This is a genomic window from Inmirania thermothiophila, assembly GCF_003751635.1.
Lineage (GTDB): Bacteria > Pseudomonadota > Gammaproteobacteria > DSM-100275 > DSM-100275 > Inmirania > Inmirania thermothiophila.
In genome coordinates this window covers 1,113,480-1,161,603 of record NZ_RJVI01000001.1, presented here as the reverse complement: position 1 = coordinate 1,161,603, position 48,124 = coordinate 1,113,480, and the positions used below count along the sequence as shown (strand labels likewise).

Below are 48,124 nucleotides of genomic sequence, written 5' to 3'. Positions count from 1 at the left end.
CGTTCGACGTCTCCACCCCAGAACCGTCCGCCTTCACACGAACCCGAACGTTGTAGTCCACCACCCGCTTGACCGCGACCAGTACCTTCATGCCGGTGTCTCCCTCGTGCCTCTCCGGCGGGCGCCGCCGGATCCGATGTTGGCCCCCGGGGCCGCGGCGCGCTATGGTTGCGCGGCGGCGCGACCTTGGCCCCGCGGCAGGGTCGCCGTAGTATAAACGTTTACGTAAACGTCAATAAACGGCCGTTTCCGCATCCGGAGGAGCCCCGTGGAACGCGAAGCCATGCCCTTCGACGTGGTCATCGTCGGCGCCGGCCCCGCCGGGCTCAGCGCCGCCATCCGCCTGCGCCAGCTCGCCGCCGAGCACGACCGCGACCTCTCCGTGTGCGTGCTGGAGAAGGGCTCGGAGGTGGGCGCACACATCCTCTCCGGGTGCGTCATCGAGCCCCGCAGCCTCGACGAGCTGATCCCGGACTGGCGCGAGCGGGGCGCGCCCCTCCACACCCCGGTGACCGAGGACCGCTTCCTCTTCCTCACCGAGCGCGGCGCCCGCCGCCTGCCCACCCCGCCGCAGATGCGCAACCACGGCAACTACATCATCAGCCTCGGCAACCTCTGCCGGTGGCTGGCCGAGCAGGCCGAGGCCCTGGGGGTGGAGATCTTCCCGGGCTTCGCCGCCGCCGAGGTCCTCTACGACGAGGACGGCGCCGTGCGCGGCGTCGCCACCGGCGACATGGGCATCGGGCGCGACGGCAAGCCCACCGCCAACTACACGCCGGGGGTGGAGCTCCACGCCCGCATGACGCTCTTCGCCGAGGGCTGCCGCGGCTCGCTCACCCAGGGGCTGTTCGAGCGCTTCGGCCTGCGCGAGGGGGTCGATCCCCAGACCTACGGCATCGGCATCAAGGAGCTCTGGGAGGTCCAGCCCGAGCGCCACCAGCCGGGGCTCGTGATCCACACCGTGGGCTGGCCGCTGGATGCGCACACCTACGGCGGCTCCTTCCTCTACCACCTGGAGGAGAACCTGGTGGCGGTGGGCTTCGTGGTGGGGCTCGACTACGAGAACCCCTACCTCAGCCCGTTCCAGGAGATGCAGCGCTTCAAGCTGCATCCGGCCATCCGGCCCACCTTCGAGGGCGGGCGGCGCATCGCCTACGGCGCCCGCGCCCTCAACGAGGGCGGCTTCCAGGCCATCCCCCACCTGACCTTCCCGGGCGGCGCCCTCATCGGCTGCGCCGCAGGCTTCCTCAACGTGCCCAAGATCAAGGGCACCCACACCGCCATGAAGTCGGCCATGGTCGCCGCCGAGGCGGTCTTCGACGCGCTGGCGCGCGACGAGCGCGAGCCGGCGGGCTACCCCGAGGCGCTGCGCCGCTCCTGGCTCTGGGACGAGCTCTACCGCGTGCGCAACATCCGCCCCGCCTTCCGCTGGGGGCTCTGGGGCGGGATGGCCTACTCGGCGCTGGAGACCTACCTGCTGCGCGGCCGCGCCCCGTGGACGCTGCGCCACCGCGAGCCGGATCACGCCCGGCTGCGCCCCGCCGCCGAGTGCCGCCCCATCGCCTATCCGAAGCCCGACGGGGTGATCACCTTCGACCGCCTGAGCTCGGTGGCGCTGGCCAACGTCTTCCACGAGGAGAACCAGCCGCCGCATCTGAGGCTGCGCGACCCCGAGGTGCCGATCCGGGTCAACCTCGCCCGCTACGACGCCCCCGAGCAGCGCTACTGCCCGGCCGGGGTCTACGAGATCGTCGAGGAGGAGGGCCGGGGGCCGCGGCTGCAGATCAACTTCGCCAACTGCGTCCACTGCAAGACCTGCGACATCAAGGACCCGACCCAGAACATCGTCTGGACCGTGCCCGAGGGCGGCGGCGGCCCCAACTATCCCAACATGTGAGCGCGCCGGGGGCCGCCGCTCAGCCCCCGTCGCGGGGCAGGCGGCCGAGGAGGTAGAACTCGTCGTTGGGCCGCATGTCGATGAGGTTCGCCATGCGGTTGGAGAGGCCGAAGAAGGCGGCGATGGCGCCGATGTCCCAGATGTCCTCGTCGCTGAAGCCGTGGGCGCGCAGGCGCGCGTAGTCCTCGTCGCCGATCTCGTGGGCGCGCAGCGCCACCTTGAGGGCGAAGTCCAGCATCGCGCGCTGGCGGGGCGTGATGTCGGCCTTGCGGTAGTTGATGGCCACCTGGTCGGCGATGAGGGGATCCTTGGCGTAGACGCGCAGGATCGCGCCGTGGGCGATGACGCAGTAGTGGCACTGGTTGGCCGCGCTGGTGGCGACGACGATCATCTCGCGCTCGGCCTTGCTCAGCCCCCCCTCCTTGAGCATGAGCGCGTCGTGATAGGCGAAGAAGGCGCGGAACTCGTCCGGCCGGTGCGCCAGCGCCAGGAACACGTTGGGGATGAACCCGGCCTTGGCCTGCACCGCCTCGATGCGGGCGCGGATGTCCTCGGGCAGGTCCTCGAGGCGCGGCACCGGGAAGCGGCTGATGCGCCCTTCCCGCCCCGCGGGGGCCTCAGTCGAACTTGCGCACATCGTCGATCACCTTGCCGTCGTTGGGGAGGCTGCCCGGCGGGACCAGCTCCACCTCGCCGCGCAGCTTGGTCACCGCCTGGATGGTGGCGGCCACGGCCTCGGCAAGACCCTCCGGCGCGCCCGCCACCTCGCAGCGCAGCACCATGGTGTCGCGCACGTCGTCGCGGTCCACCACGAGGCGGGCGCGGCGGATCTCCGGATGGCGGCGGACGATCTCCGCCACCTGCTCGGGACGCACGAACATGCCCCGCACCTTGGTGGTCTGGTCGGCACGCCCCATCCAGCCGCGGATGCGCACGTTGGTGCGCCCGCAGGGGCTCGGCCCCGGCATCACCGCCGAGAGGTCGCCGGTGCCGAAGCGGATCAGGGGATACTCCGGGTTGAGGACGGTCACCACCACCTCGCCCACCTCGCCCTCGGCCACCGGATCGCCGGTGCCGGGGCGCACGATCTCGAGGAGGATCCCCTCGTCGACGATGAGCCCCTCCTCGGCCTCGGACTCGTAGGCGATGAGCCCCACGTCGGCGGTGGCGTAGCACTGCCGCGCGGTGATGCCGCGGCCGGCGAAGTACTGGCGCAGGCTCGGCGGGAAGGGCTCGGCCGAGACCAGCGCCTTGCGCACGCTGGAGCAGTCGCGGCCGAGCTCGTCGGCCTTCTCGAGGATGATCTTGAGGAAGGAGGGCGTGCCCACGTAGCCGTCGGGGCGCACCTCCGCCATCACCTGGGCCTGCAGCTCGGTCTGGCCCACGCCGGCCGGGATGACGGCGCAGCCGAGGGCCGCCGCGCCCCCCTCGAGCATGGAGCCCGCGGGGGTCATGTGGTAGGAGAAGCAGTTCTGGATCACCTCGCCGCGGCGGAAGCCGGCGGCGAAGAGCGCCCGGCCCATGCGCCAGTAGTCCGGGCGGCGCCCCTCCGGGTCGTAGATGGGGCCCGGCGAGGCGAAGATCCTGGCCAGCTCCCCGGGGGCCACGGTGGTGAGGCCGCCGAAGGGCAGCGCCTCGCGCTGCATCGCGAGCAGCGCGGACTTGCGCGTCACCGGCAGGCGGGCGAGCGCCGCGCGGTCGGTGACCTCGGCGGGATCCACCCCGGCGAGGATGCGCGCCCAGGCCGGCGCGCGCTCCCTGGCGGCGGCGATGAGCCCCGGCAGGGCGGAGAAGAGCCCGCGCTCGCGTACCTCGGGATCCCGTGTCTCCAGCTCGTCGTAGTGCTCGCGCATGTGGGGCCTCGCTCCCTGGGCGGCGGAGAGCGCCTCGCGCTCAGCTCAGCCAGCGCTTGCGCCGGCGGTAGTGCTTGACGTCGCGGAAGCTCTTGCGCTCGCCGCCGCTGATGCCGAGGTAGAACTCCTTGACGTCCTCGTTCTCCGAGAGGGTGGCGGCGTCGCCGTCCAGCACCACCCGCCCCGTCTCCAGGATGTAGCCGTAGCTTGCGTACCTCAGGGCGACGGCGGTGTTCTGCTCGGCGAGCAGGAAGCTCACCCCCTCCTCCACGTTGAGCCGGTGCACGATCTCGAAGATCTCCTGCACGAGCTGCGGCGCAAGCCCCATGGAGGGCTCGTCGAGGAGGATCATGCGCGGGCGCGCCATGAGCGCACGCCCGATGGCGGTCATCTGCTGCTCGCCGCCCGAGGTGTAGCCGGCCTGGGCGTTGCGCCGCTCCTTCAGGCGCGGGAAGTAGTGATAGACCATCTCCAGGTCGCGGCGGATCTCGGCGCGGCTTGCGCGCCGGGTGTAGGCGCCGGTGAGGAGGTTCTCCTCCACCGTGAGGTGCTCGAAGCAGTGCCGCCCCTCCATGACCTGGATGCAGCCGCGGCGCACCAGCTCGTAGGGGGTGAGGTGCGTCACCTCCTCGCCCTCGAAGACGATGCTGCCCTTGGTGACCTCGCCGCGCTCGGCCCGCAGCAGGTTCGAGATCGCCTTCAGCGTCGTCGTCTTGCCGGCGCCGTTGGCGCCCAGGAGGGCGACGATGCCGCCCTTGGGCACCTCCAGGGAGACGCCCTTGAGGACCAGGATCACGTGGTCGTAGATGACCTCGATGTTGTTGACGGAGAGGATGGGCTCGGCCGCGGCGGCGGCCGCCTCCTGGCGTGCGGGTTCGGCCATGGGATGCCTCGGGGTCGGTCCTCGGGGCCGGGGGCGGCGGCCCGCCCCCGGCCGCATCCTCACTTGCAGTCGCGCGGCGTGATGCCGTGCTCCTTGGCGTAGTTCATCGAGTCCTCCTCGATGAGCGGCCAGACCACGTCCTCCAGCGGGCTGTAGTACTTGCTCACGATCTTCCACTTCTTGGCCCTGGCGTCCCACTGCTGGACGGCGGCCTTGCCGGCGCCGCGATGGTTGGCGCAGCTGATCTTGATCCCGAAAGTGAAGCCCGGCAGCCCCAGCTCCGCCAGGCGCTGCTCGCTCACCTCGAGGTTCTCGAAGCCGTCACGCACCATGGCCGCGGTGACGTTCTTGGTGCCGTGGATCCGCATCGCGGTGCGGATCGCCTCGGCCGCCCACACCGCGGCGATCAGACCGCGGTTGTAGAGGACCTCGCCGACGCGGTCGCGGAAGCCCGGATCCACCGCCTTGCCGCGGTCATAGACGTACTTGAGGATGTCCTTGTGCAGCGGGAAGTCCGCCCCCGCGGCGTGGAAGGCCAGCGACTTGTAGCCGTTGGCCGCCATCCCCGACGGCAGGACGTCGTTCTCCGAGCCCGACCACCAGACCCCGATGAAGCGGTCCATCGGATAGCGGATGGAGGCCGCCTCCTTGATCGCGACCTGGTTCATCACGCCCCAGCCCCACATCAGGACCCAGTCGGGCCGCTCGCGGCGGATCTGCAGCCAGGTGGCCTTCTGCTCCTGCCCCGGATGGTCCACCGGCAGCAGCAGCAGCTTGTAGCCGAACTTCTCCGCCATCACCTCGAGGGTGCGGATGGGCTCCTTGCCGTAGGCCGAGTTGTGATAGACCAGGGCGATCTTCTTGCCGCGCAGGCGGTCGAAGCCGCCCTCCTGGTCGGCGATGTACTGGATCGCGATGGTGGCGCCGTCCCAGTAGGTGAGCGGGAAGTTGAAGACCCACTCGAAGATGCGCCCGTTGGCCGCCGAGGTGCGCCCGTAGCCCATGGTGTGCATCGGGATGCGGTCCTCGGTGACCTTGGGGATGAGCTGGTAGGTGATGCCGGTGGAGAGCGGCTGGTAGACGAGGGCGCCGGAGCCGACGTTCTTGGTCTTCTCGTAGCACTCCACGCCCTTCTGCGTGTTGTAGGCCGTCTCGCAGGGCTCGAGGCGGATCTTGACGCCCTCGATGCCGCCGTCGCGCTCGTTGAGCAGCGTGAAGTAGTCGCTGTAGCCGTTGGCGAAGGGGATGCCATTGGGGGCGTAGGGCCCGGTGCGGTAGTCCAGCGTGGGGATCACCAGCTCGGCCGAGGCCGTGCCCGTGAGCACGGCCGCCGCCAGGGCACCCCCCAGGAGCGTCTTCAGCTTCATGTGCTCTCCTCCCTCTCTCTCTGGTTGCCGGCCGGGGACCCCCCGGCCCGTCATCCCCGAAGCCTAGCAGGCCCCGGGGCGAAAGCCCCTGCGGTACGCCCCCGCGCCCCTCAGTACGGGAACGGCCACAGGCGCAGCTTCTCCTTGCCGATCTGCCACAGCCGCGCCATTCCGTGCGGCTCGACGATCAGGAAGAAGACGATGAGCGCCCCCATGAGCATGATCTGCACGTGCTCGGCCACACCGGTGGAGAAGCCGAGCGCGTCCACCATGAGGTTCTTGAGGGCGATGGGCATCACCACCATGAAGGCGGCGCCGAAGAAGGAGCCGAGGATGGTGCCCAGGCCCCCGATGATGATCATGAAGAGGACCAGGAACGACTTGTCGATGTTGAAGGCCTCGGTGGGCTCGGCCGAGCCCAGCCAGACCGCGAACATCAGCGCCCCGGCGATGCCGACGTAGAAGGAGGAGACGGCGAAGGCGGTGAGCTTCGTCGCCAGCGGACGGATGCCGATGATCTCGGCGGCGATGTCCATGTCGCGGATAGCCATCCAGCACCGTCCCGTGCGGCTGCGCGCGAGGTTCTTGGCGAAGAGCGCAAGCGCCGTCACCGTCGCCAGGACGAAGAGGTACTTGGCCACCGGCGAGGCGGCGGGCCCGGTGAGGGTGATGCCGAACAGCGCCGCCTCCGGCACCGTGATCTGCCCGGTGGCGCTGTAGTTGTAGAACCACGGCACCTTGTTGAAGAGCCAGACGAGGAAGAACTGGGCCGCGAGGGTCGCCACCGCCAGGTAGAAGCCCTTGATGCGGAGCGAGGGAATGCCGAAGAGGACCCCCACCGCCGCGGTGATGAGCCCCGAGAGCAGGAAGACGACGATGAGGTTGAGCTCCGGGAAGGCGGTCATGAGCTTGTAGCTCGCGTAGGCGCCCACGGCCATGAAGCCGCCCGTGCCCAGGGAGAGCTGGCCGCAGTAGCCGGTGAGGATGTTGAGGCCGATGGCGGCCACCGAGTAGACCAGGAAGGGGATGAGCAGCGCCTGGAACCAGTACTCGTCGGCGGTGAGGGGGACGACCACGTAGGCCACCGCCAGCAGCGCGGCGATGAACCAGCGGTCCTGGGCGATGGGGAAGATGGCCTGGTCGGCGGCGTAGCTGGTCTTGAACTGCCCTGCCTCGCGATAGAACATGCCCCGCCTCCTCGCTCAGACGCGCTCGATGATGCGCTCGCCGAACAGCCCCTGGGGCCGGAAGAGCAGGAAGATGAGGGCGAGCACGTAGGCGAACCACGACTCGATGGCCCCGCCCACGAACGGGCCCACGTAGACCTCGGCGAGCTTCTCGCCGATGCCGATGATGATGCCGCCGACGATGGCCCCGGCCACCGACTCGAAGCCGCCGAGCATCAGCACCGGCAGCGCCTTGAGGGCGATCAGGGAGAGCGAGAACTGGATCCCGGACTTGGCGCCCCACATGATCCCGGCCACCAGCGCCACCACCCCGGCCACCGCCCACACGATCACCCAGATGGTGTTGAGGTTGATCCCCACCGAGAGCGCCGCCTGGTGATCGTCGGCCACCGCCCGCAGCGCCCGCCCCACCTTGGTCTTCTGGAAGAAGAAGGCGAGCGCCGCCACCAGCACCGCCGCGGTCACCGCCGCCACCGCCTCGAGCTTCTCCACGTAGAGCCCGTACTTGTCCAGGAGCAGGTCGCTCGCGCCCTGGGGCAGGCCGATCTCGAGGACCTTGACGTCGGAGCCCCAGATGAGGTCGCCCGCCCCCTCCAGGACGTAGGCGAGGCCGATGGTGGCCATGAAGAGGATGATGTGGGGCTGGCCCACCAGCGGGCGCAGCACGACGCGCTCGATGGCCACGGCGAGCACGGTCATCACTGCGACGGTGGCGAGGATGGCGAGCCAGGCCGGGAGCCCGAAGCGCTCCATCAGCCCGGCGAGGGTGAGCCCGGCGAAGAGCGCCATCACGCCCTGGGCGAAGTTGAACACGCCCGAGGCCTTGTAGATGAGGACGAAGCCGAGGGCGACGAGGGCGTACATGACGCCGCTCATCAGCCCGCTGATGGTGGTCTCCAGGAAGAAGAGCACGTCGTGGACTCCTCCTTCAGTCGTGGGCGACGCCGAGGTAGGCGTCGATCACGCGCGGGTCGCGCTGGACCACGTCCGGGGTGCCGTCGGCGATCTTGCCGCCGTAGTCGAGGACCACGACGCGGTCGCAGATGTCCATCACCACGCCCATGTCGTGCTCGATGAGGATGATGGTGGTGCCGAACTCCTCGTTGACGTCGAGGATGTAGCGCACCATGTCCTCCTTCTCCTCGGTGTTCATGCCCGCCATGGGCTCGTCGAGGAGGAGCACGTCGGGCTCGGCGGCGAGCGCCCGGGCGAGCTCGACCCGCTTCTGCATGCCGTAGGGGAGCCGGCCCACCGGCACCTTGCGCACGTGCTCGATGCGCAGGAAGTCGATGATGCGCTCGACGACCGCCCGGTGCGCGATCTCCTCGCGCCGCGCCGGTCCGAACCAGATCCCCTGCGCCAGCATCGGCACCCGCATCTTGAGGGTGCGTCCGGTCATGATGTTGTCGAGCACGCTCATGCCCTTGAAGAGGGCGATGTTCTGGAAGGTGCGGGCGATGCCGTTGCGGGCCGCCTCGTGGGGGCGCATGTGGCGGCGCCGCCTGCCCTTGAAGGTGATCCAGCCCTCCTGCGGCCGGTAGAAGCCGTTGATGACGTTGAGCATCGAGCTCTTGCCGGCGCCGTTGGGGCCGATGATGCCGAGGATCTCGTGCTCGCGGACCTCGAAGCTGACGTGCGACAACGCCTGCACCCCGCCGAAGGCGAGCGAGACGTCCTCGACCTTGAGGATGACCTCACCGAGCTCGCGAACCTTGCCCATGCCGATGCCCTCAGCTCGCCTTGCGCATGGGCTCGGCCGGCGGCAGCGCCTCCACGTCGCGGATGCGCACGTCGGCCTCGATCACGCCCTTGCGCCCGTCCTCGAAGGTGACCTCGGTGCGCACGTGGCACTGCGGCCTGCCGTCGTAGAGCGCCTCGATGAGGTCGCCGTACTTCTCGGCGATGAAGCGCCGGCGCACCTTGCGCGTGCGCGTCAGCTCGCCGTCGTCGGCGTCGAGCTCCTTGTGCAGGATGAGGTAGCGGCGGATCTGCGAGCTCGCCAGCCCCGGCTCGCCGGCGAGGTCGCGGTTGACCTGCTCGATGCAGCCGTGGACGAGGTCGTAGACCTCCGGCTTGGCGGCGAGATCGGTGTAGCCGCCGTAGGCGAGCCCGCGCCGCTCGGCCCAGTTCCCCACCGCCTCCAGGTCGATGTTGACGAAGGCGGCGACGAAGTCGCGACCGTTGCCGAAGACCACCGCCTCCTTGATGTAGGAGAAGAACTTGAGCTTGTTCTCGATGTAGTTGGGCGCGAACATGGAGCCGTCGTTGAGCCGGCCGACGTCCTTCGCGCGGTCGATGATCTTGAGGTGGCCGTCCTCGTCGAGGATGCCGGCGTCCCCGGTGTGGAACCAGCCCTCCTCGTCCAGCGCCTCGGCGGTGGCGTCCGGGCGCTTGTAGTACTCCTTGAAGAGCATCGGGCCGCGCACCAGCACCTCGCCGTTGTCGGCGATGCGCAGCTCCACCCCCGGCGCCGGCACCCCCACGGTGTCGAGCTTGACGTCGTCGTCGGGCTGCAGGCAGACGTAGGCGCAGGTCTCGGTGGAGCCATAGAGCTGCTTGAGGTTGATCCCCAGCGAGCGGTAGAAGCGGAAGAGATCCGGCCCGATGGCCGCGCCCGCGGTGTAGGCCACCCGCAGCCGGCTCATGCCGAGGACGTTCTTGAGCGGCTCGTAGACCAGCCAGCGGCCGAGGGCGTAGAGCAGGCGGTCCTTGAGCGGCACCGGACGCCCCGCCAGGAGGTCGGCGCCGCAGCGCCGGGCCACGCCCATGAAGTAGTGGAACATGGCCTGCTTGATGCGGCTTGCGTCCTCCATGCGGATCATCACCTGCGTGAGCAGGTTCTCGTAGATGCGCGGCGGGGCGAAGTAGTAGCTGGGCCCGAGCTCGCGCATGTCGATCATCACGGTGTCGCCGGACTCGGGGCAGTTGATGGCGAAGCCCGCCACCAGCGCCTGGGCGTAGGAGAAGAGGTGGTCGCCCACCCACGCCATGGGCAGGTACGACAGGACGTTGTCGTCGGGCCCGAGGCGGTCGAACTCGACCCCGCCGCGGGCGGCGAAGATGAAGGCCTCGTGAGTGTGGCAGACGCCCTTGGGCTTGCCGGTGGTGCCCGAGGTGTAGAGGATGATGGAGAGGTCGCCGCCGCGGCCTGCGGCCACCTCCCCCTCGAAGAACCCCGGGTGGGCGGCGTCGTGCGCGCGGCCGCGGGCGATGACGTCCTCGTAGTCGTGGAGGTCGTCGCGCCGGTAGGCCTCGTGCAGCTTCAGGCCGCGCGGGTCGTCGTAGATGATGTGCTCGAGCGCCGGGCAGCGGCCGCGGATCTCGAGCAGCTTGTCCACCTGCTCCTGGTCCTCCACCACCGCGAAGCGCGCCCCCGAGTGGTCGAGGACGTACTGCATCTCCTCGGCGACGCTGTCCTGGTAGAGCGGCACCGGCACCCCGCCGAGGGCCTGGGCGGCGGCCATCGACCAGTACAGGCGGGGGCGGTTGTCGCCGACGATGGCCAGCATGTCGCCGCGGCGGAAGCCCATCGCCGCCAGCCCGCAGGCCAGCGCCCGCACCTCGTCGGCGACCTCCCGCCAGGTCCAGGTCTGCCAGATCCCGTAGTCCTTCTCGCGGATCGCGGGCCGGTCCGGGCGCACGCGGGCGTGATGAAGGAGCAGCTTGGGGAAGGTGTCGAGGCTCGCCTCGGCCGATGCCCGAGGCTGTGCTTCGCTCTCGCTCATGGCCTCCATCCGGCTGCGGCCGCTCGAGGGCGGCTCTGTTCTCTCGCTTCCTGCGCTCATGCCGCGGCCCGTCGACGCCCCGGCCGCGCACCGACGTGGACGTCCGCGTCAGGGTCGCACGTGACGTTTACGTCAACGTCGGCCAATCATACCGGCGCCGCAGCATCGGTCAAGGCGCGCCGGGCACCGGCCCGGGCCATGCAGGGATCGCGCCAGCGATCCGCGGCCGCGTCGGCGGCCGGACGCCACCCGCGGGGTTACGGAAGGTGACGTCGCGGGCCGCCTCCGTCACCGACGGTGACGGGGGCGGCCGCGCCCCGCGCGCTCAGTGCGAGAACAGGACGGGCACCGTCATCTGCTTGAGGAGGTGGCGGGTGACGCCGCCGAGGACCACCTCGCGCAGGCGGGGCTGGCCGTAGCCGCCGCAGACGATGAGGTCGACCCCCTCGTCGGCGGCGCGCGACAGCAGCATGTCGCCCACCTGGATGTCGTCGGCGTGGACGTGCTCGGCCTCGGCCTTGACCCCGTGGCGGGCGAGATGGGCGCTGATGTCGGCGCCGGGGATCTCGCCGTGGCCTGCGCCCGGCGCCTCGCCCGGATTCACGGCCAGCACCACCACCTTCTTCGCCGCCCGCAGCAGCGGCAGCGCATCGTGCACCGCGCGGGTGGCCTCGCGGCTCGCGTTCCAGGCCACCATCACCCGCTCGCCGACGCTGCGGAACTGCCCCGCGTAGGGCACCACGAGCACCGGGCGTCCCGCATCGAGCAGGACCTGGTCGGGCAGGTCCGCCGGGACCAGGCCGAGGGCGTCGTCGTCGTCGTGCTGGCCGACGATGGCGAGGTCGGCGTGGCGGGCGTGGACCACCACCTCGTCGATGACGTCCGCCAGACCCAGCGGCCGGCCGTCGGGGCCGCGCCACTCGTGCTCGACGCCGGCCCGCCCCGCGGCCTCGCGGAAGGCGCGCTCGGCCTCGGCGGCCTTGGCGCGGTCGGCCTCGCGCAGCTGCTCCGGGGCGACACCCGGCACGAAATCCGGCACGTAGGGCGCGGCCACGGCGTAGAGCCCCACCACCCGCGCCCCGTGCGCCGAGGCGAGGGCGAGGGCGAGCTCGAGGCGGGCGCGGCAGCGCGGCGTGGGGTCGAGGTGGACGAGGATGTCGCGGATCGCCATGTCGCTTCTCCTGCTCCTTGGCCGTTGCCGGCAAAGATAGGGGGCGGCCGCCGGCGCGGCAAGCGCGTCCGCGCCGCCTCAGCGGCCCGCGAAGCGCGCCGCGCGCTTCTCGAGAAACGCGCCCATCCCCTCCTTCTGGTCCTCGGTGGCGAAGCACAGGGCGAAGATCTCGCGCTCGAGGACGCAGGCGTTGTCGAGGTCGAGATCCTGCCCGCGCTGCACCGCCTCCTTGGCCAGACGCACCGCCACCGGCCCGCGCGCGGCGATCATGCGCGCCTGGGCGAGCACCGTGTCCATGAGCGCCTCGGGCGCCACCACCTGGTTGACGAGGCCGATGCGCAGCGCCTCCTCGGTCTTGACCTGGCGGCCCGTGGTGACGAGCTCGAGGGCGCGCGCCGTGCCGACGCGGCGCAGCAGGCGCTGGGTGCCGCCGAAGCCCGGGGTGACGCCGAGGTTGACCTCGGGCTGGCCCAGCACCGCGCGCTCCGAGGCGACGATCCAGTCGCAGGCGAGGGCGAGCTCGCAGCCGCCGCCGAGGGCGTAGCCGTTGACCGCCGCGATCACGGGCACCGGCATCGTCTCCAGCAGGCGCAGGGTGGCGAGCCCGAGCTCCGAGAAGGCCCGCGCCTGCACCGCGCTCATGGTCCGCATCTCGGCGATGTCGCCGCCGGCGACGAAGGCCTTCTCGCCCGCGCCGGTGACGATGAGGGCGCGCAGGTCGTCGCGGCCGCGCAGGGCCTCGAGCCGGCCGCGCAGGGCCTCGAGGGTCTCGCGGTTGAGCGCGTTGAGCACGCGCGGGCGGTTGATGGTGAGGCGGCCGATGCCGGCCTCCGGCTCGTCGTAGAGGACCACGGGTTCGGACATGGCCTTCTCCTCCCTTGCGCTCACGCGTAGCGATAGAAGCCGCGGCCGGTCTTGCGCCCGAGGAAGCCCGCATCCACCATCTTGCGCAGCAGCGGGCAGGGCCGGTACTTGGGATCGCCGAGCCCCTCGTGGAGGACCTCAAGGATGGCGAGGCAGGTGTCCAGCCCGATGAGGTCGGCGAGCGCCAGCGGCCCCATGGGGTGGTTCATGCCCAGCCGCATCACGGTGTCGATGGCCTCGGGCTCGGCCACGCCCTCGTGCAGGGCGTAGATCGCCTCGTTGATCATGGGCAGCAGCACCCGGTTGGAGACGAAGCCGGGGGCGTCGTTCACCGTCACCGGCACCTTGCCCAGCGCCTCGGCCACGCGCACGACGTCGGCGTGGACCTCGTCGGCGGTGCGCAGCCCGCGCACCACCTCCACCAGCTTCATCACCGGCACCGGGTTCATGAAGTGCATGCCGATGACGCGCTCGGGCCGGCGCGTCGCGGCCCCGATGCGGGTGATGGAGATGGACGAGGTGTTGGAGGCGAGGATCGCCTGCGGCCGGCAGATCTCGTCCAGGCGCGCGAAGAGCTCGAGCTTGAGAGGCTCGTTCTCGGTGGCGGCCTCCACCACCAGGTCGGCCTCCCCCATGGCGCCGAGCTCGGTGCCGGCTTGGATGCGGGCGAGGGCGGCCTCGCGCGCGGCCTCGTCCATGCGCCCCTTCTCCACCTGGCGCGCGAGGTTGGCGCCGATGCGCGCCACCCCCTTCTCCAGCGCCTCGGCCGAGACGTCGTAGAGGCGCACGGGATGGCCCGCGACGGCGAAGACCTGGGCAATGCCGTGCCCCATGGTGCCGGCACCGATGACGCCGATGACCTCGATCTCCATCTGCTTCCCCCCTTCTCAGGCAAAGCGAAGCCCCCCGCCCGCGGCCCGCGCGGGCACGCCGCGGCGCGCGGGGGCGCCTACATGTTGCGCCGGTACTGGCCGCCCACCTCGAACAGGGCCCGGGTGATCTGCCCCAGCGAGCAGCAGCGCACCGCGTCCATGAGCACGGCGAAGGTGTTCTCGCCCCGCCGCGCCGCCTCCTTGAGGCGCTCCAGCATGGGCCCGGCCTCCTCGCGGTGGCGCTCGTGGAAGGCGCGCAGGCGTCGCAGCTGGCTCTGCTTCTCCTCCTCGGTGGAGCGGCGCAGCTCCAGCGTGCGCTCCTCGGCCGGCGGCGCGTCCGGGTCGAGGAAGGTGTTGACGCCGACGATGGGCAGGGTGCCGTCGTGCTTGAGGGTCTCGTAGTGCAGCGACTCCTCCTGGATCTTGCCGCGCTGGTAGCCGCGCTCCATGGCCCCCAGCACCCCGCCGCGCTCGGACAGGCGCTCGAACTCGGCGAGCACCGCCTCCTCCACCAGGTCGGTCAGCTCCTCGATGATGAAGCTGCCCTGGTTGGGGTTCTCGTTCTTCGCCAGCCCCCACTCCTTGTTGATGATCTGCTGGATCGCCAGCGCCCGGCGCACCGAAGCCTCGGTGGGCGTGGTGTAGGCCTCGTCGTAGGCGTTGGTGTGCAGGCTGTTGCAGTTGTCGTAGATGGCGATGAGGGCCTGCAGCGTGGTGCGGATGTCGTTGAACTCCATCTCCATGGCGTGCAGCGAGCGCCCCGAGGTCTGCACGTGGTACTTGAGCTTCTGGCTGCGCTCGTTGGCGCCGTAGCGCTCGCGCATGGCGATGGCCCAGATGCGCCGGGCCACCCGGCCGATCACCGAGTACTCGGCGTCCATGCCGTTGGAGAAGAAGAACGAGAGGTTGGGCGCGAACTCGTCGATGTGCATCCCCCGCGCCAGATACGCCTCCACGTAGGTGAAGCCGTTGGCCAGCGTGAAGGCGAGCTGCGTGATGGGGTTGGCGCCGGCCTCGGCGATGTGGTAGCCGGAGATGGAGACGGAGTAGAAGTTGCGCACGTCGTGCTGGACGAACCACTCCTGCACGTCGGCCATCATGCGCAGGGCGAACTCGGTGGAGAAGATGCAGGTGTTCTGCCCCTGGTCCTCCTTGAGGATGTCCGCCTGCACCGTGCCGCGGATGGTGGAGAGCACCCAGGCGCGGATCTTCTCGATCTCCTCGTCCGTGGGCGGGCGGCCGTTGTCGCGCTCGAACTTCTCGAGCTGCTGGTCGATGGCGGTGTTGAAGAACATGGCGAGGATCGCCGGGGCCGGCCCGTTGATGGTCATGGAGACCGAGGTCAGCGGATGGCAGAGGTCGAAGCCCTCGTAGAGGGCCTTCATGTCGTCCAGCGTCGCCACCGAGACGCCGGCGTTGCCGATCTTGCCGTAGATGTCCGGGCGCTCGTCGGGGTCGAAGCCGTAGAGGGTGACCGAGTCGAAGGCGGTGGAGAGCCGCTTGGCCTCGGAGTGGCGCGAGAGGTAGTGGAAGCGGCGGTTGGTGCGGAAGGGGTCGCCCTCGCCGGCGAACATGCGCGTCGGCTCCTCGCCCTCGCGCTTGAAGGCGAAGACCCCCGCGGTGTAGGGGAAGCTGCCGGGGACGTTCTCCAGCATCAGCCAGCGCGTGAGCTCCCCGTGGTCCTCCCACTTCGGCAGCGCCACCTTGGGCACCCGGGTCCCGGCCAGGGTCGTGTGCCTGAGGCTCGTGCGCACCTCGCGGTCGCGGATGCGCACCACGTACTCGTCGCCGGCGTAGCTCTCCCGGACCTTGGGCCAGATCTCGATGAGCTTGCGCGCACGCGGATCCTGCCCGGCCTCGCGCTCGGCGATGAGGGCGTCGACGGCCTCCACCGCCGCCCCGCGCTCGGCGAGCAGCTCCCGCGTGTGCCGAAGCTGCTGCAGCTCGCGCGCGATGCGCGCCTGCCGCTCCACGTGGCGGCGGTAGCCGCGCACGGTCTCGGCGATCTCGGCGAGATAGCGCTCGCGCTCGGGCGGCACGATCGCCTGCCCCGGCGGCGAGACCTTGCCCTCGGGCCGCTCCAGCCGGCTCTCCCAGGGGCCGAAGCCGCGCTCGCGCAGCAGATCGAGGATGCCGTGATAGAGCGCGGTGACGCCGGGGTCGTTGAAGCGCGCCGCCACCGTGCCGTAGACCGGCATCTCCTCGGGGCTGCGGTCGAAGGCCTCGCGGTTGCGCTGCACCTGCTTGCGCACGTCGCGCAGGGCGTCGTCGGCGCCGCGGCGGTCGAACTTGTTGATGGCCACCAGGTCGGCGAAGTCCAGCATGTCGATCTTCTCGAGCTGGCTCGCGGCGCCGAACTCCGGGGTCATGACGTAGAGGGAGAGGTCCACCAGCGGCACGACGGCGGCATCGCCCTGCCCGATGCCGGAGGTCTCGAGGATGACGAGGTCGAAGCCCGCCGCCTTGCAGGCCTCGATCACCCGCGGCACGCAGGCGGCGATCTCGCTGCCCGAGTCGCGCGTCGCCAGCGAGCGCATGTAGATGCGCGGGCCGTCGATGGCGTTCATGCGGATGCGGTCGCCGAGCAGGGCCCCGCCGGTGCGCCGCCGCGAGGGATCCACCGCGATGATGGCGATGGCGATGTCGTCGCGGTCGGCGCGGAAGCGGCGCACGATCTCGTCGGTGAGGGAGCTCTTGCCGGCGCCGCCGGTGCCGGTGATGCCGAGCACCGGGGTGCGGCTTCCCGCCGCCATCCCCTCCACCCGGCGCCACAGCTCGGCCGGCATGGTGTCGTTCTCCAGCATCGAGATCACCCGCGCGAGGGCGCGGAAGTCGCCCTCGGCGAGGGCCTCGATGCGCTCCGGCGGCGTCTCCCAGGGGGCGAAGTCGGCCCGCCGCAGCATGTCCTCGATCATGCCCTTGAGGCCCAGCGCCACGCCGTCCTCGGGCGAGTAGACGCGCTCGACGCCGTAGGCCTGCAGCTCGCGGATCTCCGCCGGCACGATGACGCCGCCGCCGCCGCCGAAGACGCGGATCTGCCCCGCCCCCTGCTCGCGCAGCAGGTCCACCATGTACTTGAAGAACTCCATGTGGCCGCCCTGGTAGGAGCTGACGGCGATGCCCTGGACGTCCTCCTGGATCGCGGCGCGGACGATCTCGCCGGCGGCGCGGTTGTGGCCGAGGTGCACCACCTCGGCGCCGCTCGACTGCAGCAGGCGGCGGATGATGTTGATGGACGCGTCGTGCCCGTCGAAGAGGCTCGCCGCGGTGACGAAGCGGATCTTGTGCCGCAGGCGCGGCGCGCCGTCCGCCGCCTCGTCGCGGCCCGCGCGGGTGCTCGTCTCGGCCATGGGCTTGCTCCTCCTGTGACGGCTCCCGGCCCGGAGATGGCGGGATTCTGCGAAACGTTTACGTAAACGTCAAACCGGGGCCGGGGGCGGCGCCCCCGGCCTCAGAAGCCCGCCGCCCGGTGCAGCCCCGCGGCGAAGCGCGACTCGGCGATGCGATCGGCGACCCAGGCCGTCGGCCGCCCCTCGCGCTCGGCGCGGCGGAAGATCTCGGCGAGGTTGTCGCCGATGCGCTCGATGTGGGCGCGCAGCCCCGCCGGGTCGAGCCCCAGGTGCTCGTAGCAGACGTCGATGACCCCGCCGGCGTTGATGACGTAGTCGGGGGCGTAGAGGATCCCCCGGCGGGCGAGCGCCTCCCCGTGGCGCGGCGCGGCGAGCTGGTTGTTGGCGGCGCCCGCGACCACCTTCGCGCGCAGCCGCGGCACCGTCGCGTCGTTGATCACCGCCCCCAGCGCGCAGGGGGCGAAGACGTCCACGTCGAGGTCGTAGACGGCCTCGGGCGGCACCGCCTCGGCGCCCAGCGTCTCCGCCGCCTGCCCGCGGCGCTCGGGATCGATGTCGGTCACCCACAGCCGCGCGCCGGCGGCGGCAAGGTGCGCGGCCAGCCTGCGCCCGACGCTGCCCACGCCCTGCACCGCCACGCGCAGACCCTCGAGGTCGCTGCGCCCGAGGCGGTGCGCCACCGCGGCGCGGATGCCCACGAAGACGCCGTAGGCGGTAGCCGGCGAGGGATCGCCGTCGGAGGGCCGTCCGTCGTAGCCCGGGCGCTCGCGCCGCCCGGCCACGTGCCGGGTGCGGCGCGCGATCACGCGCATGTCGGTCACCGTCGTCCCCGAGTCCTCGGCCACGATGTAGCGGCCGCCGAGCCCGTCCACGAGCCGCCCCATGGCCTCCATCAGGGCCTCGCTCTTGTCGCGGCGGGGATCGCCGATGATCACCGACTTGCCGCCGCCGAGCGGCAGTTCGGCCATGGCCGACTTGTAGGTCATGCCGCGGGCCAGGCGCAGCACGTCGGTCAGGGCCTCACCCTCGTCGGCGTAGGGCCACATGCGAAGCCCCCCCAGGGCGGGGCCGCGGTGGGTGTTGTGCACGGCGATGATGGCGCGCAGGCCGCTCGCCTCGTCATGACCGAAGACCACCTGCTCGTGGCCCGCAAACTCCGGATGCGTGAACAGCTTCATGATCGCTCCTCCTCGGTCCGCACCCGCCCCGGCCCTCAGGCCGCCGCGTCCAGCCCCCGCCCGCCGCGCAGCCGCGCAAGCAGCCGTTCGCGCTCGGCGCGCACGCGCTCGATGTTGGCCCGCTTCACGGGGCCGAAGCCGCGCACGCGCTCGGCGCCCGCCGCGATCTCCACCGCGAGGGCGTGGTTGTCCGGGCGCAGCCCCTCGACGAGCTCGCCGACCACGGCCTCGTACTCGCCGATCAGGGCCCGCTCCATGCGCCGCTCGGCGCTGCGGCCGAAGGGATCGAAGGGGGTGCCGCGCAGCCGGCGCATCGCCGCCAGGACCCGCAGCAGCGGCCGCACCCAGGGCCCGAAGCGGCGCTTGCGCGCCCGCCCGGTGCGGGGGTCGGGGCGCGCGAGCAGCGGCGGCGCGAAGTGGTGGACGATGCGGTAGTCGCCCTCGAACTGCGCCTCCAGGGCGGCGCGCAACGCCGGGTCCGTGTGCAGGCGCGCCACCTCGTACTCGTCCTTGATCGCGAGCAGGCGGTGATAGCCGCGCGCCACCGCCCGCGTCAGCGCCTCCGAGCCCGGCACGACCCGCTGCTCGGCCTCGCGCACCCGCGCCACCAGCGCCCGGTAGCGCCGCGCGTAGGCCTCGTCCTGGTAGGCCGCGAGGTGCCGCGCGCGGCGCTCCACCAGCGCCTCGAGCCCCTCCTCGGCGTCCGCCTCGCGCGCGGGGCGGGTGATGCGCTCCACCGCGGCGAGGTCGTGGGCGGCGCGCCGCCCCCAGAGGAAGGCCTGGCGGTTGAACGCCACCGCCACGCCGTTGAGCTCCACCGCCCGCAGGATGGCCGCCTCCGACACCGGCACCAGCCCCTTCTGGTAGGCGAAGCCGAGCAGGAAGAGGTTGGCGCCGATGGCGTCGCCGAGCAGGGCGGTGGCGAGGCGGTGGGCGTCGAGGGCCCACAGCGCCCCGTCCCCGCCCACGGCCTCGCGGATGCGCCCGAGCATCTCCGCGTCCGGGAACGGCAGATCGGGGTCGCGGGTGAAGGCCGCCGGCATCTGCCGCCAGGTGTTGACCACCGCGCGGCTGCGCCCCGCGGCGAGCTTGGCCAGGGCCTCGAAGCCCGAGGCCACCACGAGGTCGGCCGCGAGCAGCAGGTCGGCCCCGCCCGCGGCGACGCGCACCGCGTGGATCTCGGAGGGCTCGCGGGCGATGCGCACGTGGCTCACCACCGCGCCGTACTTCTGCGCCAGGCCCGTCATGTCCAGGACCGTCGCGCCCTTGCCCTCCAGGTGGGCGGCCATGCCTAAGAGGTAGCCGATGGTCACCACGCCGGTGCCGCCGATGCCGGTGATGACGATGTTGTAGGGCCGGTCGAGGGCGGGACGGCGCGGCTCCGGCAGGGCCTCGAAGGGCACCTCCACCCCGCCGCGGCGGCGCAGCCGCCCGCCGTGCACGGTGACGAAGCTGGGGCAGAAGCCCTCGAGGCAGGTGTAGTCCTTGTTGCACGCCGACTGGTCGATGGCGCGCTTGCGCCCGAAGGGCGTCTCCACCGGCACCACCGAGAGGCAGTTGGACTGCACCGAGCAGTCGCCGCAGCCGTCGCAGACCTCGGGGTTGATGAACACCCGCACCGGCGGATCGGGGTACTCGCCGCGCCGGCGCCGGCGGCGCTTCTCGGCGGCGCAGGTCTGCTCGTAGATCAGCACCGACACCCCGGGCGTCTCCCGCAGCTCGCGCTGCAGGGCGTCGAGCTCGCTGCGGTGATGGACGGTGGTGCCTTCGGGCAGGTCGCGCGCGGCGCGCCAGCGGGCCGGCTCCTCGCTGACGACGGCGATGCGCTGCACCCCCTCCTCGCACACCTGTCGCGCGATGCCCGGCACGGTCAGCGGCCCGTCCACCGGCTGGCCGCCGGTCATGGCCACGGCGCCGTTGTAGAGGATCTTGTAGGTGATGTTGACGCCGGCCGCGACCGCGGCGCGGATGGCGAGCAGGCCCGAGTGGTAGTAGGTGCCGTCGCCGAGGTTCTGGAAGACGTGGCGGGTCTCGGTGAAGGGGGCCTGGCCGATCCAGGTCGCCCCCTCGCCGCCCATCTGGGTGAAGGTGTGGGTGGCGCGCTCCATCCAGGTGGCCATGTAGTGGCAGCCGATGCCGCCGAGGGCGCGGCTGCCCTCGGGCACCCGGGTGGAGGTGTTGTGCGGGCAGCCGGAGCAGAAGTGCGGGGTGCGCTCCAGCACCGCCGGGCGCCCGGCCAGCGCGCGCTCCTTGGCCTCGAGGAAGGCGAGCCGCTCGCGGATGCGCTCGCTGGTGTGGAAGCGCTGGATGCGGGCGGCGATGGCGCGGGCGATGCGCGCCGGTGTGAGCTCCCCCGCCGAGGGCAGGATCCAGCGGCCGGCCTCGTCGAACTTGCCGATCACCCGCGGCCGCTCGCCCGCGTCCCAGTGGTAGAGCTGCTCCTTGAGCTGGTTCTCGATCACCGCCCGCTTCTCCTCCACCACGAGGATCTCCTCGAGGCCGCGGGCGAAGGCGCGCACCCCCTCGCGCTCCAGGGGCCAGACCATGCCCACCTTGTAGACCCGCAGCCCGATCTCGGCGGCAAGGCGCGCGTCGATGCCGAGGTCGTCCAGCGCCTGCAGCACGTCCAGGTAGGACTTGCCGGTGGTGACGATGCCGAGGCGCGGGCGCGGGCTGTCCATCACCACCCGGTCGAGCCGGTTGGCGCGGGCGAAGGCCAGGGCGGCGTAGAGCTTGTGGCGGTGCAGGCGCAACTCCTGCGCCAGCGGGGGGTCGGGCCAGCGGATGTTGAGCCCCTCCGGGGGCGGCTCGAAGTCCTCGGGCAGCACCAGCCGGACGCGCCCCGGGTCCACGTCCACGGTGGCCGAGGAATCCACCGTCTCGGCGATGGTCTTCATCGCCACCCAGCAGCCGCTGTAGCGCGACATGGCCCAGCCGACGAGGCCGTAGTCCAGGATCTCCTGAACCCCCGCCGGGTTGAGCACCGGAATCATGGCGTCCATGAAGGCGTAGTCGCTCTGGTGCGGCAGGGTGGAGGACTTGCAGCCGTGGTCGTCGCCGGCGATCACCAGCACCCCGCCGTGGCGCGAGGTGCCGGCGGCGTTGGCGTGCTTGAAGACGTCGCCGCTGCGGTCCACCCCCGGCCCCTTGCCGTACCACATGGCGAAGACGCCGTCGTAGCGAGCCCCGGGGAACAGGTTCACCTGCTGCGTGCCCCAGACGGCGGTGGCGGCCAGATCCTCGTTCACCGCCGGCTGGAAGCGCACGTGGTGGCGCTCGAGGTGCTCGCGCGCCCGCCACAGGGCCTGGTCCAGCCCGCCCAGGGGCGAGCCGCGGTAGCCGGAGACGAAGCCGGCGGTGTGGAGACCGGCCTCGCGGTCGCGCCGCCGCTGCATGATGGGCAGCCGCACCAGGGCCTCGATGCCGGAGAGGAAGACGCGCCCGGATTCGAGCGTGTAGATGTCGTCCGCACGCACTGCGGCCAGGGTCATGTCGGACTCCTCCTCGTTGCCCGCGTCGCCGGGGATCACCCGGCGCGCCGTTGCCTTGCTACCGCCGCCGGGGCCGGGGCAGGGCACGGCCCGCCCGCGTCGGCGCAGGGCGCGCGCAACGCGGGCGCGGATCGTCGGGCACGTGGGGGAGCCGCGTCCTCGGCCGGGACGCGTGTCGCTGGCTCGGGCCCGGGACGGGCCCTGCGGGCGGGTGGTGGCGCATCGCCCACTCCTCCACGGCAGGATCGCTGCCGTGCCTCCTCGTCCGGCCTGCGCCCTTGTGGGGCCGGCGGCCGTCGCGCTCTCCTTTTCGGCGGGTTCGCCGCCGCGGCGCAATCTACGCCCGCCGCATCGCGGCTGTCAAACGCGTGTCCTGGTTCAGTACATAGGAGACACGACCACGCGCGGGGCGGGGTGCTGGGTGTGTTGGCGAAGGTACTCGGCGGGGGTGAGCCCCTGCAAGGCCTGGTGGGGCCGCAGGTGGTTGTAGACGTGCTGCCACCACTGCACCAGCGGGCGAAGCTCGGCCAGGGTGGTGGGCAAGGGGTAGCAGGCATAGAACTCGTAGCGCCAGCTCCCCTGGGTGCGTTCCACCCCTCCGTTGAGCTTGGGGCTTCGGGGCGGCAGCACATACAGCGGGATGCCGGCCGCCTCGCACGCCGCTTCGAAGCGGCCGGCAAACTCGCTGCCGCCATCGACCTGCAGCGCCCGGATGGGAAACGGGCACTGGGCGCGCAGGTGTTCGAGAAACCAGGCGGCGCAGCGGCTGGTGGGGCGGTGATACACCTGGGCCACGCTCCAGCGGCTGGCCGCGTCCCAAGCGGTGAACTGATACACCGTCACGCCGGGCAGAAGCCGCAGCTCCAGGGTGTCCAACTGCACCACGTCGCCGGGGGCCTTGCCACGAAGGCGGGTCCGGCTTCGCCGTGCCCAGCGCCGGCGCCAGGGCCTGCCCCGGCGCCGCCCGCCACCGCCCGCCAGGGGCGCTGCCGGGATCCGTCCCCGCTGCCTGAGCCAGGCCAGGATCCTGCCCACGGTGCTGGCCGAGACCGCAAAGCCCTGCGTGCGCAGCAGCACCACCAGCTCCTCCTTGCCCCAGGCAGGAAAGCTTGCATGGAGACGCTCGACGGCCTCCACCAGGTGCCGATCCCAGCCTTTTCGTCGCAGCCTGCGGGGGCGACGTGAGCCCGGACGAAGACCGCGCAAGCCCCGCTCGGCCAGCCGCCTGCGCCACCGATGCACCGTCGCGCGGCTCACCCCCAGCACCGCCGCCGCCTCGGCCGCGCTCAGCCCGCGCCGACGCAGATACTCGAACCGCTCCACCACCCCAAGACGGTGGCGCACGGATCTCCCCCTGAAGGCCGAAGAGCTTCATCCCGGGTCCTCCTCTGCCAGGTTCTTCCACCTACACCCAGCATGAGGGCCCCGCTCTTCGGCCTTCAACGTCTCACATGTCTCTGAACCTGGTCAACGCGGGCCCCGTTCCGGCCCGGGGCCCGCCGTGCCGGTCAGGACCGGCCGAGGAGCGCCTGCAGCCGGCTCAGGAGGAGATCACGTGCCGGCGGCTTGCGGATGAAGTCCGAGGCGCCGGCGGCGATCGCCCCTTCGACCACCTCCTTTTCCGCGCGCCCCGTGAGCATGACCACGGGCAGCTCGGCCAGACGCCCGCTCGCGCGGATCCGGCGCAGCACATCGAGCCCGGACAGGTCCGGCAGGCCCTCGTCCAGGAGGACCAGGTCCGCCGGCTCCTCGGCCAATCTGGACAGCGCCGAGGCACCGTCCCAACAGCGCATCACCCGGCAGCCCGCCTCCTCCAGCACAGCCGTGACCACCTCCGCGTCCATCTCGGAATCCTCCACCAGGAGCACCGCCGGGCGCGCACGGCTGGCCACCTCGGCGAGCCGCGCCACCGCCGGCGCGTGCGCCTCGAGCTCCGCCTCCAGGGTGCCGCTCCAGCTCGCCACGGCCTCGCCGATGCCGGCCGAGACCCGCGCCACCTCGCGCGGCAGCGCCTCCTCGGCGAAGCGCCGCAGAAGCCCGTCCGCCGTCGGCCGGTCGTCCCGCTGCAGCGCCTCCAGCAATCGCGCGCCTTCCTCGCGGACGCGCCGCTGCAGACCATCGAGCAGCGCCGCCTGCCTCTCGTCCAGCCGCCCCCGCCGCCCCAGCGCCTCCCGCAACCCCCGGTGCAGGGCCGCGATCTCCTCGCCGAGCCGCCGCAGCTCCCCCTGCGAGGGGCTGCCGCGGCGGTACGCGAGCCGCGCCAGGGCATGGCGCAGGGCCATGTCGAGGCGATGCGGGTCGTGCAGCGGGCGCACCACCACGTAGTCGTCGAAGATCCCCCGCCGGCACAACGCCCAGGCGTCGTGGACCTCGCCCCCTTCGCACAGGACCACCGTCTCGTGCAGCACGTCGAAGACCCGCTCGCTGTTGCGGTAGAGGTCGAGGTGGGTACGCTCGGCGAGTTCGAGCCGGCTGAAGGCATAGAGGAGGACGCCGGGCTCGAGCTCGCCGAACAGTTGCACCACCTCGTCGGCACGGCCCAGCCGCAGGGCCTGACGGTGGGCGGGCTCGAGCATCTGCGCCACGTGCTCGACGATGTCCTTGTCGTCGCTGAAAAGGAGCAGGACCTCGTGGTCGAGGGCGTGCGGCGGCCTTGCGTTCATGTCCGGTCTCGGATCCTGCGCACCAGCCGTTCAAGTGCGGGCTCGAGCTCGTCCGCGAGCCGGCGCAGCTCCGCTCCGTCCCCCGCGCGCCCCGCCCGCTCGACGGCCTCGCACAGATCGCCGAGGCGCAGGCCGCCGATGCTGCGCGCGGCCGACTTGAGCTTGTGGGCGGCCGCCGCGGCCGCGGCGGCATCCCCCCCGCGGGCCAGACGCCTGATCTCCTCCACCTGTTGGGGCGCATCCGCGAGGAAGCGTGCGACGATGCGCTCCTGCAGGGCCTGCGAGTCGCCCACCACCCGCGCGAGCGTCGCCGGATCCCAGTCCGCCGCCTCCGCCGACCCGGCGGGGGCTGACCGGCCCGGCGGTGGGGCGGGCGTGACCCAGCGCTCCAGCGCCAGCCGCAGCTCCGACAGGGCCAGGGGCTTGATCAGGACGTCGTCGGCCCCCACGTCGCGGCAGCGCCCCGCCACCTGCGGCGTGGCATCGGCGGTCAGGAGCAGGATCGGGACACGCCTCCCGGTGTCGGCCTCGGAGGCGCGGATCGCGCGCGTCAGGCCGTAGCCGTCCATGTGCGGCATGTGGGCGTCGGTGAGCACGGCGGCATAGCGATGCTCGGCAAGGCGCGCCAGCGCCTCCCGCCCGTCCGAGGCGATCACGGCACGGTAGCCCAGCTGGGCGAGCTGCTCCTCGATCACCTTCTGGTTGATCTCGTTGTCCTCGGCGACGAGCACCAGCCGACCCGCCTGCTCGGCCTCCTCGATGCTGCGTGGCGCCGCGGCGAGCCGGAGGGTGAGCGAGGACACCGCCGCCTCCTCCTCGAGGAGGCCGCACAGCACCGCCGCCCGAGCCAGCAGCGCTTCGAGCCGGAAGGGATGGTGGAACACGGCGACCCCCGGGGGTAGCTCCGCGCCGGCGCTCTGCCAGGCCGCGATCACCAGCACCGGCACCCCCCGGGCGGCGAGGCGGGCGAGGCGCGCGAGGTACCCCCCGTGCCGACGCGCCCGGGATCCGTGGCAGATCACCACCAGGTCCGGTCTTGCCCCGCCCTCCGCCAGCCTGCGCCCGATCGCCTCCCGTCGCGCGAGGACCTCCACCCGCGCCCCCGCCGCCTCCAGATGCCGCCGGCACAAGGCGCCGAGGTCGGCGTCGTCGGCCCACAGCCAGACCCCGACGCCGGGAAGCTCCGGAAGGGCCGGGGCCTGTGCGCCCTGCGCGCGGGGGAGGGCGAGCTCCACCGTGAAGCGGCTGCCCCGGCCGGGCTCGCTCTCCACCGCGATGGTCCCGCCCATCTGCGCGACCAGCTGGGAGACGATGGCGAGCCCCAGGCCGGTACCGCCGAAGCGCCGCGTGGTGTCCGCCTCGGCCTGGGCGAAGGGTTCGAACACCTTGCGCTGCTGCTCGGCGGTCATGCCGATGCCGTTGTCCTGCACCTCGATGCGGGCGCGGACGGTCTCCTCCTCCCTCGTCCACCGCAAGCGCAGACGCACCGTGGCGCGCTCGCGCCCGGCGGTGAACTTGACCGCGTTGCTGAGGAGGTTGGCACAGATCTGGCGCAGGCGCGGCCCGTCGCCGAGCACCACCTCGTCCCGGGCGCTGGGCACGTCCACCAGCAGGCGCACCCCCCGCACGAGGGCGAGCTGTCCCAGGCTGATGGCGCACTCCTCCACGGTGCGGCGAAGCGGGAACGGCTCCCGCGCGAGTTCCAGCGCCCCGGCCTCGATCTTGGAGAAGTCGAGCACGTCCGAGATGATCCCGAGGAGATTCTGCGAGGAGAGGCGGGCCCGCTCCACCATCTCCCGCTGGGTCGCGTCGAGGTCGGTTCGGTGCAACAGCTCCAGCGTCCCCAGGATGCCGTGGAGGGGGGTGCGGATCTCGTGGCTCATCATGGCGAGGAAGGCGCTCTTGGCCTGGTTCGCCGCCTCCGCCGCCGCCTTCTCCTCGCGCAGCCGCTCCGCCTCCACCTCGTCGGTGATGTCCTGCACCGTGCCGATGGAGCGCAGCGGCGTTCCGTCCTCCGCGTAGAAGGTCTCGCCGCGCTCCTCGACGTGGCGGATGCGCCCGTCCGGCAGGACGATGCGATGGCGGATGCGGTAGGGGGTGTGCTGAGCCACGGATTCCCGGTAGGCCCGATCCACCGCCTCCCGATCCTCCGGGTGGACCCGCTCGAGGAAGGCCTCGTAGCTCGCCCCGAACGCCTCCGGCGCCACTTCGAAGAGGCGGTACACCTCCGCCGACCAGCGCAGGCGGCCGCGGACGAGATCGAGTTCCCAGGAGCCCACCCCCGCCAGCCGCTGCGCCTCGGCCAAATGCGCCTCGCTCTCGCGCAGCTTCTGGACGAGCTCCCGGTAGGCCGAGATGTCGCGGCAGACGGTGGCCATGTAGGGCCGCCCGTCCGGCCCCTCCGGCAGGTGCAGGATGAGCTGCGAGACCGGGATCTCCCGCCCGTGCAGGGCACGCAGGGCGGTCTCCCCGACCCAGTGCCCCCGCGCCTTCGCCGTCGGCGACCCCTCGCGCCGGATCCGCTCCAGCGCCCACGCCGGCGCCAGCGCCGCCGCGTCCACCTCCCCTAGGGGGCCGCACTCGGGCAAGCCCACCATGCGCCGGCCGGCCGGGTTCATGTAGACCACGCGCCCCGTCTCGTCGGCGATACCCACGAAGTCGCTGCTGGCCTCGACGATGGCGGCGAGCATGCGGCTGCGCCGCTCCGCCTCGAGCCGCGCGCGTACGTCCCGCACGAAGGCCACCACCACAGTGCCGTGGTCGCCGCGCACGCGCGCAAGCCCCACCTCCACCTCCACCGGGCTGCCGTCGCGGGCGCGCGCCTGGAGCCCCCGGCCCTGCGCCATGCGGCGACCCGCGCTGTCGCCTTGCGCGGTGAAGTCGGCACACCAGCGCCGGTGCGCCTCGCGCCGCGCCTCCGGAACCAGCACCTCCACCGGTTGCCCCACCAGCGCCTCCGGCGCCCAGCCCAGCATGCGGCACAGGGCCGCGTTGACCTCGCGGATGCGCCCGCCCTCGTCCGCCAGCAGGACACCATCCGGGGCCTCCGCCAGCAGGGCCCGCCGCAGCTCCAGCTCGCGCCGGTGTGCCGCCGCCTCGTCCCGCAGGCGCCGCTCGAGCCGCCCCCGCGCCCGCAGGTGCATTGCCAGGAGCAGGCTCACCCCCAGCCCGCCCGCGAGTAGCGCCAGGGGGAAGAGGATCGCGGGCAGGCGCCAGCGCACCGGCGACCGCGCCAGCTCCAGGCTCCAGGGAAGGCCCCCGAACTCGAGCACGCGCCGCACCCGCCCCGCCTCCGGCGGCGGCGAAACCCCCGCCCGCAGCCGGACCTCGGTCCCCGCCGCCACCGTCACCGTGCGCTCCAGTGCGGCGAGATCCAGGAGCGCGAAGAGCATGCCGGCACACCGGCCCGCGGCATCCCGGGCCGGCTCCAGCATCAGGACGCGCCCGTCGCCGCCGCCCGGCCGAACGAGCAGCGCCGCGGTGCAGCCCTCGGCGGCCTCCCCGGCGATGGCCGACAGGGGCTCCCCGGGACGCACCGGCGCCTCCCCGGCGACAAGGACGACGCGCGCCGCCCCCCCCTCGCGCCAGGCCCAGCCCATGGCCCGCACCACGGGATGCTCCTCGACCATGCGGCGGGCGAAGACGGGCAAGCGGGGCGGCGACGGCTCGAGCCCGGCGACCGGCATCGCCGCCGGTCCCCGAAGCAGCGCGCGTAGGGTCTTGAGCTCCTGGACGAGGAGGGCGCCCCCCCGATCGAGCCGGCGCTCGTCCGCGGCCACCGCCCGCTCACGCAGCCAGAAGTACTCGGCCAGCACCGCCCCGCCGGTGACGGCCAGGGACAGCAGCACGGCCGCGCCCATGAGGAGACGGCCCCTCCGTGACAGCCTATCCTCCATCCGGACCCCGCAGCCCCGCCCAGCGCTCGAACTCCGCCGCCGGCATGGGCCGCGCCACGTGCCAGCCCTGGACCAGATGGCAGCCGGCGGCGGCCACCGCACCCCAGTCCTCGGCGTCCTCGACCCCCTCCGCCACCACGGTGAGGCCGAGACGGGCGCCGATGGAAGCGCTTGCTTCGAGGATCGCCTGACGCGAGGCATCCTCCGCCGCCCCCGCGACGAAGGCGCGGTCGATCTTGAGCTCGGTGAAGGGTAGATCCTGGAGCTGCTTGAGGGAGGAGAAGCCGGTGCCGAAGTCGTCGATCGCCAGCGCGAAGCCGGCGAGCCGCAGTCGCGCCAGGATCTCCTTGACCAGAGTCAGCTCCTGGGCGAGGCGGCTCTCGGTGATCTCCAGCACGAGGGCGTCCGGCTCGAGGCCAGCCGCGGCCACGGCCTCGACGATGCGCCCCACCACGGCTGGATCGCGCAGGTTGTCCATGGAAAGGTTGATGGCCACCGGGACCGCGAGCCCCCCGCCCCGCCAGCGGGCGGCCTGGGCGAGGCCGAGCCGCAGCACCTCGGCGGTGAGGGCGTCGATGAGGCCGTGGCGCTCCGCCACCGGGATGAACGCATCCGGGGGCACCAGCCGGCCGTCCGCCCGGCGCCATCGCACCAAGGCCTCGACCCCGGCGAGGGTGCGGTCCTCGACCCGGACCTTGGGCTGGTAGTGCAGCTCCAGCTCGCCCCCCACGATGCCCCGGCGCAGGGCCTCCACCTCCACCGCCACCGGCGCGCGCGCCGCGTGCCGGTTCGGCCCCCTGCACAGGAGCGCCGCCACCGCCTCCCGCGTCACCGGCTTCGCAACCCCCCCCGCCACGGCGAGGCCGCGCTCCCGCGCGATGGCCACCGCGGTCTTGAGGATGGCCGTGTCCTGTCCGCTGATGAGGGCGAGGGCGCTGCGGCAGCCCCGATCCGCGAGATGGCGGAGCAGCTCCACCCCGTCCATTCCCGGCATCTGGAGGTCACACAGGATCAGATCCGGGGCCGGTGCCTCCCGCGCGAGCATGGCCAGGGCCTCGGCCCCGCTCGCCGCCTCGAGGACCTCCCCGACCCCCTCCGCCCGCAGCAGCGCCGCCATGAGCTCGCGCTGGAAGGGGTCATCGTCCACCACCAGCACCTTCGGATTTCGGCGTCCCTCGTCCTGCATGCTCCACCACCTGCACCGCCCCCGTCCGGAGGCGGCGGCGCTCGCCCCCGGGGTGGACCTATGACCTTAGCAGCTCATGTCCCTGGCTGCACGGCCCCGACGCGCGGTGCCTTGCGGGGCGACTCCGCCGCCTATCGGGCAGGGCCGCCGCCCCCGGGGCGGACGGCGGCCACCGCCGCCGCAAGCCTCGCCGCCGCCTCCGGATCCAGCGGCCGAAGCGGCGGGCGCACGGCGAGCCAGGCGGCGTCGGCGGTGCGCCGCGCGGTGAGGGCCTTGAGCCCGGGGATCATGGGCGCACCGGCGAGGGCCGCGCGCACCGCACCGGCCGCGGCCTGGGCCGCCTCCGCCGCGGCCTCGTCGCCGGCCTGCCAGGCCGCCCACACCGCCCGCAGGCCGCCGGGGTTGACGTTGGCCCCGGCGCTGATGCAGCCCGCGGCCCCGGCGCGCAGCCCCGCAAGGAGCAGGGCCTCGGTGCCGGGCAGCACGCAGAGCCCCTCGCCCGCGCCGAGGAAGGCGTGCAGCGAGTCCGGGTCGCCTGAGCTGTCCTTGACCCCGCAGACCACGCCCGGGAAGTCGGCGGCGAGCCGCCCCAGCACCGCGGGCGGGATCGGCACCCCGGACAGGCGCGGGAAGTGGTAGAGGAGCATCCGCAGCCGCGCATCCCCCACCGCCTCGACCACCTGGGCGAAGGCGGCGCGCAGCCCCTCGGCGCTCACGTCCTTGAAGTAGAAGGGCGGCAGCACCAGCACCGCGCGGCAGCCGCAGGCGAGCGCGTGGCGCGTCAGCGTCACCGTGTCCGGCAGCGCGCAGCAGCCCGTGCCCACCACCAGCCGGCGGGCATCGACGCCCTGCGCCAGCAGCCCCTCCAGCGCCTGCATGCGCTCGGCCGCCGTGAACGAGGGCCCCTCGCCGGTGGTGCCGAAGAGGACCACCCCGTGGCACCCTCCCTCGAGCTGCCAGCGCACGTGCGCCGCAAGGCGCGCGACGTCGATGGCGCCGTCGTCGCCGAGCGGCGTCAGCGTCGGCGACCAGATCCCCGAGACCGGCCCGTCCGCCCCCATGTCCTCACCCTCCCAGCTGCCGCGCCGCGGCGACCAGCGCCGCGCCCGCCGCCATCGCCGCCATGACGCTGCCGCTCGCGCGGTACACGCCGTAGACCGCGGCCGCCGCGAGCAGCCCGAGGGTGCCCAGCGAGGCCACCGCCGGCGCCACCACCGCCGCCAGCACGCACCCGGGCAGCGCCTCCAGGGCCCGCCCCCAGGCCCCGTCCCGGGGCAAGCGCGCGCCTGCGAGCAGCCCCGTGGCCCGCAGCCCGTAGGTGGCCGCCGCCATCGCCGCGATGGCAAGCCACGCCCCGTCGCTCACGCCGCCGCCTCCCCGTCGTCCACCGCCGCCACCAGGGCCCCCGCCAGCGCCCCCGCGAGCACGTACCAGCGCCCCGGCAGGACCGCGGCGGCGGTGGCCGAGGCGAGCGCCGCCACCAGCCAGGGGGCCGCATCGCGCCGGGCGTCGCGCCACAGCCCGCGCAGCAGGCAGAGGAACACCGCCGTGACCGCGAAATCGAGCCCGAGCCGCTCCGGCCGCGGAAGCACCGCGCCGAGGGCGTGGCCTGCGGCGCAGCCCGCAAGCCACCCTCCCAGCACCGCGAGGCCGCCGCCGAGGAGGAAGCCCGGGTCGGCGCCGCCGCGGCGCATCGCGGCCATGGTCACGGCCCAGTTCTCGTCCGCCACCAGGTGCACCCCGGCAAGCCGCGCCCACAGGGGGCGACCCTCGAACAGCGGCGCGAGCGCCGCCGACATGAGCAGGTAGCGCAGGTTCACCGCGGCCACCGCGAGGACCATCTCCGCCACCGGCAGCGGCCGCTCCCACAGGCCCACGGCCACGAACTGCGCCGCCCCGGCGAAGACCGCCGCCCCCATCCCCAGGAGCTCGCCGAGGGCGAGGCCGCGCCCCGCCGCGATCGCCCCCAGCACCACCCCGTAGGCCGCCACCACCGCCGCCAGGGCCGCGCTCTCGCGCGCCCCCCGCGCCAGCGAGGCGGCCGGGAAGTGCGGAGCGGAGGCCGGGACCTGCTGCAGCACCCCGCCCCCTCAGCGCAGCAGCGGCTCGAGGTGCGGCCAGACGTTGTCCAGCAGCCGCGGCTGCGCCGCCGCGGTGGGGTGGATGCCGTCGGCCTGCATCATCCCCGGCGCGAGCGCCACCCCCTCGAGCAGGAAGGGCACCAGGGGCACGCCCTCGTCGCGGGCGATCTCGCGGTAGAGGGCGGCGAAGCGGCGGGTGTAGAGGGGCCCGTAGTTGGGCGGCAGGCGCATCCCCACGAGGAGGACGCGGGCCCCGGCGGCGCGGGCGCGCCGGACGACGGCGGCGAGGTTGGCCCGCGTCCGCTCGAGGCCCAGCCCGCGGAGGCCGTCGTTGCCGCCGAGCTCCACCACCACCACCGCGGGCCGGTGGCGGGCGAGCAGCGCCGGCAGCCGCTCGAGACCGCCGCCGCTGGTCTCGCCGCTGACGCTGGCGTTGACCACCCGGTGCGGGTAGCCGCGCTCGGCCAGGCGCCGCCCGAGCAGATCCACCCAGCCCTGGCCGGGGGCGAGCCCGTAGCCCGCGCTCAGGCTGTCGCCGAGGACGAGCAGCACCGGCCGCCCGCCGGCGCCGGCGGCGGCGAGGACGAGCGCGAGGACGATGAGCGGCAGTCGACGCACGGTGGGCTATCCTAACCCGATTCCGTCAGCCGGAGCGCCCATGCCCGCAAGCGATCCGCCCGCCATCGAGGCGTCTGGCCTCGTCAAGCGCGTCGCCGCCCCCGGCGGCGAGCTCACCATCCTCGACGGCGTCGACCTCTCAGTGGCGCGGGGCGAGCGCCTCGCCATCCTCGGCGCCTCGGGCTCGGGCAAGTCGACCCTGCTGGGGCTGCTCGCCGGCCTCGACCTGCCGACCCGCGGCCGGGTGCGCCTCGACGGCGTCGAGCTCACCGCCCTCGACGAGGAGGGGCGCGCCGCCGCCCGCGCCGGCCGCGTCGGCTTCGTGTTCCAGAACTTCCAGCTCCTGCCGGCGCTGACCGCGCTGGAGAACGTGATGCTGCCCCTGGAGCTCGCCGGCGCCGCCGACGCCGAGGCCCGCGCCCGCGAGGCCCTCGCCCGCGTCGGCCTCGCCGACCGCCTCCGCCACACCCCGGGGCGGCTCTCCGGCGGCGAGCAGCAGCGGGTCGCCCTCGCCCGCGCCTTCGCCCCGCGGCCCGCGATCCTCTTCGCCGACGAGCCCACCGGCAACCTGGACGAGGCCACCGGCCGCGAGGTGGCGGAGCTGCTCTTCGCCCTCAACCGCGAGCACGGCACCACCCTCGTCCTCGTCACCCACGACCCCCGCATCGCCCGCCCCTGCGACCGCGTCCTGGAGCTCGCCGGCGGGCGCCTCCACGAGGCGGGGCGACGCCGGGCCGCGGGCGGATGAAGGCCTTCCGCCTCGGCCTGCGGATGCTCGCGCGGGAGGCGCGCGGCGGCACCCTCGGGGTGGTGGTGGCCGCGGTGGCGGTGGGGGTGGCGGCGCTGGCCGCGGTGGGCACCACCACCGACCGCATCCAGCGTGGGCTGCGCCTCGGCGCCGCGGAGCTGCTCGCCGCCGATCTCGCGGTCACCGGCCATGCCCCGCCGCCGCCGGCGCTGGAGGCCGAGGCGGGGGCGGCGGGCCTCGCCGCCGCGCGCTGGACCGAGACCCGGACCATGGTGGCCGCCGGCGGCGGGCTGCGCCTGGTGGAGCTCAAGGCGGTCTCGGCCGGCTATCCGCTGCGCGGGCGCCTGCGCGTCGCCGACGCCCCCTTCGCCCCCGACCGGCCCGCCGCCGCCCCGCCCGCCCCCGGCGAGGCGTGGGTGGACGCGCGGTTGGCCGCCGACGGCCTCGCCCCGGGGGCCGAGATCCGGCTCGGCGAGGCCTCGCTGCGGGTGACCGCGGTGCTCACGTACGAGCCGGACCGCGGCGGCGACCTCCTCTCCATCGGCCCGCGCGTGCTCATCCGCCTGGAGGACCTGGCGGCGACGGGGCTCCTCGCCCCCGGAAGCCACGCCCACCACGCCCTCCTCCTCGCCGGGCCGGGCGCGGCCCTGGCGCGCCTGCGCGCCGCCCACGAGGGGGAGGACCCCGCCCTGCGCTGGGCCGGGGTCGAGGACGCCCGCCCGGAGCTGCGCCTGGCGATGGAGCGGGCCGGGCGCTACCTGGGGCTCGCGGGCCTGGCGACCCTGCTGCTCGCCGGCGCCGGGGCGGGCCTCGGCCTGCGCCGCCATCTGGCGCGGGAGGCGACCGCGCTCGCCCTCCTTCGCACCTTCGGTGCGGGGCGGCGGACGGTGCTCGCGGCGGCCCTCGCCCAGCTCGCCGGGATCGCCGCCGCGGGGAGCGCCGCCGGCCTCGCCCTCGGCCTCCTCGCCCATCTCGCCCTGCTGCGCCTCGCCGGCGGCCTCGTGGGGCCGGCCCTGCCGCCGCCGGGGGCGGGGCCTCTGCTCACGGCGGCCGCCGCCGGGGCGGTGGCGGTCCTCGCCTTCGGCCTGCCGGCGGCGCTGCAGGCGGCGGCGACACCGCCGATGCAGACCCTGCGCGCGACCCCGGCGCCCCTGCCCCCCGCCGCCGCCCTCGCCCGCCTCGCCGCGGTCCTCGCCGTCGCCGCCCTCGCCCTCCACGTGGGTGGAGACCTGCGCACCGTGCTCTGGGCCGGCGGCGGGCTCGCCCTGGCGGCGGCCGCAGTGGCCGCCGCCACGGCCGGGCTCATGCATCTGGGCGCGCCGCTCGCGCGGCGCAGCGGCCCCGCCTGGCGGCTCGGCCTCGCCTTCCTGCTGCGCCACAGGCGGCTGCACCTCGCCGAGGCCACGGTGTTCGGGCTCGCCCTCGCCGCGGTGCTGCTGGTGGGCCTCGTGCGCGGCGACCTCCTCGCCGCCTGGCAGCGCGACCTCCCCCACGACGCGCCGGACCGCTTCCTGATCAACATCCAGCCCTCGGAGGTGGAGGCGCTGCGCGCGTTCCTCGCCCGCCACGGCATCGCCGACGCCCCCCTCTACCCCATGGTCCGCGCCCGCCTGGTGGCCATCGGCGCGCGCCGCGTGCGCCCCGAGGACTACCACGACCCGCGTGCGCGCCGCCTCGCCGTGCGCGACTTCAACCTCTCCTGGAGCGAGGCCCCGCCCGAGGGCAACGCCCTCGCCGCCGGGCGCTGGTGGGGCGCCGACCCCGGGACGGAGTTCTCGGTGGAGACGGGGCTCGCCGAGACCCTGGGGATCCGGCTCGGCGACCGCCTGCGCTTCGAGATCGCGGGCGAGCCCCTGGAGGGGGTGGTGACGAGCCTGCGCACCGTGCGCTGGGGGTCCATGCGCGTCAACTTCTTCGTCCTCGCCGAGCCCGGCGCCCTCGAGGGGCGGCCGGCGACCTGGATCACCGCCTTCCGCCTGCCGCCGGGACGGCAGGGCCTGGAGGCGGCGCTCCACGCGCGCTTCCCGGGAGTCACGGTGCTCGACGTCTCCGCCCTCGTGGCCCAGGTCCGCGGGGTCATGGACCGTCTGGCCGGGGCGGTCCAGGTGGTCTTCCTCCTCACCGTGCTCGCCGGCATCACCGTGCTCTACGCCGGCGCCCGCGCCACCGCCGCCGAGCGGCGCGAGGCCGCGGCCCTGATGCGGGCGCTGGGCGCGCGCCGCGGGACCGTCCTCGCCGCCTGCCTGACCGAGTACCTGCTGCTCGGCCTCGCCACGGGGCTGGCCGCTGCGGCGGTCGCCGCCGGCGCCGGCGTCGGCGTCGCCGAGGGCGTGCTGGATCTCGCCTACCGGCCGCGCCCGCTCCTCTGGCTCGCCGGCGCCGCCGCGGGCGCCGCGGGCATCACCCTGGCCGGCCTCGCCGGCACCCGCGAGGCCCTGACTACGCCGCCGCTGGCGGTCCTGCGCGGCACCTGAGGACCGTCCGTCGATCCACCGAGGGAGGAGCCACCATGAGCGAGACCTTCGCCGGCCGCACCGTCTTCATCACCGGGGCAAGCCGCGGCATCGGCCGCGCCATCGCCCTGCGCCTCGCCCGCGAGGGCGCGCGCATCGTCGTCACGGGCAAGACCGACGCGCCCCATCCCCGGCTCGAGGGCACCATCCACGAGGTCGCCGAGGCGGTGCGCGCGGCCGGCGGCGAGGCCCTCGCCATCCGCCTCGACGTGCGCGACGCGGAGGCCGTCGCCGCCGCGGTGGCGCAGGCGGCGGAGACCTTCGGGGGCATCGATGCGCTGGTGAACAACGCCAGCGCCATCCACCTCGCGGGCACCGAGGCGACCCCGGCCAAGCGCTTCGACCTCATGATGGCGGTCAACGTCCGCGCCACCTTCCTCTGCTCGCAGGCCTGCATCCCGCACCTGCGCCGCGCCGCCAACCCCCACATCCTCAACCTCGCCCCGCCCCTCAACATGGATCCGCGCTGGTTCCGCGACCACGTCGCCTACACCATCTCCAAGTACGGCATGTCCATGTGCACCCTCGGCATGGCCGCCGAGCTCGCCGCCGACGGCATCGCCGTCAACTCCCTCTGGCCGGCCACCACCATCGCCACCGCCGCCATCGAGGTCCACTTCCCGCCCGAGGTCCTGCGGCGAAGCCGCCGCCCGGAGATCGTCGCCGAGGCGGCGCGGGCCATCCTCGCGCGCCCCTCGCGCGCCTTCACGGGCCGCTTCTGCATCGACGAGGAGGTGCTGCGGGAGGAGGGCGTCAGCGACTTCTCGGCCTGGGCCGTGGACCCCACCGCGCCGCCGCAGCGCGACCTCTTCCTGGACTGAGCCCCGATCAGCCCGCGGCGGCGAAGCGGATGACGCCGTCGTCGTCGATCCTGCGCTCGAGCCGGCCCTGGGCGGCGAGGTGGTTGAGATGGGCGATGGCCTCGCCCATGGCGAAGCTGAGCTGGTGGACGTCCAGCTCGCGGCGGAAGATCACGGGGACGATGTCCGCCGCGGTGCAGGGCGCCCGGCACGCCGCCAGGACCTCGGCGAGGCGGCGGCGGTGGTGCTCGACGAGGGCGTCGATGCGTCCGTGCAGCCCGCGGAAGGGGCGGCCGTGGGAGGGCAGGACCAGGGTGTCGGCGGGCAGCGCGCGCAGCCGCTCGAGCGAGTCCAGGTAGCGGCGGATCGGGTCGGCCTCGGGCTCGGGGTGCCAGACGCTGACGTTGGTGGTGATGCGCGGCAGGACCTGGTCGCCCGAGATGAGCACCCCCAGCTCCCCGCAGTGGAGGACGGCGTGCTCGGGGGAGTGGCCGTGGGTGATCATCACCCGCCAGCGCCGCCCCCCGATCTCCAGGGTGTCGCCGTCGGCGAGGCGGTGGTAGGTCTCGGGCACCGCCGGGACCCCGCGGCGATAGTGGTTGCCGCGTGCGGCGATGGCGCGGAGGCGGCCGTTGGCCAGCCCGTGGCGGCGGAAGAAGCGGCAGCGGGCCTCGACGTCGGCGGCGGCCAGGTCGCGGGCGCAGAGATGGGCATGAAGGAACTCGGCGTCGCTCATCCACAGCCCGGCGCCGGTCTGCTCCTGCAGCCACCAGGCCATGCCCACGTGGTCCGGGTGGCCGTGGGTGACCAGCAGCCGCGTCGGGGTGCCGAGGCGGCCGAGCACCGCCGCCCACAGCGTGCGCACCTCGTCGCGGGTGTAGCCGGTGTCCACCACCGCCCAGCCGTCGCCGTCCTCCAGCAGCCACAGGTTGACGTGGTCGAGGGCGAAGGGCAGCGGCATGCGCACCCAGCGCACGCCCGGGGCCACCTCGACGGTCTCCCCGGGCGCGGGCGGGCCCGCGAAGGGGTAGGCGGCCACACCGGCCGGCAGCGGCCGGGCGGCGGCTTCGTTCGTCTCTGGCACGGCGCTTCTCCCGGCGCGCCCCAGGGCGCGCCTCGGGACGGGCAGTGTACTGCTCTGCAACAAGACCGCAATCCCCCGAGGGCGGGGCTGTGTGACTTCGTCACAGACGCCGGCGCACCCAGCCTGTGGAATACTGTCCGCTGGACGGCGTTCCCGACGGGGACGGGATCGCCCAGGATGCAGAGGAGGAGCAGAGCATGAGAGGAAAGCGATGGCTCGCCCTGGCGGCTGCCGCCGCGCTTGCCGGCGGCGCCGCGCTCGCCGCCGACCCCCAGGACCAGATCGACTACCGCCAGGCCGGGATGAAGGCCCTCGGCGGCCACATGGCCTCCATGGCCGCGGTGGTCCGGGGCAAGGTGGAGCACACCGCCCACCTCAAGGTCCACGCCCGCGCCCTCGCCGAGACCGCCACCCTCCTGCTGGACCTCTTCCCGGAGGGTTCGGACCTCGGCGAGACCAACGCCAAGCCCGAGATCTGGGACAACTGGGACGACTTCAAGGCCAAGGCCGAGACCCTGCAGCGGGAGAGCGCAGAGCTTGCGCGTCTCGCCGAGGCCGGCGACCTCACCGCCTTCAAGCAGCAGTTCGGCAAGGTGGGCAAGGCCTGCAAGGGCTGCCACGACGACTACCGCAAGGAAAAGAAGAAGCCGTGAGCGGAGGCGGCCGGGCCGGGGCCCGGCCGCCGCGTCCATGCGCCACGCCTGCACGACGCTGCTCCTCGCCCTGCTCGCGGCGGGGCCTGCACCGGCCGCGGATGGGGCCGGTGCCGCCGACGCCGTGGCGCGCGGGGCCTATCTGGTGCGCGCGGCCGGCTGCAAGGCCTGCCACACCGCCGAGGGCGGGCCCGCCTTCGCCGGAGGGCGGGCCCTCGAGACCCCGTTCGGGACCTTCCACACCCCCAACATCACCCCCGACCCCGAGACCGGGATCGGCCGCTGGAGCGACCGCGACTTCGTGCGCGCCCTGCGCGAGGGCCTGGCCCCGGACGGCAGCCACTACTACCCGGCCTTCCCCTACACCTCCTACACCGGCATCCGCGACGAGGACCTCCTCGCCATCAAGGCCTACCTCTTCTCGCTGCCGCCGGTGCGGCGGCCCAACCGGCCCCACGCGCTGCCCTTCCCGGTCAGCCAGCGCTGGCTGCTCGGGCCGTGGAAGCGGCTCTTCTTCGAGCCCGGACCGCTCGTCGACGACCCGTCGCGGCCGGCCTGGTGGAACCGCGGCCGCTACCTGGTGCGCGCCCTCGGCCACTGCGGCGAGTGCCACTCCCCGCGCAACCTCGCCGGGGCCATGGACGAGGACCGCTTCCTCGCCGGCAACCCGGACGGCCCCGAGGGCGAGGTGGTGCCCAACATCACGCCGGACCGCGAGACCGGCATCGGCCGCTGGCGCGTCGGCGACCTCGTCGAGGTCCTGCGCAGCGGCATGCTCCCCGACGGCGACTTCGTCGGCGGCGCCATGGGGGAGGTGATCGACGAGGGGACGAGCCACCTCACCGACGCCGACCTCGAGGCCATCGCCCGCTACCTCCTGAGCCTGCCCCCGATCGCCAACCCCGAGGCCCCGGCCGGCGGGCGCTAGCGGGACACCCCGACGGGTGCCTCCGGAGCCGTGCGGGGCGGCGCAGAAACCCCTTGCGTGCGGCCGCCGCTGTGCTAGATTCGCGCGCCGGTGTGCCCGCGGGCCGGGGCGGGCATCGCGTGATGGCCCGGCCGATCGACGAAAGGAGCGACCCCCATGCGCGAGCAGAGCGCAAGCCTCGAGGAAGAGCCGCCAGACGGCGGCGTGCCGCTGTCCGTCGCCCCCGCCGAGGCGGCACCGGCCGCCATCGCCGATCTTTCCCTCCCGCAGACCAGCCCTCGCCCTGTCCGGACACCGAGACGCCCGTCGACAAGCCCCGGCGACGCCTTCCGCCGCCGACACTTTCCCGGCGCGAGCCGCCGCGACTGGAACGACTGGCGCTGGCAGATGCGCAACCGCCTGCGCAGCCTGGGGGCGGTGGAGCGCGTCCTTCAACTGACCGAGAGCGAGCGCGAGGCGATCCGTCGCCACCGCGGCGCGCTCCCCCTCGGCATCACGCCCTACTACGCGAGCCTGCTCGATCCCCTGGCCGCCGACCAGCCGCTGCGCCGCGCCGTGATGCCCTCGCTGTGCGAGTTCGTCGTGACCCCGGGCGAGGCCACCGATCCCCTCGGTGAGGAGCACACGAGCCCGGTGCCCGGGATCGTCCACCGCTATCCGGACCGTGTCCTGTTCCTCGCCACCAGCCTTTGCGGCGTCTACTGCCGCTACTGCACCCGGGCCCGCATGGTGGGGGACGGCGGGGAGCATGCCCTGCGCCGCAGCGATCTCGAGGCCGCCATCGCCTACATCGAGGCCCATCGGGAGGTCCGCGACGTTCTCATCTCCGGCGGCGACCCGCTGACCCTCGACGACGAGCGGCTGGGGTGGATTCTCGCTCGGCTGCGGGCGATCCCCCACGTCGAGATCATCCGCATCGGCACCAAGCTGCCGGCGGTCCTGCCCCAGCGCATCACCCGTGGCCTGGTGCAGACCTTGCGCCGCTTCCACCCCCTGTGGATGAGCCTGCACTTCACCCACCCCGACGAGCTCACCCCCGAGGTGGCCGCGGCCTGCGCGCGCCTCGCCGACGCCGGCATCCCCCTCGGGAGCCAGACCGTGCTCCTGAAGGGCATCAACGACGACGTCGCGACCCTGCGCGCGCTCTTCCACGGCCTGCTGCGCCTGCGCGTGCGTCCCTACTACCTGTACCAGTGCGACCCCATCGCGGGCTCCGCGCACTTCCGCACCCCCGTGGCCCGCGGCCTCGAGCTGATCCGGGGTCTGCGCGGCCACACCAGCGGCTACGCGTTGCCGACCTTCGTGGTGGATGCACCGGGCGGCGGCGGCAAGATCCCGCTCCAGCCCGACCCCGTGGTGGGGCGCGCCGGCGACGAGCTTCTTCTGCGCAACTACGAGGGGCGCGTCTACCGCTACCCGGATCCCGTGACTCCGGAAAACCGGGGGGAGGGGGGCACGTGCGCGTCGGCCTGACCTACGACCTGCGCGACGAGCACCTGGCACGCGGCCTCGGCGAGGAGGAGGCGGCCGAGTTCGACCGCCCCGAGACCATCGACGCCCTCGCCGAGGCCGTCTCGGCCCTCGGCCACACCCCGGTGCGCATTGGCTCGCTGCACGACCTCGTCCCTCGGCTCGCCCGCGGCGAGCGCTGGGATCTGGTGTTCAACATCGCCGAGGGGCTCCGCGGCTACGCCCGCGAGGCGCAGGTGCCGGCCCTCCTCGAGGGGTGGGGGATCCCGTTCGTGTTCTCCGACGCCCTCACCCTCGCCGTCGCCCTCCACAAGGGCATGGCCAAGCACGTCGTGCGCGACGCCGGCCTGCCGACGCCCGATTTCACCGTGGTCGCCGAGGAGGCGGACCTGGCGCGGGCGGCGACCCTCCCCTACCCCCTCTTCGTCAAGCCGGTGGCCGAGGGCACCAGCAAGGGGATCGGCACCGCCTCCCGGGTCGAGTCCGCCCGGGCCCTCGAGGAGGCGGTGCGGCGGGTGTGGGTGCGCCACGCCCAGCCCGCGCTGGTGGAGTGCTTCCTGCCCGGTCGCGAGTTCACCGTGGGGATCCTCGGCACCGGACCGTACGCACGGGTGCTGGGCGTGATGGAGGTGCTGCTGCGGGACCCCCGTGACGGCGGGATCTACGGCTTCGAGACCAAGGAGCACTACGAGGAACGGGTCCGCTACCGGCTCGTCGACGACGCCGACGCCACCGCCGCGGCCGAGATCGCGCTTGCCGTCCACCGCGTCCTCGGCTGCCGCGACGCCTCCCGCGTGGACCTGCGCCTCGATGCCGAGGGCCGACCATGCTTCCTCGAGATCAACCCCCTGGCCGGGCTCCACCCGACGCGCTCCGATCTCGCGATCCTGGCCTCGCTGCGCGGCATGGGCTACCGCGAGCTGATCGCGGAGATCCTCGCCAGTGCCTCGGCCAGGCTCGGCCGGCACGACCTCGCGGCCGAGGCATGACGGCGTCGGCGTGCACACGCGTGGCGCTTCTCCACGGGGCGGTGGCCGCGGACGCCCCCCCGGACCAGGTGGACACGCTGGTCCAGCGGGAGGCCGTCGCAGCGGCGCTGCGCCACCTCGGTGCCGAGCCGGTACCGGTGGTGGCGGATCTCGATCTCGCCGCCACCGCCGCCCGCCTGCGAGCGGCCACGGTCGATGCCGTCTTCAACCTCGTCGACGATCTCTGCGGCCAGGACGCCCTGGCGCCGGTGGCCGCCCTCGTCGCCGCCGGCTGCGGCCTGCCCATCACGGGGGCGCCCCCGGCGGCCCTGCTCGCCTGTGCCCACAAGCCCACGGTCAAACGCCTCCTGCACGCCGCCGGGCTTCCCACCCCCGACCGGGATCCGGGGCATGGGACGTCGGGGGGCGGCGGGCCGTGGATCGTCAAGTCGGCATGGGATCACGCCTCCCGCGGCCTGGACGCGGAAGCGCTCTGCCCGGACCTCGACTCGGCCCGACGTCGGATCGGGCGGATGACGGCGGCGTACGGCGGCGAGTGGTTCGCCGAGCGCTACGTGGAAGGCCGCGAACTCAATGTCGCGCTCCTCGATGACGGCGGCGGGGGGGCGAGGGTGCTGGCCGTCGCCGAGATCGGCTTCGAGGGGCTCCCGCCGGGCTGCCCCCGCATCGTCGGCTACGAGGCGAAGTGGCGGCCGGGCTCGCCGGCCGACCTCGCCACCCCGCGCCGTTTCGTCGACCCGCAGGCGGAGCCGGCGCTGATCGCCCGCGCCGCAGACCTCGCCCGCGGCTGCTGGACGCTGTTCGGCCTGCGCGGCTACGCCCGCATCGACCTGCGTGTGGACGGCAGCGGGCGCTGCTGGGTCATCGACGTCAATCCCAACCCCGGCCTCGCGCCGGACGCCGGCATGGCGGCATGCGCGGCTCATGCGGGCCTCACCTACGAGGGGCTGATCGCGCACATCCTCGCCAGCGCCGGCGTAAGCCTCACAGGCCGCGCTGCGGCCGCCGCCGGGCGCTGAAGGCGTCGCCGACCATGTCCCGCAAGCACCCGCTTCGCAGCGACGCCACCCCCGCCCGCGGCAGGAGGCAGGCGCGCCGCACCACCGAACATGCCGGCGCGGTGACCGTGCGTCCGGAGCTGCTGCCGGAGGACATCCCCCTGCTCCTCGACCTGCTGGCGCGCACCGGCCGCTTCCGGGAGGCGGAGCTCGCGGTCGCCGCCGAGCTTATGCGGGACCGGCTCACCCGCGGGCCGGCCAGCGACTACCGCTTCCTGGTCGCCGAGGCCGCCGGCACGCCGGTGGGGTTCGCGTGCCACGGCCCCATCCCCGCCACCGACGGCCGCCACGACCTCTACTGGATCGCAGTCGACCCCCGCCACCAGCGCCGAGGCATCGGAACCACCCTCCTGCGGAGGGTGGAGGAGGCGGTGCGGGCCGACGGCGGCAGGAGGATCTACGTCGAGACCTCGACCCAGCCCGCCTACGGACCCACGCGGGCCTTCTACCGGCGCCACGGCTACCGGCGCGCGGCGACCCTCGCCGACTTCTACGCCGAGGGCGACGGCAAGGCGATCTACTGCCGCGACCTCGGGACCTGAGCATGGCCGGCCTCGCCGTCCTCGTCGCCACCTTCGGCCTCGTCCTGCTGCGCCGGCTGGGGCCCCTGCGCCTTGCCATCTGGCAGGTCATGGCCGCTGGCGCCGCGGCCGCGGTCCTCACCGGCGCCATCGGGCCGGCCCAGGCCCTGCGCGCCATCGACCTCGAGGTGATCGCCTTCCTCGCCGGCATGTTCCTGATCGGGGAGGGACTCGCACGGAGCGGCCTGCTGCAGGCGGGCGCTCACGCCCTCCTCGCCCGCACGCGCAGCGCCGACGGCCTCGTCCTCGGGGTCGTCCTCACCAGCGGTGTCGCCTCGGCCCTGCTCATGAACGACACCCTGGCGGTGGTAGGCACCCCGCTGGCCCTGCACCTCGCCCGCGAGCACCGGCTGCCGCCACGCCTCCTGCTGCTCGCCCTCGCCTACGGCATCACCACCGGCTCTGTCATGAGCCCCATCGGCAACCCCCAGAACCTGCTCATCGCCACGCAGGCGGCCCTGCCCCAGCCCTTCCTCGCCTTCCTCGCCGGCCTCGGCCCGGCGACGCTGCTGGCACTGCTGCTTGCCTGGCTGGTGCTGAGGCTCGCCTTCCCCGGCGACTTCCGGACCGGCCCCCTCACCCTGCGGCCGGTGGTCGTCTCCGACCGGCGCCTCGCCCTCCTCGCGGCCTTCTCCATGGCCATCCTGGTCGTCCTCGTGCTCGGCCGCATCGCCCTTGCGGCCAGCGGCCTCGCCGCGCCGCTGCCCCTCGGAGCCATGGCCCTCGTCGCCGCCGCCCCCCTCCTCGCCTCCCCCCGCCGGCGCGAGCTGATCCGGGGCATCGACTGGCACACCCTCCTCTTCTTCGCCTGCCTCTTCATCGTCGTCGCCGCGGCCTGGCGCAGCCCGCTCGTGCGCGCGGGCGTGGAGGCCATCGCCGGCCCCGCGCGCACCCCGGCCGCAGTCCTCGCCGTCTCCGCAGGCCTGAGCCAGGTCCTTTCCAACGTCCCCCTCGTGGCCCTCTACCTGCCGCTGCTGCACGGGGCCGGCACCGAGACCCTCCTCGCCCTCGCCGCCGGAAGCACCGTCGCCGGCAACCTGCTCTTTCTCGGCGCCGCCAGCAACGTCATCATCGTCCAGCGCGCCGCCCGCGCCGGGCAGCGCCTGCGCCAGCGCGACTTCGTGCGTGCCGGGGCGCCCCTGACCCTCCTCCAGCTCCTCCTCTACTGGGCCTTCCTGCGCTGAGGCCGCCGCCGGCTCAAAGCCACCCGCGGCGGCGGAACCACCACACCAGCCCCGCCGCCACCGCCACGAACACCAGCCAGACGGCGGGGTAGGCCCAGCGCCAGTGCAGCTCGGGCATGTGCTCGAAGTTCATGCCATAGACGCCGGCGAGGAAGGTGAGCGGAAGGAACACCGTGGCCACCAGCGACAGCAGCTTCATCACCTCGTTGGTGCGCTGGCCGAGGGCGGCGAGATAGGCGTCCGTGAGCCCCGCCGCGGTCTCGCGCATGGCCTCGGCCTCCTCCACCGCACGCAGGACGTGGTCGAGAAGGTCGCGGAGGTAGTGCCGGGCCTGGCGGCCGAGCAGGGGATGGCCCTCGCGCACGAGCTCGGCGAGCTCGCCGCGCAGCGGGGCGATCCCCCGCCGCACCAGCAGCAGGCCCTGCCGCAGCCGGTGCAAGGCGGCCCTCGGCAAGGCCTCGGGCCGCTCCAGCACCAGCGCCTCCAACTCCTCCTCCACATCCGCCAGCCGCTCCAGGACCAGAAAGACGTGATCGACCACGAGGTCGGCGACGGCATGGCCGAGGACGTCGGCCCCGGACGGGGCATGGCCGCGCCGGCCGAATCGGCGCTCGAGCGGGGCGAAGAGGCCCTCGTCGTCGTGCTCCCGGAAGGTCAGGACCACCCCCTCGGCGAGGAAGACGGCGATCTGCTCGTCGGCGAGATCCAGCGGGTCGTCGCCCGTGCGCGGCAGGCGCAGGATCATGAACAGTCCCGTCCCCTCGGCGTCGACCCGGGTGCGCTGGCCGGTATGAAGGATGTCCTCGACGAGCAGGGCGTCGAGGCCGTACCCCACGGCCAGGGCGCGCACCCGCGCCGCATCGGCGAGCCCCGCCACGTCCACCCACACCAGCCGCCCCGGAGCAGGCGCCGGCGGGGCCTCCTCGGGCGCGAGGATGCGCCGCTGCGGGGGACCCTCCCCCCAGCTGGTCACCACCACCCGTGTGGGATCGCTCACCGCCCCCACATGCACGGCGCTGCCGGGGGGCAACCCCAGCTTCGCCGCCGCGCCCCTCGCTTCCATCTGCTTCGCCATGACGCCCTCCGCCCGCTGCGCTGCCCCCATTCTGGCCCATGCTCCCGCGCGGCGCCGCTTGCGGCGGCCTCCGCCCCGGCTATGATGTTCGGCCATCGAACATTCCGCAGGAGGAGGGCGCCATGTACATCGCGGGCGAATGGTGCGAGGCCGCCTCGGGGCGGCGCTTCCCCTCCCACGATCCGGCCACCGGGGAGCGGCTCGGGGAGGTCCCGAACGGCGACGCGCAGGACGCCGAGCGCGCGGTGGCGGCGGCGGCCGAGGCCTTCCCGGCGTGGCGGGAGACGAGCGCCTACGAGCGCGCCGCCCTCCTGCAGCGCGCCCACGCCGGGATGCTCGCGCGGGCCGAGGCCATCGCCCGCCTCATGAGCCGGGAGCAGGGCAAGCCCCTCAAGGCGGCGCTGGCCGAGGTGCGCTACGCCGCCGACTTCCTCGCGTGGTACGCCGAGGAGGCGAAGCGCGTCTACGGCCGCACCATCCCCTCGGCGCGGCGCGACCAGCGCTTCCTCCTCCTGCGGCAGCCGGTGGGGGTGGTCGCGGCGATCACGCCGTGGAACTACCCCGTCTCCATGCTCACGCGCAAGCTCGGCCCGGCGCTCGCCGCCGGCTGCACCGCGGTCCTCAAGCCGGCCGAGCAGACCCCGCTGTGCGCCCGCGCCGTCTTCGAGGTCCTGCACGAGGCGGGGCTGCCGCCGGGGGTGGCCAACCTCGTCACCACCGCCGACCCGGCGCCCGTGGGCGAGGTGCTCACGGCCGACCCGCGCGTGGCCAAGATCACCTTCACCGGCTCCACCGAGGTGGGACGGCGGCTCGCCGAACGCGCCGCGCGCCACCTCAAGCGCATCTCCATGGAGCTCGGCGGCCATGCCCCGGCGCTGGTCTTCGCCGACGCCGACCCGGTGCACGCGGCCAAGGGGCTCGCGGCCCTGAAGTTCCTCAACGCCGGCCAGGCCTGCATCAGCCCCAACCGCATCTACGTCCAGCGCCCCCTCTACGGGACCTTCCTCGAGACCTTCGCCGCCCGCGCCGCCCGCATCCGCGTCGGCCACGGCCTCGAGGAGGGGGTCGGCATGGGGCCGCTGGTGGACGCGGCGGCGCTGGCCAAGGTGGAGCGGCAGGTGGCCGACGCCGTGGGCAAGGGAGCGCGCCTGGTCTGCGGCGGGCACCGCCCGGAGGGGCTCGAGGGCGGCTTCTTCTACGCCCCCACGGTGCTCGCCGACGTCACCCCGGAGATGACCGTCTACCGCGAGGAGACCTTCGGCCCCGTGGCCCCGGTGATCCCCTTCGACGACCCGGCGGAGGCGGTGGCGCTCGCCAACGACACCGACTACGGCCTCGCCGCCTACGTCTACACCCGTGACCTCGCCCGCGCCTGGCGGACGGTGGAGGGCCTCGACTTCGGCATCATCGGCGTCAACGACGTCAACCCCACCGCCGCCGCCGCCCCCTTCGGCGGCATGAAGGACAGCGGCCTCGGGCGCGAGGGCGGCCCCGAGGGCATCGAGGAGTACCTCGAGGTCAAGGTCGCCGGGATCAGCCTCTAGGGCCGGCGTCGGCCCCGGGCGGGATGGCGTAGGTGGCGGTGACGTGGGCGACCATCTCGGGGTCGCCCTCGCTGTAGAGGGCCACCTCGCCCACCGCCAGGCGCCGTCCCAGCTTGAGCAGGCGGGCCTCGGCGACGACGTCGGCCGGGCGCGGCCGGCGCAGGAAGTTGCAGTTGAGGTTGGTGGTGACGGCGAGCTTGACCGGCCCCAGCGCGCTCAGCACCGCGGCGTACATGGCGGCATCCGCGATCGCCATCAGCACCGGCCCCGAGACCGTGCCGCCCGGGCGCAGGAAGTCGTCCCGGTAGGGCAGGCGCAGGCGCGCCCGCCCCCGCTCGATGGCCTCCACGCGCAGCCCGAGGCGGCCGACGAAGGGCACCTCCTCCCGCGCGATGGTCTCGAACTCGGCGGCGCTGATGGCGCTCACGTCGCCCCCCGCAACGGTTGGGAATTCAACCATAATAGCCTGCAAGCCCTGGCCGGAGGAGCCTGCCCATGGCGGAGATGAACCGCGTCTTCACGATGGAGACCGTCCCCCTCAAGTTCGGCTGGGGGGCCCTCGACGAGATCGGCCACGATCTCGCCGCCCTCGGCCTGCGGCGGGTGCTGCTGCTCACCGACCCCGGCGTGGCCGCCGCCGGGCACGCCGAGCGCGTGGCCGAGCGGGCGCGGACCTGCGGGGTCGAGGTGGTGGTCTGGGACGGGGTGCGCAGCGAGCCCACCGACGCGAGCTGGCGCGAGGCCATCGCCTTCGCCCGCGAGGGCGCCTGGGACGGCTTCATCGGCCTCGGCGGCGGCTCCGCCATCGACACCGCCAAGGCCGTGAACCTCTACACCACCCACCCCGCCGACCTCATGGCCTACATCAACCGGCCGCTGGGCGATGGCCGCCCGGTGCCCGGCCCCCTCAAGCCGCTGGTGGCGATCCCCACCACCGCCGGCACCGGCAGCGAGACCACCTCGGTGGCGGTGCTGGACCTGCTCGAGCGCAAGGTCAAGACCGGTGTCTCGCACCGCCACCTGCGCCCCCGCCTCGCCGTGGTGGACCCGCAGACCACCCTCACCCTGCCGCCGGCGGTGACCGCCTCCTGCGGCCTCGACGTCCTCTGCCACGCCCTCGAGTCCTACACCAGCCTGCCCTACGACCGCCGTCCCGCCCCCGCCGATCCGGCCCAGCGCCCCGCCTACGTGGGGGCCAACCCGGTGAGCGACCTG

At 73.7% G+C, this 48,124-nt stretch carries 38 protein-coding genes and 1 pseudogene (1 of these 39 running past the window's edge); 13 read left to right on the top strand and 26 right to left on the bottom strand.

Annotated features, from left to right (window positions below; translation table 11 throughout):
• A pseudogene (locus EDC57_RS05645) lies at positions 1–91 on the bottom strand (electron transfer flavoprotein subunit beta/FixA family protein); the annotation flags it as partial.
• A 177-nt stretch (positions 92–268) separates the two neighbouring features.
• Between EDC57_RS05645 and EDC57_RS05640 the strand changes: the two are divergent.
• A complete protein-coding gene (locus tag EDC57_RS05640; RefSeq protein ID WP_123400847.1) occupies positions 269–1,897 on the top strand; it encodes an electron transfer flavoprotein-ubiquinone oxidoreductase in 1,629 nt (542 codons plus the stop codon).
• 19 nt (positions 1,898–1,916) lie between these two features.
• On the opposite strand, the gene EDC57_RS05635 is transcribed toward EDC57_RS05640, so the two are convergent.
• The 22 genes from EDC57_RS05635 to EDC57_RS05530 all read right to left on the bottom strand — a co-directional run bounded on the left by EDC57_RS05635 (position 1,917) and on the right by EDC57_RS05530 (position 32,282).
• Entirely contained in the window at positions 1,917–2,534 is a 618-nt protein-coding gene (locus EDC57_RS05635) for a peroxidase-related enzyme (protein ID WP_123400846.1), read from the bottom strand.
• Positions 2,515–3,750: a phenylacetate--CoA ligase family protein gene (locus EDC57_RS05630; protein WP_123400845.1), complete on the bottom strand. Its 1,236-nt coding sequence runs from the start codon at positions 3,748–3,750 to the stop codon at positions 2,515–2,517. The genes EDC57_RS05635 and EDC57_RS05630 overlap by 20 nt, the downstream gene beginning before the upstream one ends.
• A 40-nt stretch (positions 3,751–3,790) precedes the next feature.
• The gene (locus tag EDC57_RS05625) at positions 3,791–4,633 is read right to left on the bottom strand and encodes an ABC transporter ATP-binding protein (RefSeq protein WP_123400844.1); all 843 of its coding nucleotides are present in this window, start codon (positions 4,631–4,633) and stop codon (positions 3,791–3,793) included.
• 59 nt (positions 4,634–4,692) lie between these two features.
• Complete coding sequence (locus EDC57_RS05620) at positions 4,693–6,000, bottom strand: ABC transporter substrate-binding protein (RefSeq protein ID WP_123400843.1); 1,308 nt, start codon at positions 5,998–6,000, stop codon at positions 4,693–4,695.
• A gap of 110 nt (positions 6,001–6,110) precedes the next feature.
• On the bottom strand, positions 6,111–7,187 hold the full coding sequence (locus EDC57_RS05615; RefSeq protein ID WP_123400842.1) for a branched-chain amino acid ABC transporter permease: 1,077 nt from the start codon (positions 7,185–7,187) through the stop codon (positions 6,111–6,113).
• A gap of 15 nt (positions 7,188–7,202) precedes the next feature.
• Entirely contained in the window at positions 7,203–8,099 is an 897-nt protein-coding gene (locus EDC57_RS05610; RefSeq protein WP_211331885.1) for a branched-chain amino acid ABC transporter permease, read from the bottom strand.
• 16 nt (positions 8,100–8,115) lie between these two features.
• Complete coding sequence (locus tag EDC57_RS05605; RefSeq protein WP_123400841.1) at positions 8,116–8,907, bottom strand: ABC transporter ATP-binding protein; 792 nt, start codon at positions 8,905–8,907, stop codon at positions 8,116–8,118.
• Between the two features lie 10 nt (positions 8,908–8,917).
• Positions 8,918–10,912, bottom strand: coding sequence for an AMP-dependent synthetase/ligase (locus EDC57_RS05600; protein ID WP_123400943.1), 1,995 nt, complete (start codon positions 10,910–10,912; stop codon positions 8,918–8,920).
• 325 nt (positions 10,913–11,237) lie between these two features.
• Positions 11,238–12,083, bottom strand: coding sequence for a universal stress protein (locus tag EDC57_RS05595; protein ID WP_123400840.1), 846 nt, complete (start codon positions 12,081–12,083; stop codon positions 11,238–11,240).
• 78 nt (positions 12,084–12,161) lie between these two features.
• Complete coding sequence (locus EDC57_RS05590; RefSeq protein ID WP_123400839.1) at positions 12,162–12,947, bottom strand: enoyl-CoA hydratase-related protein; 786 nt, start codon at positions 12,945–12,947, stop codon at positions 12,162–12,164.
• 20 nt (positions 12,948–12,967) lie between these two features.
• Positions 12,968–13,819 carry a 3-hydroxybutyryl-CoA dehydrogenase gene (locus EDC57_RS05585; RefSeq protein ID WP_123400838.1) on the bottom strand — a complete coding sequence of 284 codons (852 nt, stop codon included), beginning with the start codon at positions 13,817–13,819 and terminating at the stop codon, positions 12,968–12,970.
• A 77-nt stretch (positions 13,820–13,896) separates the two neighbouring features.
• On the bottom strand, positions 13,897–17,169 hold the full coding sequence (gene icmF / locus EDC57_RS05580; protein WP_123400837.1) for a fused isobutyryl-CoA mutase/GTPase IcmF: 3,273 nt from the start codon (positions 17,167–17,169) through the stop codon (positions 13,897–13,899).
• A 101-nt stretch (positions 17,170–17,270) separates the two neighbouring features.
• Entirely contained in the window at positions 17,271–18,347 is a 1,077-nt protein-coding gene (locus EDC57_RS05575; RefSeq protein ID WP_123400836.1) for a Glu/Leu/Phe/Val dehydrogenase dimerization domain-containing protein, read from the bottom strand.
• A gap of 35 nt (positions 18,348–18,382) precedes the next feature.
• Entirely contained in the window at positions 18,383–21,838 is a 3,456-nt protein-coding gene (locus EDC57_RS05570; protein ID WP_123400942.1) for an indolepyruvate ferredoxin oxidoreductase family protein, read from the bottom strand.
• Positions 21,839–22,216: 378 nt separating this feature from the next.
• Positions 22,217–23,182, bottom strand: coding sequence for an integrase core domain-containing protein (locus tag EDC57_RS05565; RefSeq protein WP_123400835.1), 966 nt, complete (start codon positions 23,180–23,182; stop codon positions 22,217–22,219).
• Positions 23,183–23,346: 164 nt separating this feature from the next.
• Complete coding sequence (locus EDC57_RS05560; RefSeq protein WP_123400834.1) at positions 23,347–24,501, bottom strand: response regulator; 1,155 nt, start codon at positions 24,499–24,501, stop codon at positions 23,347–23,349.
• On the bottom strand, positions 24,498–28,361 hold the full coding sequence (locus EDC57_RS05555) for a PAS domain S-box protein (RefSeq protein WP_170165048.1): 3,864 nt from the start codon (positions 28,359–28,361) through the stop codon (positions 24,498–24,500). Before EDC57_RS05555 ends, EDC57_RS05560 begins: the two co-directional genes overlap by 4 nt.
• Before the next feature lie 25 nt (positions 28,362–28,386).
• Positions 28,387–29,583 (bottom strand): EAL domain-containing response regulator, encoded by a 1,197-nt coding sequence (locus EDC57_RS13300; protein WP_123400832.1) that lies wholly within the window; start codon positions 29,581–29,583, stop codon positions 28,387–28,389.
• A gap of 131 nt (positions 29,584–29,714) precedes the next feature.
• Positions 29,715–30,644, bottom strand: a complete 930-nt coding sequence (locus EDC57_RS05545) for a dihydrodipicolinate synthase family protein (RefSeq protein WP_123400831.1) — start codon at positions 30,642–30,644, stop codon at positions 29,715–29,717.
• Between the two features lie 4 nt (positions 30,645–30,648).
• Positions 30,649–30,948 (bottom strand): AzlD domain-containing protein, encoded by a 300-nt coding sequence (locus EDC57_RS05540; RefSeq protein WP_123400830.1) that lies wholly within the window; start codon positions 30,946–30,948, stop codon positions 30,649–30,651.
• A complete protein-coding gene (locus tag EDC57_RS05535) occupies positions 30,945–31,664 on the bottom strand; it encodes an AzlC family ABC transporter permease (protein ID WP_211331884.1) in 720 nt (239 codons plus the stop codon). The genes EDC57_RS05540 and EDC57_RS05535 overlap by 4 nt, the downstream gene beginning before the upstream one ends.
• 9 nt (positions 31,665–31,673) lie before the next feature.
• Entirely contained in the window at positions 31,674–32,282 is a 609-nt protein-coding gene (locus EDC57_RS05530) for an arylesterase (RefSeq protein WP_211331883.1), read from the bottom strand.
• A gap of 40 nt (positions 32,283–32,322) precedes the next feature.
• On the opposite strand from EDC57_RS05530, the gene EDC57_RS05525 reads away from it, so the two are divergent.
• From EDC57_RS05525 to EDC57_RS05515, 3 genes are read left to right on the top strand one after another with little or no spacing between them, the layout of a single operon-like run.
• Positions 32,323–33,030: an ABC transporter ATP-binding protein gene (locus EDC57_RS05525; protein ID WP_123400829.1), complete on the top strand. Its 708-nt coding sequence runs from the start codon at positions 32,323–32,325 to the stop codon at positions 33,028–33,030.
• Positions 33,027–35,504: an ABC transporter permease gene (locus EDC57_RS05520; protein WP_123400828.1), complete on the top strand. Its 2,478-nt coding sequence runs from the start codon at positions 33,027–33,029 to the stop codon at positions 35,502–35,504. Before EDC57_RS05525 ends, EDC57_RS05520 begins: the two co-directional genes overlap by 4 nt.
• A 35-nt stretch (positions 35,505–35,539) precedes the next feature.
• Positions 35,540–36,364, top strand: coding sequence for an SDR family oxidoreductase (locus EDC57_RS05515; RefSeq protein ID WP_123400827.1), 825 nt, complete (start codon positions 35,540–35,542; stop codon positions 36,362–36,364).
• A 7-nt stretch (positions 36,365–36,371) separates the two neighbouring features.
• Here the strand turns inward: EDC57_RS05515 and EDC57_RS05510 are convergent, their stop codons facing one another.
• Complete coding sequence (locus tag EDC57_RS05510; RefSeq protein WP_211331882.1) at positions 36,372–37,427, bottom strand: MBL fold metallo-hydrolase; 1,056 nt, start codon at positions 37,425–37,427, stop codon at positions 36,372–36,374.
• 197 nt (positions 37,428–37,624) lie between these two features.
• Here EDC57_RS05510 and EDC57_RS05505 point away from each other — a divergent pair, with 197 nt between their 5' ends.
• From EDC57_RS05505 to EDC57_RS05475, 7 genes are all read left to right on the top strand, one after another.
• Complete coding sequence (locus EDC57_RS05505; RefSeq protein WP_123400826.1) at positions 37,625–38,080, top strand: c-type cytochrome; 456 nt, start codon at positions 37,625–37,627, stop codon at positions 38,078–38,080.
• Positions 38,081–38,117: 37 nt separating this feature from the next.
• Positions 38,118–39,008 carry a c-type cytochrome gene (locus EDC57_RS05500; protein ID WP_123400825.1) on the top strand — a complete coding sequence of 297 codons (891 nt, stop codon included), beginning with the start codon at positions 38,118–38,120 and terminating at the stop codon, positions 39,006–39,008.
• 156 nt (positions 39,009–39,164) lie between these two features.
• Positions 39,165–40,481 carry a KamA family radical SAM protein gene (locus EDC57_RS05495; protein ID WP_123400824.1) on the top strand — a complete coding sequence of 439 codons (1,317 nt, stop codon included), beginning with the start codon at positions 39,165–39,167 and terminating at the stop codon, positions 40,479–40,481.
• Positions 40,466–41,467 carry a D-alanine--D-alanine ligase family protein gene (locus EDC57_RS05490; protein WP_123400823.1) on the top strand — a complete coding sequence of 334 codons (1,002 nt, stop codon included), beginning with the start codon at positions 40,466–40,468 and terminating at the stop codon, positions 41,465–41,467. The genes EDC57_RS05495 and EDC57_RS05490 overlap by 16 nt, the downstream gene beginning before the upstream one ends.
• 20 nt (positions 41,468–41,487) lie before the next feature.
• Complete coding sequence (locus EDC57_RS05485) at positions 41,488–42,486, top strand: D-alanine--D-alanine ligase family protein (protein WP_170165046.1); 999 nt, start codon at positions 41,488–41,490, stop codon at positions 42,484–42,486.
• Between the two features lie 14 nt (positions 42,487–42,500).
• On the top strand, positions 42,501–43,067 hold the full coding sequence (locus tag EDC57_RS05480; RefSeq protein WP_170165045.1) for a GNAT family N-acetyltransferase: 567 nt from the start codon (positions 42,501–42,503) through the stop codon (positions 43,065–43,067).
• A gap of 2 nt (positions 43,068–43,069) precedes the next feature.
• Complete coding sequence (locus EDC57_RS05475) at positions 43,070–44,290, top strand: SLC13 family permease (protein WP_123400820.1); 1,221 nt, start codon at positions 43,070–43,072, stop codon at positions 44,288–44,290.
• 13 nt (positions 44,291–44,303) lie between these two features.
• Here the strand turns inward: EDC57_RS05475 and corA are convergent, their stop codons facing one another.
• Positions 44,304–45,365: a magnesium/cobalt transporter CorA gene (gene corA, locus EDC57_RS05470; RefSeq protein WP_170165044.1), complete on the bottom strand. Its 1,062-nt coding sequence runs from the start codon at positions 45,363–45,365 to the stop codon at positions 44,304–44,306.
• Positions 45,366–45,487: 122 nt separating this feature from the next.
• Here corA and EDC57_RS05465 point away from each other — a divergent pair, with 122 nt between their 5' ends.
• The gene (locus EDC57_RS05465; RefSeq protein WP_245995133.1) at positions 45,488–46,909 is read left to right on the top strand and encodes an NAD-dependent succinate-semialdehyde dehydrogenase; all 1,422 of its coding nucleotides are present in this window, start codon (positions 45,488–45,490) and stop codon (positions 46,907–46,909) included.
• Here EDC57_RS05465 and EDC57_RS05460 read toward each other — a convergent pair.
• Positions 46,899–47,336, bottom strand: coding sequence for a PaaI family thioesterase (locus EDC57_RS05460; RefSeq protein WP_245995132.1), 438 nt, complete (start codon positions 47,334–47,336; stop codon positions 46,899–46,901). The genes EDC57_RS05465 and EDC57_RS05460 overlap by 11 nt on opposite strands.
• Positions 47,337–47,404: 68 nt before the next feature.
• On the opposite strand from EDC57_RS05460, the gene EDC57_RS05455 reads away from it, so the two are divergent.
• On the top strand, positions 47,405–48,124 hold the 5' portion of the coding sequence (locus EDC57_RS05455; protein ID WP_123400818.1) for a hydroxyacid-oxoacid transhydrogenase. It continues 561 nt past the right edge of the window; only the first 720 of its 1,281 coding nucleotides appear in the window; the start codon lies at positions 47,405–47,407; its stop codon lies off the right edge, out of view.

Excerpts from the sequence above, each read along its gene's own strand:
- EDC57_RS05635 (WP_123400846.1), bottom strand. The coding sequence starts at position 2,534 with ATGTGCGCAAGTTCGACTGAGGCCCCCGCGGGGCGGGAAGGGCGCATC.
- EDC57_RS05630 (WP_123400845.1), bottom strand. The coding sequence starts at position 3,750 with ATGCGCGAGCACTACGACGAGCTGGAGACACGGGATCCCGAGGTACGC.
- EDC57_RS05625 (WP_123400844.1), bottom strand. The coding sequence starts at position 4,633 with ATGGCCGAACCCGCACGCCAGGAGGCGGCCGCCGCCGCGGCCGAGCCC.
- EDC57_RS05620 (WP_123400843.1), bottom strand. The coding sequence starts at position 6,000 with ATGAAGCTGAAGACGCTCCTGGGGGGTGCCCTGGCGGCGGCCGTGCTC.
- EDC57_RS05615 (WP_123400842.1), bottom strand. The coding sequence starts at position 7,187 with ATGTTCTATCGCGAGGCAGGGCAGTTCAAGACCAGCTACGCCGCCGAC.
- EDC57_RS05605 (WP_123400841.1), bottom strand. The coding sequence starts at position 8,907 with ATGGGCAAGGTTCGCGAGCTCGGTGAGGTCATCCTCAAGGTCGAGGAC.
- EDC57_RS05600 (WP_123400943.1), bottom strand. The coding sequence starts at position 10,912 with ATGAGCGAGAGCGAAGCACAGCCTCGGGCATCGGCCGAGGCGAGCCTC.
- EDC57_RS05595 (WP_123400840.1), bottom strand. The coding sequence starts at position 12,083 with ATGGCGATCCGCGACATCCTCGTCCACCTCGACCCCACGCCGCGCTGC.
- EDC57_RS05590 (WP_123400839.1), bottom strand. The coding sequence starts at position 12,947 with ATGTCCGAACCCGTGGTCCTCTACGACGAGCCGGAGGCCGGCATCGGC.
- EDC57_RS05585 (WP_123400838.1), bottom strand. The coding sequence starts at position 13,819 with ATGGAGATCGAGGTCATCGGCGTCATCGGTGCCGGCACCATGGGGCAC.
- icmF (WP_123400837.1), bottom strand. The coding sequence starts at position 17,169 with ATGGCCGAGACGAGCACCCGCGCGGGCCGCGACGAGGCGGCGGACGGC.
- EDC57_RS05575 (WP_123400836.1), bottom strand. The coding sequence starts at position 18,347 with ATGAAGCTGTTCACGCATCCGGAGTTTGCGGGCCACGAGCAGGTGGTC.
- EDC57_RS05570 (WP_123400942.1), bottom strand. The coding sequence starts at position 21,838 with ATGACCCTGGCCGCAGTGCGTGCGGACGACATCTACACGCTCGAATCC.
- EDC57_RS05560 (WP_123400834.1), bottom strand. The coding sequence starts at position 24,501 with ATGAACGCAAGGCCGCCGCACGCCCTCGACCACGAGGTCCTGCTCCTT.
- EDC57_RS05555 (WP_170165048.1), bottom strand. The coding sequence starts at position 28,361 with ATGGGCGCGGCCGTGCTGCTGTCCCTGGCCGTCACCGGCGGGGCGGTG.
- EDC57_RS13300 (WP_123400832.1), bottom strand. The coding sequence starts at position 29,583 with ATGCAGGACGAGGGACGCCGAAATCCGAAGGTGCTGGTGGTGGACGAT.
- EDC57_RS05545 (WP_123400831.1), bottom strand. The coding sequence starts at position 30,644 with ATGGGGGCGGACGGGCCGGTCTCGGGGATCTGGTCGCCGACGCTGACG.
- EDC57_RS05525 (WP_123400829.1), top strand. The coding sequence starts at position 32,323 with ATGCCCGCAAGCGATCCGCCCGCCATCGAGGCGTCTGGCCTCGTCAAG.
- EDC57_RS05520 (WP_123400828.1), top strand. The coding sequence starts at position 33,027 with ATGAAGGCCTTCCGCCTCGGCCTGCGGATGCTCGCGCGGGAGGCGCGC.
- EDC57_RS05515 (WP_123400827.1), top strand. The coding sequence starts at position 35,540 with ATGAGCGAGACCTTCGCCGGCCGCACCGTCTTCATCACCGGGGCAAGC.
- EDC57_RS05505 (WP_123400826.1), top strand. The coding sequence starts at position 37,625 with ATGAGAGGAAAGCGATGGCTCGCCCTGGCGGCTGCCGCCGCGCTTGCC.
- EDC57_RS05500 (WP_123400825.1), top strand. The coding sequence starts at position 38,118 with ATGCGCCACGCCTGCACGACGCTGCTCCTCGCCCTGCTCGCGGCGGGG.
- EDC57_RS05495 (WP_123400824.1), top strand. The coding sequence starts at position 39,165 with ATGCGCGAGCAGAGCGCAAGCCTCGAGGAAGAGCCGCCAGACGGCGGC.
- EDC57_RS05480 (WP_170165045.1), top strand. The coding sequence starts at position 42,501 with ATGTCCCGCAAGCACCCGCTTCGCAGCGACGCCACCCCCGCCCGCGGC.
- EDC57_RS05475 (WP_123400820.1), top strand. The coding sequence starts at position 43,070 with ATGGCCGGCCTCGCCGTCCTCGTCGCCACCTTCGGCCTCGTCCTGCTG.
- corA (WP_170165044.1), bottom strand. The coding sequence starts at position 45,365 with ATGGCGAAGCAGATGGAAGCGAGGGGCGCGGCGGCGAAGCTGGGGTTG.
- EDC57_RS05465 (WP_245995133.1), top strand. The coding sequence starts at position 45,488 with ATGTACATCGCGGGCGAATGGTGCGAGGCCGCCTCGGGGCGGCGCTTC.